The sequence below is a fragment of the Paenibacillus sp. YSY-4.3 genome, assembly GCF_054767475.1.
This window is the reverse complement of sequence record NZ_BAABMC010000002.1, coordinates 173,015-228,640: the sequence shown is the minus strand read 5'-3', so window position 1 is coordinate 228,640 and position 55,626 is coordinate 173,015. Positions and strand designations below refer to the sequence as shown.

General features: G+C 49.1%; 63 protein-coding genes, 2 tRNA genes, 2 pseudogenes and 1 riboswitch (3 of these 68 cut by a window edge). Of the genes and pseudogenes, 49 read left to right on the top strand and 18 right to left on the bottom strand.

The features are described from left to right. Positions 1-90, top strand: the 3' portion of a protein-coding gene (locus ACYUJT_RS07990; RefSeq protein WP_460320323.1) for a copper amine oxidase N-terminal domain-containing protein. 441 nt of this gene lie to the left of the window's left edge; only the last 90 of its 531 coding nucleotides appear in the window; its start codon lies beyond the left edge, outside the window; its stop codon occupies positions 88-90. Here the strand turns inward: ACYUJT_RS07990 and ACYUJT_RS07985 are convergent. Then, a protein-coding gene (locus ACYUJT_RS07985) for an ammonium transporter (RefSeq protein WP_460320321.1) crosses the window boundary here: on the bottom strand, positions 1-1,328 show its 5' portion. It extends 28 nt beyond the left edge of the window; the window shows 1,328 of its 1,356 coding nt (coding positions 1-1,328); it begins with the start codon at positions 1,326-1,328; its stop codon lies off the left edge, out of view. The two genes, ACYUJT_RS07990 and ACYUJT_RS07985, sit on opposite strands and share 118 nt — an antisense overlap. Before the next feature lie 303 nt (positions 1,329-1,631). Here ACYUJT_RS07985 and ACYUJT_RS07980 point away from each other — a divergent pair. From ACYUJT_RS07980 to ACYUJT_RS07965, 4 genes and pseudogenes are all read left to right on the top strand, one after another. Continuing rightward, positions 1,632-1,819 (top strand): annotated as a pseudogene (locus ACYUJT_RS07980) (ATP-binding cassette domain-containing protein); the annotation flags it as partial. Between the two features lie 254 nt (positions 1,820-2,073). Then, on the top strand, positions 2,074-3,903 hold the full coding sequence (locus tag ACYUJT_RS07975) for an ABC transporter ATP-binding protein (protein WP_460320319.1): 1,830 nt from the start codon (positions 2,074-2,076) through the stop codon (positions 3,901-3,903). Continuing rightward, positions 3,884-5,722 (top strand): ABC transporter ATP-binding protein, encoded by a 1,839-nt coding sequence (locus ACYUJT_RS07970; RefSeq protein ID WP_460320316.1) that lies wholly within the window; start codon positions 3,884-3,886, stop codon positions 5,720-5,722. Before ACYUJT_RS07975 ends, ACYUJT_RS07970 begins: the two co-directional genes overlap by 20 nt. 3 nt (positions 5,723-5,725) lie before the next feature. After that, positions 5,726-6,481: an AAA family ATPase gene (locus ACYUJT_RS07965; protein ID WP_460320314.1), complete on the top strand. Its 756-nt coding sequence runs from the start codon at positions 5,726-5,728 to the stop codon at positions 6,479-6,481. Positions 6,482-6,522: 41 nt separating this feature from the next. Here the strand turns inward: ACYUJT_RS07965 and ACYUJT_RS07960 are convergent, their stop codons facing one another. Beyond that, positions 6,523-6,981, bottom strand: a complete 459-nt coding sequence (locus tag ACYUJT_RS07960) for a hypothetical protein (protein WP_460320311.1) — start codon at positions 6,979-6,981, stop codon at positions 6,523-6,525. Between the two features lie 337 nt (positions 6,982-7,318). On the opposite strand from ACYUJT_RS07960, the gene ACYUJT_RS07955 reads away from it, so the two are divergent. The 3 genes from ACYUJT_RS07955 (at position 7,319) to ACYUJT_RS07945 (ending at position 10,243) form a co-directional block, all read left to right on the top strand. After that, complete coding sequence (locus ACYUJT_RS07955) at positions 7,319-8,080, top strand: class I SAM-dependent methyltransferase (RefSeq protein ID WP_460320309.1); 762 nt, start codon at positions 7,319-7,321, stop codon at positions 8,078-8,080. Positions 8,081-8,143: 63 nt separating this feature from the next. Next, on the top strand, positions 8,144-9,319 hold the full coding sequence (locus ACYUJT_RS07950) for a DUF4272 domain-containing protein (protein ID WP_460320307.1): 1,176 nt from the start codon (positions 8,144-8,146) through the stop codon (positions 9,317-9,319). A gap of 537 nt (positions 9,320-9,856) precedes the next feature. Further along, on the top strand, positions 9,857-10,243 hold the full coding sequence (locus tag ACYUJT_RS07945; protein ID WP_460320304.1) for a YmaF family protein: 387 nt from the start codon (positions 9,857-9,859) through the stop codon (positions 10,241-10,243). A 128-nt stretch (positions 10,244-10,371) separates the two neighbouring features. Here ACYUJT_RS07945 and ACYUJT_RS07940 read toward each other — a convergent pair whose 3' ends face one another. The 5 genes from ACYUJT_RS07940 to ACYUJT_RS07920 form a co-directional block, all read right to left on the bottom strand. Then, entirely contained in the window at positions 10,372-11,403 is a 1,032-nt protein-coding gene (locus ACYUJT_RS07940; RefSeq protein WP_460320302.1) for a ribonucleotide-diphosphate reductase subunit beta, read from the bottom strand. A 464-nt stretch (positions 11,404-11,867) separates the two neighbouring features. Continuing rightward, complete coding sequence (locus tag ACYUJT_RS07935; protein WP_460320299.1) at positions 11,868-14,201, bottom strand: ribonucleoside-diphosphate reductase subunit alpha; 2,334 nt, start codon at positions 14,199-14,201, stop codon at positions 11,868-11,870. A 252-nt stretch (positions 14,202-14,453) separates the two neighbouring features. Beyond that, positions 14,454-14,972 (bottom strand): anaerobic ribonucleoside-triphosphate reductase activating protein, encoded by a 519-nt coding sequence (gene nrdG, locus ACYUJT_RS07930; RefSeq protein ID WP_460320297.1) that lies wholly within the window; start codon positions 14,970-14,972, stop codon positions 14,454-14,456. Next, a complete protein-coding gene (locus ACYUJT_RS07925; protein ID WP_460320294.1) occupies positions 14,969-16,945 on the bottom strand; it encodes an anaerobic ribonucleoside triphosphate reductase in 1,977 nt (658 codons plus the stop codon). The genes nrdG and ACYUJT_RS07925 overlap by 4 nt, the downstream gene beginning before the upstream one ends. A gap of 188 nt (positions 16,946-17,133) precedes the next feature. Next, positions 17,134-17,366, bottom strand: a riboswitch (cobalamin riboswitch). A 139-nt stretch (positions 17,367-17,505) separates the two neighbouring features. Further along, positions 17,506-18,336 carry a MurR/RpiR family transcriptional regulator gene (locus ACYUJT_RS07920; protein ID WP_460320292.1) on the bottom strand — a complete coding sequence of 277 codons (831 nt, stop codon included), beginning with the start codon at positions 18,334-18,336 and terminating at the stop codon, positions 17,506-17,508. A 211-nt stretch (positions 18,337-18,547) separates the two neighbouring features. On the opposite strand from ACYUJT_RS07920, the gene ACYUJT_RS07915 reads away from it, so the two are divergent. The 10 genes from ACYUJT_RS07915 (at position 18,548) to ACYUJT_RS07870 (ending at position 27,502) form a co-directional block, all read left to right on the top strand. Continuing rightward, positions 18,548-19,420: a cell division protein FtsQ gene (locus tag ACYUJT_RS07915; RefSeq protein ID WP_460320289.1), complete on the top strand. Its 873-nt coding sequence runs from the start codon at positions 18,548-18,550 to the stop codon at positions 19,418-19,420. 20 nt (positions 19,421-19,440) lie between these two features. Further along, positions 19,441-21,333 (top strand): ABC transporter ATP-binding protein, encoded by a 1,893-nt coding sequence (locus ACYUJT_RS07910; RefSeq protein ID WP_460320286.1) that lies wholly within the window; start codon positions 19,441-19,443, stop codon positions 21,331-21,333. After that, positions 21,317-22,141, top strand: coding sequence for an energy-coupling factor transporter transmembrane component T family protein (locus ACYUJT_RS07905; protein WP_460320284.1), 825 nt, complete (start codon positions 21,317-21,319; stop codon positions 22,139-22,141). Before ACYUJT_RS07910 ends, ACYUJT_RS07905 begins: the two co-directional genes overlap by 17 nt. Before the next feature lie 46 nt (positions 22,142-22,187). Next, positions 22,188-22,988 carry a PHP domain-containing protein gene (locus tag ACYUJT_RS07900; RefSeq protein WP_460320282.1) on the top strand — a complete coding sequence of 267 codons (801 nt, stop codon included), beginning with the start codon at positions 22,188-22,190 and terminating at the stop codon, positions 22,986-22,988. Between the two features lie 214 nt (positions 22,989-23,202). After that, a complete protein-coding gene (locus ACYUJT_RS07895; RefSeq protein ID WP_460320280.1) occupies positions 23,203-23,505 on the top strand; it encodes an MTH1187 family thiamine-binding protein in 303 nt (100 codons plus the stop codon). Between the two features lie 76 nt (positions 23,506-23,581). Further along, positions 23,582-23,654: transfer RNA gene (locus ACYUJT_RS07890), tRNA-Thr, on the top strand. A gap of 141 nt (positions 23,655-23,795) precedes the next feature. Beyond that, positions 23,796-24,845: a tyrosine-type recombinase/integrase gene (locus tag ACYUJT_RS07885; protein ID WP_460320278.1), complete on the top strand. Its 1,050-nt coding sequence runs from the start codon at positions 23,796-23,798 to the stop codon at positions 24,843-24,845. A 17-nt stretch (positions 24,846-24,862) separates the two neighbouring features. After that, the gene (locus ACYUJT_RS07880; RefSeq protein ID WP_460320276.1) at positions 24,863-25,813 is read left to right on the top strand and encodes a tyrosine-type recombinase/integrase; all 951 of its coding nucleotides are present in this window, start codon (positions 24,863-24,865) and stop codon (positions 25,811-25,813) included. Beyond that, positions 25,803-25,952 carry a hypothetical protein gene (locus ACYUJT_RS07875; protein WP_460320274.1) on the top strand — a complete coding sequence of 50 codons (150 nt, stop codon included), beginning with the start codon at positions 25,803-25,805 and terminating at the stop codon, positions 25,950-25,952. Before ACYUJT_RS07880 ends, ACYUJT_RS07875 begins: the two co-directional genes overlap by 11 nt. A 425-nt stretch (positions 25,953-26,377) precedes the next feature. Next, positions 26,378-27,502, top strand: coding sequence for a hypothetical protein (locus ACYUJT_RS07870; protein WP_460320271.1), 1,125 nt, complete (start codon positions 26,378-26,380; stop codon positions 27,500-27,502). 45 nt (positions 27,503-27,547) lie between these two features. Here ACYUJT_RS07870 and ACYUJT_RS07865 read toward each other — a convergent pair whose 3' ends face one another. The 4 genes and pseudogenes from ACYUJT_RS07865 to ACYUJT_RS07850 all read right to left on the bottom strand — a co-directional run bounded on the left by ACYUJT_RS07865 (position 27,548) and on the right by ACYUJT_RS07850 (position 28,856). Next, a complete protein-coding gene (locus ACYUJT_RS07865) occupies positions 27,548-27,787 on the bottom strand; it encodes a hypothetical protein (RefSeq protein ID WP_460320269.1) in 240 nt (79 codons plus the stop codon). A gap of 75 nt (positions 27,788-27,862) precedes the next feature. Then, positions 27,863-28,036: pseudogene (locus ACYUJT_RS07860) on the bottom strand (DUF3102 domain-containing protein); the annotation flags it as partial. 84 nt (positions 28,037-28,120) lie between these two features. After that, positions 28,121-28,495 carry a hypothetical protein gene (locus tag ACYUJT_RS07855; protein WP_460320267.1) on the bottom strand — a complete coding sequence of 125 codons (375 nt, stop codon included), beginning with the start codon at positions 28,493-28,495 and terminating at the stop codon, positions 28,121-28,123. A 148-nt stretch (positions 28,496-28,643) separates the two neighbouring features. Then, a complete protein-coding gene (locus ACYUJT_RS07850) occupies positions 28,644-28,856 on the bottom strand; it encodes a helix-turn-helix domain-containing protein (RefSeq protein ID WP_460320264.1) in 213 nt (70 codons plus the stop codon). 301 nt (positions 28,857-29,157) lie between these two features. Here ACYUJT_RS07850 and ACYUJT_RS07845 point away from each other — a divergent pair, with 301 nt between their 5' ends. The 20 genes from ACYUJT_RS07845 to ACYUJT_RS07750 all read left to right on the top strand — a co-directional run bounded on the left by ACYUJT_RS07845 (position 29,158) and on the right by ACYUJT_RS07750 (position 40,107). After that, the gene (locus ACYUJT_RS07845) at positions 29,158-29,382 is read left to right on the top strand and encodes a hypothetical protein (RefSeq protein WP_460320261.1); all 225 of its coding nucleotides are present in this window, start codon (positions 29,158-29,160) and stop codon (positions 29,380-29,382) included. 4 nt (positions 29,383-29,386) lie between these two features. After that, positions 29,387-29,683 carry a hypothetical protein gene (locus ACYUJT_RS07840; RefSeq protein ID WP_460320259.1) on the top strand — a complete coding sequence of 99 codons (297 nt, stop codon included), beginning with the start codon at positions 29,387-29,389 and terminating at the stop codon, positions 29,681-29,683. A 687-nt stretch (positions 29,684-30,370) separates the two neighbouring features. Further along, complete coding sequence (locus ACYUJT_RS07835; RefSeq protein ID WP_460320256.1) at positions 30,371-30,841, top strand: hypothetical protein; 471 nt, start codon at positions 30,371-30,373, stop codon at positions 30,839-30,841. 23 nt (positions 30,842-30,864) lie between these two features. Then, entirely contained in the window at positions 30,865-31,284 is a 420-nt protein-coding gene (locus ACYUJT_RS07830; RefSeq protein WP_460320253.1) for a hypothetical protein, read from the top strand. A 253-nt stretch (positions 31,285-31,537) separates the two neighbouring features. Continuing rightward, a complete protein-coding gene (locus tag ACYUJT_RS07825) occupies positions 31,538-32,368 on the top strand; it encodes a hypothetical protein (RefSeq protein ID WP_460320250.1) in 831 nt (276 codons plus the stop codon). 81 nt (positions 32,369-32,449) lie between these two features. Further along, complete coding sequence (locus ACYUJT_RS07820; RefSeq protein ID WP_460320248.1) at positions 32,450-32,674, top strand: helix-turn-helix transcriptional regulator; 225 nt, start codon at positions 32,450-32,452, stop codon at positions 32,672-32,674. Positions 32,675-32,808: 134 nt separating this feature from the next. Continuing rightward, positions 32,809-33,198 (top strand): hypothetical protein, encoded by a 390-nt coding sequence (locus tag ACYUJT_RS07815; protein WP_460320245.1) that lies wholly within the window; start codon positions 32,809-32,811, stop codon positions 33,196-33,198. Then, a complete protein-coding gene (locus ACYUJT_RS07810; RefSeq protein ID WP_460320242.1) occupies positions 33,191-33,400 on the top strand; it encodes a hypothetical protein in 210 nt (69 codons plus the stop codon). Before ACYUJT_RS07815 ends, ACYUJT_RS07810 begins: the two co-directional genes overlap by 8 nt. A gap of 137 nt (positions 33,401-33,537) precedes the next feature. After that, on the top strand, positions 33,538-33,672 hold the full coding sequence (locus ACYUJT_RS07805; RefSeq protein ID WP_460320239.1) for a hypothetical protein: 135 nt from the start codon (positions 33,538-33,540) through the stop codon (positions 33,670-33,672). Positions 33,673-33,704: 32 nt separating this feature from the next. Next, complete coding sequence (locus tag ACYUJT_RS07800) at positions 33,705-33,893, top strand: hypothetical protein (protein WP_460320237.1); 189 nt, start codon at positions 33,705-33,707, stop codon at positions 33,891-33,893. A 4-nt stretch (positions 33,894-33,897) separates the two neighbouring features. Then, positions 33,898-34,239: a cold-shock protein gene (locus ACYUJT_RS07795; RefSeq protein WP_460320234.1), complete on the top strand. Its 342-nt coding sequence runs from the start codon at positions 33,898-33,900 to the stop codon at positions 34,237-34,239. Positions 34,240-34,289: 50 nt separating this feature from the next. Beyond that, positions 34,290-34,922 (top strand): hypothetical protein, encoded by a 633-nt coding sequence (locus ACYUJT_RS07790; protein ID WP_460320231.1) that lies wholly within the window; start codon positions 34,290-34,292, stop codon positions 34,920-34,922. A 16-nt stretch (positions 34,923-34,938) separates the two neighbouring features. Beyond that, positions 34,939-35,814, top strand: a complete 876-nt coding sequence (locus tag ACYUJT_RS07785) for a hypothetical protein (protein WP_460320228.1) — start codon at positions 34,939-34,941, stop codon at positions 35,812-35,814. Further along, positions 35,811-36,074 carry a phage scaffolding protein gene (locus ACYUJT_RS07780; protein WP_460320225.1) on the top strand — a complete coding sequence of 88 codons (264 nt, stop codon included), beginning with the start codon at positions 35,811-35,813 and terminating at the stop codon, positions 36,072-36,074. The genes ACYUJT_RS07785 and ACYUJT_RS07780 overlap by 4 nt, the downstream gene beginning before the upstream one ends. A 90-nt stretch (positions 36,075-36,164) precedes the next feature. Next, positions 36,165-37,541, top strand: coding sequence for an Ntn hydrolase family protein (locus ACYUJT_RS07775; protein ID WP_460320223.1), 1,377 nt, complete (start codon positions 36,165-36,167; stop codon positions 37,539-37,541). Between the two features lie 73 nt (positions 37,542-37,614). Then, positions 37,615-38,175, top strand: a complete 561-nt coding sequence (locus ACYUJT_RS07770; protein ID WP_460320221.1) for a hypothetical protein — start codon at positions 37,615-37,617, stop codon at positions 38,173-38,175. A gap of 64 nt (positions 38,176-38,239) precedes the next feature. After that, the gene (locus ACYUJT_RS07765; RefSeq protein ID WP_460320218.1) at positions 38,240-38,452 is read left to right on the top strand and encodes a hypothetical protein; all 213 of its coding nucleotides are present in this window, start codon (positions 38,240-38,242) and stop codon (positions 38,450-38,452) included. Further along, positions 38,433-39,020 carry a hypothetical protein gene (locus tag ACYUJT_RS07760; protein ID WP_460320216.1) on the top strand — a complete coding sequence of 196 codons (588 nt, stop codon included), beginning with the start codon at positions 38,433-38,435 and terminating at the stop codon, positions 39,018-39,020. The genes ACYUJT_RS07765 and ACYUJT_RS07760 overlap by 20 nt, the downstream gene beginning before the upstream one ends. Continuing rightward, a complete protein-coding gene (locus tag ACYUJT_RS07755) occupies positions 39,013-39,477 on the top strand; it encodes a phBC6A51 family helix-turn-helix protein (RefSeq protein WP_460320214.1) in 465 nt (154 codons plus the stop codon). The genes ACYUJT_RS07760 and ACYUJT_RS07755 overlap by 8 nt, the downstream gene beginning before the upstream one ends. Positions 39,478-40,038: 561 nt before the next feature. Then, positions 40,039-40,107 (top strand) — tRNA-Thr (locus tag ACYUJT_RS07750). Between the two features lie 105 nt (positions 40,108-40,212). Here the strand turns inward: ACYUJT_RS07750 and ACYUJT_RS07745 are convergent. Next, positions 40,213-40,851, bottom strand: coding sequence for an NAD(P)-dependent oxidoreductase (locus tag ACYUJT_RS07745; RefSeq protein WP_460320212.1), 639 nt, complete (start codon positions 40,849-40,851; stop codon positions 40,213-40,215). A 188-nt stretch (positions 40,852-41,039) separates the two neighbouring features. On the opposite strand from ACYUJT_RS07745, the gene ACYUJT_RS07740 reads away from it, so the two are divergent. Beyond that, positions 41,040-41,492, top strand: coding sequence for an Rrf2 family transcriptional regulator (locus tag ACYUJT_RS07740; RefSeq protein ID WP_460320210.1), 453 nt, complete (start codon positions 41,040-41,042; stop codon positions 41,490-41,492). Between the two features lie 362 nt (positions 41,493-41,854). Next, on the top strand, positions 41,855-41,968 hold the full coding sequence (locus ACYUJT_RS07735) for a putative holin-like toxin (protein ID WP_460320208.1): 114 nt from the start codon (positions 41,855-41,857) through the stop codon (positions 41,966-41,968). A 294-nt stretch (positions 41,969-42,262) separates the two neighbouring features. Here the strand turns inward: ACYUJT_RS07735 and ACYUJT_RS07730 are convergent, their stop codons facing one another. Then, positions 42,263-43,171, bottom strand: coding sequence for a LysR family transcriptional regulator (locus tag ACYUJT_RS07730; RefSeq protein WP_460320205.1), 909 nt, complete (start codon positions 43,169-43,171; stop codon positions 42,263-42,265). A gap of 136 nt (positions 43,172-43,307) precedes the next feature. Here ACYUJT_RS07730 and ACYUJT_RS07725 point away from each other — a divergent pair, with 136 nt between their 5' ends. From ACYUJT_RS07725 to ACYUJT_RS07710, 4 genes are all read left to right on the top strand, one after another. Next, entirely contained in the window at positions 43,308-44,327 is a 1,020-nt protein-coding gene (locus ACYUJT_RS07725; protein ID WP_460320202.1) for an alpha/beta fold hydrolase, read from the top strand. 200 nt (positions 44,328-44,527) lie between these two features. Next, entirely contained in the window at positions 44,528-45,307 is a 780-nt protein-coding gene (locus tag ACYUJT_RS07720; RefSeq protein WP_460320199.1) for a stalk domain-containing protein, read from the top strand. Continuing rightward, positions 45,301-46,083 (top strand): copper amine oxidase N-terminal domain-containing protein, encoded by a 783-nt coding sequence (locus ACYUJT_RS07715; protein WP_460320197.1) that lies wholly within the window; start codon positions 45,301-45,303, stop codon positions 46,081-46,083. The genes ACYUJT_RS07720 and ACYUJT_RS07715 overlap by 7 nt, the downstream gene beginning before the upstream one ends. A gap of 240 nt (positions 46,084-46,323) precedes the next feature. Continuing rightward, positions 46,324-47,079: a metal-dependent hydrolase gene (locus tag ACYUJT_RS07710; RefSeq protein ID WP_460320194.1), complete on the top strand. Its 756-nt coding sequence runs from the start codon at positions 46,324-46,326 to the stop codon at positions 47,077-47,079. On the opposite strand, the gene ACYUJT_RS07705 is transcribed toward ACYUJT_RS07710, so the two are convergent. Further along, positions 47,061-47,351, bottom strand: coding sequence for a hypothetical protein (locus ACYUJT_RS07705; protein ID WP_460320192.1), 291 nt, complete (start codon positions 47,349-47,351; stop codon positions 47,061-47,063). The two genes, ACYUJT_RS07710 and ACYUJT_RS07705, sit on opposite strands and share 19 nt — an antisense overlap. 327 nt (positions 47,352-47,678) lie before the next feature. On the opposite strand from ACYUJT_RS07705, the gene ACYUJT_RS07700 reads away from it, so the two are divergent. From ACYUJT_RS07700 to ACYUJT_RS07690, 3 genes are all read left to right on the top strand, one after another. Continuing rightward, positions 47,679-49,154, top strand: a complete 1,476-nt coding sequence (locus tag ACYUJT_RS07700) for a chitinase (RefSeq protein WP_460320190.1) — start codon at positions 47,679-47,681, stop codon at positions 49,152-49,154. Between the two features lie 205 nt (positions 49,155-49,359). Next, a complete protein-coding gene (locus tag ACYUJT_RS07695) occupies positions 49,360-51,057 on the top strand; it encodes a cellulase family glycosylhydrolase (protein WP_460320188.1) in 1,698 nt (565 codons plus the stop codon). A gap of 195 nt (positions 51,058-51,252) precedes the next feature. Continuing rightward, the gene (locus tag ACYUJT_RS07690; protein ID WP_460320186.1) at positions 51,253-52,011 is read left to right on the top strand and encodes an SDR family oxidoreductase; all 759 of its coding nucleotides are present in this window, start codon (positions 51,253-51,255) and stop codon (positions 52,009-52,011) included. Between the two features lie 96 nt (positions 52,012-52,107). Here ACYUJT_RS07690 and ACYUJT_RS07685 read toward each other — a convergent pair whose 3' ends face one another. The 4 genes from ACYUJT_RS07685 to ACYUJT_RS07670 all read right to left on the bottom strand — a co-directional run bounded on the left by ACYUJT_RS07685 (position 52,108) and on the right by ACYUJT_RS07670 (position 54,937). Beyond that, positions 52,108-53,844: a SulP family inorganic anion transporter gene (locus ACYUJT_RS07685; RefSeq protein ID WP_460320184.1), complete on the bottom strand. Its 1,737-nt coding sequence runs from the start codon at positions 53,842-53,844 to the stop codon at positions 52,108-52,110. A 25-nt stretch (positions 53,845-53,869) separates the two neighbouring features. Next, positions 53,870-54,199: an ArsR/SmtB family transcription factor gene (locus ACYUJT_RS07680; protein WP_460320182.1), complete on the bottom strand. Its 330-nt coding sequence runs from the start codon at positions 54,197-54,199 to the stop codon at positions 53,870-53,872. Positions 54,200-54,363: 164 nt separating this feature from the next. After that, positions 54,364-54,609, bottom strand: coding sequence for a DUF2642 domain-containing protein (locus ACYUJT_RS07675; RefSeq protein WP_460320179.1), 246 nt, complete (start codon positions 54,607-54,609; stop codon positions 54,364-54,366). A 169-nt stretch (positions 54,610-54,778) separates the two neighbouring features. Further along, on the bottom strand, positions 54,779-54,937 hold the full coding sequence (locus tag ACYUJT_RS07670; RefSeq protein ID WP_019635287.1) for a hypothetical protein: 159 nt from the start codon (positions 54,935-54,937) through the stop codon (positions 54,779-54,781). A 152-nt stretch (positions 54,938-55,089) separates the two neighbouring features. Here ACYUJT_RS07670 and ACYUJT_RS07665 point away from each other — a divergent pair, with 152 nt between their 5' ends. After that, positions 55,090-55,497, top strand: coding sequence for a MarR family winged helix-turn-helix transcriptional regulator (locus tag ACYUJT_RS07665; protein WP_460321572.1), 408 nt, complete (start codon positions 55,090-55,092; stop codon positions 55,495-55,497). 53 nt (positions 55,498-55,550) lie between these two features. Next, positions 55,551-55,626 carry the start of an MFS transporter gene (locus ACYUJT_RS07660; protein WP_460320175.1) on the top strand. 1,118 nt of this gene lie beyond the right edge of the window, so 76 of the gene's 1,194 nt are visible here — the first part of the coding sequence; the start codon lies at positions 55,551-55,553; the stop codon falls past the right edge of the window.

Sequence of the window (55,626 nt, the reverse complement as noted above, 5' to 3'; positions counted from 1 at the left end):
AGCAGATCCTGCCCATCATTCTCTCTATTTTCCACAGACGAGCTGCTGACCGTTTTCATTCTCCATTTCATATGCTCAGGATATCCATAGCTTCCATGCTCGCTTAGGTCAAGGCCCGTGGCCTCATCTTCTTGCGAGACGCGCAGGCCCATCAGCATCTTCATCATCCACAGAATGGAGAAGGAGAGGATGAAGACGAACGCGAACGTGCCGACGACGCCGAGGATTTGCACGCCCAGTTGCCCCAGGCCGCCGCCGTAGAACAATCCCGCTTGGCCGACCCCAGTCAATTCTACCAGCTTCGGCGTAGCGAACAGACCTGTGGAGATGGCTCCCCACACTCCGGCAATGCCGTGAACCGAGGCGGCAGCGATCGGATCGTCAATGCCCGCAGCTTCTATCCATCTCCCCGCAACAAAGGTAATGATTCCTGCTACCGCACCGACCAGGATGGAAGCCCAGGTGTCAACGAAGGCGCAAGACCCCGTAATGGCAACGAGTGCGCCTAAAACGCCGTTCAACATACTCGGGATATCCGATTTACCCCGGACAACCCACGAAGTGAGCAAAGCAGCGATACCGCCAGCCGCAGCAGCCAGGTTTGTCGTCAAAAGCACGTACCCGAAAAATCCATCATTTAGCGGGGTTAGCGCGCTTCCAGGGTTAAAGCCAAACCAGCCTATCCACAGAATAATGACCCCTAGTACGGTAATGACCTGGTTATGCCCCGGAATGCTGTTGGGCTTCCCATCTTTGTTGTATTTGCGCAATCGGGGCTTTAGCAAAATCGTCGCGGCCAGCGCGGCGGTCGCTCCTGTTAGGTGAACTACGGTAGATCCAGCATAGTCCTGCATCCCAAGGCTGCCTAGCCAGCCACCGCCCCATACCCAGTGGGTGACCATAGGATAAATAACCACTGAGAAAATGATCCCGAACACGATATACACGCTGAGTTTCGCCCGCTCCGCCATCCCGCCGCAGGCAATAGCCAGTGAAACCGCGGCAAAGGCCATCTGGAACAGAAACATTAAATTCAGCGGTACGCCGATGTCGGCCAGCACGCTAAACGAACCGCTATCTCCTTCTCCCCCGAATAAAAAACCTGCCGTTCCCCAAAAGCTGTTTCCGTCGCCAAAAGCAAAGCCAAAACCCAAGGCCCACCAGGATAGAATGGCCACGCCCAGCGTCAGCACCGTCTTGCCGGCAACATGACCGGCGTTCTTCATTCGTACATTTCCTGCTTCCAGCAAAGCAAATCCGGCCTGCATAAAAAAGACCAGCATCGCAGCCAGGAACACGAACAGCGAGTTGAATCCAATTTCGATCATGTTAACCACTCCTCCAAAGTCACATTTACTATTTCCTTAAAAAGGTTAATGAAATTATAAACGGGAGGGGCCTTGGGATTACATGCACTTTTTCGCATTTAATATATAGTATTGCGTCAGGAATTGCTTGAAAGCGCTTTGTTCTATCAGGAGGCTGTGAATCGTAAAATAAATGTGATTTGTATTTATTTGCGGTAATGCCATAGATCTAATGAGGTTTTTTTGCTTGCTTTTTTTGTTGTGTTACACTAGGTACAAAGGCAATAAAACGTGAGCTGCACAGGGAAAATTCTCTATTTTTATCAGGGTGAATTAGCGATTATCGTGGGGCCGAGCGGGGCAGGGAAATCTACAGGTGCTCAATATACTTGGGGGATGGATACGGCGGACGAAGGCGAGGTGCTCGTCGACGGGAAGGACATTGCCAAGTTCAGCAGCAAGGAGCTGGCGGGGTATCGCCGTCATGACGTCGGATTGTGTTCCAATTCTACTTCGAGGTGCAGGTGGCCGGAATCACGGAGAACTACCGCGATGCATTTTGTTTACATGACTATGTCTTATTATGAAGGAATTTTCGGCAAAAAACCGGAATATAACATACAGCTGGTTTTGTCGAACGATACGAGGACATTTGAACTTAACGATGTACCAGAACGATACACAAAAAACGTTGCACAAAAAACAGCAAATTAGGCGAGCGAGCTAGAGTGCGAAGCCAGGCGGAAATCGTCCGGAGGTATGCAGAATGGCTACAATATTATCCTTTATCAAAAAATACCGGATTGCCGCTATGTCGGCAATTTGCATGATGTTGATCGAGCTGTTCGTGGAACTGATCCAGCCCCTGCTCATCTCCCGCATTATTGATGACGGGATCGGCAAGCAGGACCTGTCTGTCGTTTGGCTGTGGGGAGGCGTGCTCGTCGTGAGCGCGCTCCTTGCTTTTGCGGCCGGGGTGGCCAGTTCTTTCTTTGCATCCCATGCGAGCCAGGGGTTCGGGTATGATTTGCGGGACAAGCTGTACGACAAGGTTCAGTCCTTCTCGTATGCGGTATTTAGCAAATTCCCGACCTCGTCGCTCATTACGCGCCTGACCGGGGATATTACGCAGCTGCAGGAAATGGTGTTTATGAGCCTGCGTTTTGCGACGCGCGTCCCGCTGGTTGTGACGGGGAGTGTCATCATGGCTCTGATCGTGAATGTGAAGCTGGGCCTGCTGCTGACGGTGACGGCGCCGGTGCTGGCGGTTTTCATTATATGGATGATGAAAAAAACATCCATTCTCTTTCGGGCCGTTCAGCAGCGAATGGATACGGTGAATGGGGTCATTCAGGAGAATTTGACTGGCATGCGGCTTATTCGCGTGTTCGTTCGCGTCGGTCATGAAATGAAGCGGTTCGAGCAGCGGAGCCGCGAGCTGATGCAGGGCACTGTCTCCGCCCTGCGGCTGACAGAGACGACGATGCCGCTCATGCTGCTGCTGATGAACGGCGGAATTATCGCAATTCTGTGGTTTGGCCGCATGGATATCGCGTCGGGACATGCGACGACGGGCGAGGTGGTGGCCGTATTGAACTACTCGCTGCGCACAATCGGGGCGCTGTCTGCGCTGTCCTGGATTATCAGCTCATACTCGCGGGCGGCTGCTTCCGGCCAGCGGGTCGCGGAGGTGCTCCGCACGGAGGAGGCCGAAGCAGCAGCGGGAACCGAAGCTGTGTCGGTCGACAAGTCTGGAGAGGCTCGTGACGTTCGTGAGGCGCAGCGAAGCTCCAGGCAGGCTGGCGCTGCTGCATCAACAGGCAAGCGGGCCTCGGTTCCGCTCCAGGGCGAGGTGCAGTTTGACGAGGTGAGCTTCAGCTACCCGGCCAGCGATATTCGGGTGCTGCAGGAGATCTCTTTTGAGGCCAAGCCTCGGCAGCGGATCGCAATCATGGGGGCTACTGGGTCGGGCAAGTCCTCGCTCGTTCAGCTTATTCCCCGCCTGCATGAGGCGACAGGCGGAACGATCCGCATTGACAGCCGCGACATCCGGCAGATGGAGCCGGAGCAGCTGCGCGGGGCGATCGGCTATGTTCCGCAGGAGGTCATGCTGTTCTCGGGTTCGGTGCGGGACAATATCGCTTGGGGCCGCGAGGATGCGAGCATGGAGCAAATTGTGAACGCGGCCAAGCAGGCGCAGATTCACGAGACGATCAAGCGGCTGCCCCGTGGATACGAGACGATGCTCGGGCAGCGCGGTGTGAATTTATCCGGCGGGCAGAAGCAGCGGCTGTCGATCGCCCGGGCGCTGGTGCGCCAGCCGGCGATCCTCATTCTGGACGACAGCACGAGCGCGCTGGATGTCCGGACGGAGGCGGCTTTGCTGGAGGAGCTGACGCGGTTATCCTGCACTACTTTTCTTATTACGCAAAAAATCAGCTCCACCACGTCGGCCGACCTGATCCTGCTGCTCGACGAGGGGCGTCTTATCGCCAAAGGCAGTCATGAGGAATTAATGGCGGAATCTCCGCTGTATCGGCGGATTTACGAATCTCAGTACGGGGAGGGATCGCAGCATGCTCAAAACCTTCGTTGAACCGTTCCGGCATCCTTATCCGAAGCTGGATCCTAAAGCCGCAGGTTCTGCCGCAGGGCGCAAGCCGAAGGCCAAAGCGAAGAACTGGTCGGGGACGCTAGGGCGCATTTGGCAGTATCTGGCCCAGCGCAAGGCGAAGCTGGCGCTCGTCCTGCTGATGGTCGTGGCCAGTTCGGCGCTGGCGCTGCTGGGACCTTATTTGATCGGCGTTGCTGTTGATGATTTCCTCGCTGGGGGCGGGGGAGCGCCGTGGGTGTTATTTTTAACAGGATTAGGGGTAGTGTATATAGGATTCTCGCTCAGCTCCTGGCTGCAAAATATTTGGATGATCGAGATCGCCCAGGAGACGGTGTACCGTATGCGGATCGATCTGTTCCGTCAGCTTCACCGGCTGCCCATTCCGTTCTTCGGGACGAGGCAGCAGGGCGAGATTATGAGCCGGTTGACGAACGATATCGATAATGTCAGCTCGACGCTGAACAGCTCGGCGATTCAGATTTTCTCCAGTGTGCTGACGCTGATCGGGACACTGGCGGTCATGCTGTATCTCAGCCCGCTGCTGACGCTGTTGACATTCATGATCGTGCCGCTGATGATGCTCGGGATGCGCTGGATTACGCGGCGGACGGGTCCGCTCTACAAAGAGCGCCAGAAGAATCTGGGCGAGCTGAACGGTTATATCGAGGAGACGCTGTCGGGTCAGCGGATCATCAAAGCCTTCTCGCAGGAGGAGCGGGTGATGCGCGAGTTCCGAGAGCGGAATGATGCGATCAGGCAATCGGGATTTTGGGCACAGACGATTTCGGGCTTCATTCCGAAGCTGATGAACGCGCTGAATAACCTGGGTTTTGCGGTAGTCGCCGGGGTCGGGGGCATTCTGGCGATCCGCGGGGCGATTACCGTCGGGGTGATCATCGTCTTTGTGGAATATTCGAGGCAGTTCACCCGGCCGCTCAATGATCTGGCGAACCAGTGGAACACATTGCTATCGGCAATTGCCGGGGCGGAGCGGGTGTTCGAGGTCATGGACGAAGAGGTCGAGGAAAGGGATGAAGGAGCAGCGGTCACGTTAAAGCAGGTGGAAGGCGCGGTCCGGTTCTCTGACGTATCGTTTTCTTATGAAGAGGGCGGCGACACGTTGGAGGGTATCAGCTTCGAGGCGAAGCCGGGGGAGATGATCGCCTTGGTGGGGCCTACGGGAGCCGGCAAAACGACGCTGATTCAGCTGCTGTCCCGCTTTTACAATCCGTCTAAAGGGGTCATTACGGTCGACGGCCGGGATATTACGGCGATCCGGCGCGAAAGTCTGCGCTCCCATATGGCGTTCGTGCTGCAGGATTCTTTTCTGTTCAAGGGCACGATCCGGGAAAATATCCGCTTTGGGCGGCTCGATGCGACTGACGAGGAAGTAGAGGAAGCATCCCGGCTGGCGAATGCACATTCCTTCATTATGCGCCTGCAGGATGGCTACGATAAAATGCTCGATGCGGACGGCAGCGGCATTAGCCAAGGACAGCGGCAACTGCTGGCGATCGCGCGGGCGATTCTCGCCAATCCGTCGATCCTCGTGCTGGACGAAGCGACCAGCAGCATCGACACGGTGACGGAGCTCAAAATCCAGGAGGGCCTGCAGCGGCTGATGAAGGGCAGGACGAGCTTTGTCATCGCGCATCGGCTCAATACGATCCGTCAAGCTGATAAAATCCTCGTGCTGAAGGACGGCCGGTTGATCGAGCAGGGATCGCATGAGGAACTGCTGCGGCAGGAGGGCTTCTACAGCGAGCTGTATCACGGAACTTTGCAGGGAGAGGACGAGTAGCCTATGAGCGGTCTGTCGATAATGGATGCCTATTTGCGCAGCATCGCGCTGCGGCGGGAGGAGGTGCCGTCCTTTCGGGAGTACCCTTTTCACCTACCGGCGGTTGCTGGTCTGGAGCGTCTTGAATTCCATCCGCGGGTGACTTATATCGTCGGCGAGAACGGCATGGGCAAATCTACGCTGCTGGAGGCGATCGCCGTCGCTCTTGGCTTCAACCCGGAGGGTGGGACGCTGAATTTCAATTTTTCGACCGCCGAGACGCATTCCGAGCTGTATGAATATATTCGTCTGGTGAAAGGCGTGCGTAAGCCGAGGGACGGCTTCTTCTTCCGGGCGGAGAGCTACTATAATTTGGCCACGGAGATCGGCCGGCTGGATGAGGGAGCAGGCGGACCTTCTGTAGTCGGCTCTTACGGCGGCAGACCGCTGCACATGATGTCGCATGGTGAATCGTTTTTCGCAGCATTCATGAACCGCTTCGGCGGGAGGGGCCTGTATATTATGGACGAGCCGGAGGCTGCCTTGTCCCCGTACCGCCAAATGGCGATGTTGTCCCGGATTCACCAGCTTGTGAACGAGTATTCGCAGTTGATTATTTCTACGCATTCGCCGATCATCATGGCCTACCCGGACAGTGTGATATACCAGCTGACCCCGGAGGGGATTCGCGAGGCGACGCTGGAGGAGACGGATCATTTCGTCATCATGAAGGAGTTCATGAATGGCCGGGAGCGTATGCTGAGGGAGCTGCTGGAGTGAGGAACTGCGGCGGCTCCTTTATAGTTTCTGGCTGATAGATTTTATCGTAAATGTACAACTTTATGGTTATTGTAGCTGAATGGCTTAATTACATCTGCTAATTTGATATCTCCCGCAATATTTTTCGGTTCGCCGTTGACCGTGTAGTGAATCTCTACCTGAAGGGAATCTAGTTTATGAACGCGGAGATCTTTGATTAAACTGCCAGTGCCGGAGTATGTTTTGCCGTTAGCGGCATCCGGGAAAGTAAATGGGTCGCCGGCTTGACTTCGCGATAGGATCATAGTGCCGTCCATAGAGAAACCGTAGCGTATTCCGTCAAATGATTTATTATCACCATTCATCTCCAAGAAGTGTCCGGTAATAAACAAAGCGTATGGGGAAACAGCAGTAATTTCGATGTCCCTGATGTATAAATCCTCGGTCTCTATATCGAAGGCATATACTGTTTGACCATAGCGCAACTGGTATTGATTGTAGAAGAAAGAAATAGTCATCAATAGGAAAAGGATCGTTAATAAGGATCTAGTGAGCATATTTTTTTCAATTTAGCCACTCCCGCTTTTTGTATAATTTGTTATTCCCAGTATAGATGCCGGTTTGAATCATGGCAGTTAACTATTTAATACATAAAAATTCATGGGGTGAGTGATCGATGTCTCTGTCGATGGTGAGGAAATACGGTATCAGCCCGGTGCAGCTGCAAACTAGCGGATAACCATTTGTACCGGGCGGTAGAGCTTATTATTGTTATCCGACAGCTGCACCTCTCTGCGGTTTAGGCTAGATAGACGTTTTGTTCTGTTCTTAGCGAAATTCATGAGAGGGGGATGTCAGATGAATCTGGAGAGATTAAGAGAAGCATGGAAAAAGGAAGAAGAAAAGAGCTTTCAGGGATGGGACTTCTCTTCTTTGGACGGGCGAATAGCGGGGGAGGAACTGCCCTGGGATTATAAAGCTGCGGTGCTGGCTCATATGAGCGATGAGCGCGTGATGCTCGACATGGGGACCGGCGGGGGAGAGTTTCTTCGCTCGCTTTGCCCTCCAAGGGGGAAAACGTATGCGACGGAGGCGTATCCGCCGAACTACGAGCTGTGCCGGGCTATCCTGCCCGCTTGGGGGATCGAGGTCAGACAGGTGTTCGATGATGCGAGCCTGCCCTTTGATGACGGATTGTTCGATTTGGTGATCAATCGACATGAAGCCTATTCGGTTGAGGAACTGGCTAGAGTCTTGAAGCCGGGCGGCTGGTTCATTACCCAGCAGGTAGGCGGGCTGAACAACCGGGAGCTGTCCCGTTGGCTGCTTGGGGAAGCGGGGATGACCACGGATTCCGGGTTCGGCTTGGAGCAGGCGGTTCGCGAGTTAACGCTGGCCGGGTTCACGGTTTTGGAGCGGCATGAGTGTTTTCCTCGTCTTCGGTTTTTGGATATCGGGGCGCTGGTGTATTTTGCGAAGGTGATCGAGTGGGAGTTTGCGGGGTTTTCTGTGGACCGGTGCTTCGAGAAGCTGTGTGGGCTGCAGAAAAAGCTGGAGCAGGACGGCTGTGTGGAGAGTCGGGAGCACCGCTTTTTCATCGTGGCTCGTAAACCGATATAGATTATATGGACATTTTCATGCGGGGCTATAGTAGCCCCGTTTTTTAAGGAGGGCGTGGTTTGCATGCGGCATTTTACGATATTTGCTTCAAGGAACGATATTGAAGATATTCCTGGCTTGATTGCTGAAGTATTTGCAGACGGATACAAAATAGACGGCAATCCCGGAGAGTATGTGATTCAACCGCGAAAGTGGTTTAACAAGAACAAGATGGTCATTCGGGTAGCCACTGAGGATACCGATCCAGATTATTTTGCAAACAATATTCCGGGTATGATGGGGTTCTATGATCGAATTCCGTTCGAGGATGAGCAGCTTAAGGGTCTGGTGCTTACGCAGATTTCCGTAATTAACACGATGCTGGCGATCGAGACGGAGAAGGACTACGACGAGGCCTATTTGACGTTGTTCCAAGGGCTTCTTCGCGGCGTGGACGGCATCGGCTTCATCCCGGACGGGACGCTGGCCGATCACGACGGGCGCGTCATTGTTCATCCTGACGGAAGGTCGGGCAATGCCGAGTTCAGGCCAAGGGCTTGCACGAGAAAAATAAGAGGCGAGGAGCAAGTCTCTGCCGAAGGCGAGCAGCGCAAGCAAGCGACGATCGCTTATTTGCGGGAGAGGAATATTCCTTTTATTGAAGGGCTGCCCCAGCTTCCTCCTTTGGCGGACTTGCGCTTTAAGTCCCGGGAGGAAATCGCCCGCAGAGCGGTTGCTCTGCTGCTAGTGATCCAGTATGCCAGCTATATTCTACAGGATGAGGATCTGGAGCAATCCAGGCAGTTCGTGACAGGGATGCTGGATAAGTATGGGGTAACAGATGCCCTGACGGAAAATGAAGTGGAACTGCTCCAGCAGGAGGAGCCAGAGCATCAGGATGCGGTGAATATCTCCTGGCAATACGAAGCTTACTGGGTGCTGATTTGGGCTTTAGGGCTGGTGGGGTCGCTCGATTTTCCCAACGAGACTTGCGATTGCGATTTTGCTATTCAGGTGGTGTCCAGCTGCGATAGCTTCGAGGATTTCATGGAAACAACGTCGCTGCGCCGTCCGGAGGAAATTTTGGATGAAGCGGATCGGAGCTACCGTCTGCACTGGGCCTGTGTGAACAGCAGAGTCAAAGGGGAGAGCGCGCCAGCTGGGATGAGCGAGAGCATCGTTATGGAGAGGCGGAGGGCGCTGTTCTGGCTGATGGGTTATGGAGACGAATCATGGGATCATGTTCGTATGGATACTTAGGGTTAGGGGCTGATTTGTCGTCGCTGCTTGTTGATTGAGAAGGAAAGCTGCAAAAGTGCAGGATTTTACTTGCTAAAGTGCGGAACTGTCTTTAATTGATGCAAAAGCTGCACGGCTCCTTAATTGAACGGAGTCTTTCTCTCCAATAAATTAAACTACTAGATGGTTAGGATAAGGTAAGGAAAAAGGGAAGGTAACAAGGTAACTAGGGAACTAGATGTATTTCCTGCAGTTAGTTCATCGGTTTTGGGCGCGTTAAGGGAAACTAATTGCAAAACCTACATTTAGATTGAAGCTATTTCGACGAATGAGCTCTATTCCGGCAAACTAACTGCATGTTTTGCATTTAGCGTATGTATTTTTGATAATAGAGCGTAACTAGATGTATAAAATACATTTAGTTTTTAAATCACCAATGAATGGTTACTTGAGCTTCTGGAAGGCGAAATATGAGCGGAATTAAGAGCTCTAGACTACTGCACCCTCCATTTCTCCCCAGCATACAATTCAGTATCACAATGAAAAGGGGAGTTATTGTTGGAGATACCTGTGACTGGCTTTGTTGTTCATCGGGAAGATGATTCCGATTCTGAGCACTCGCATAAGCTGTACATTACGTCTTGGAATGGGAGACCTGTGCATGTTCACCCTTTTGCGGGGGAGACATCCTTTGATGTTGGACATAATCACCATTATGCGGGCAGAACGGAACCGGCTCCAAGCGGAGTTCAGCACGTACACAATTACTGCGCGGTGACGTCTTTTAATGCTGGCCACTCTCACAAGATTAGAGGGACGACAGGACAGGCGATCCCACTGCCAGGGGGCGGACATTACCATTACTTCGAAGGATACACGACAGTAGACGGAAGCACGCCGCATCGGCATCACTACTGCGGGAATACGGGCAACGAGGAGGCTTGAACGGGCTAAAGTAGCCTGTTTGGAAAGAATCCGACTGCAGGCAATCAAAAAAGCACCCCAGCGAATCTCTATTGGAATTCCCTTAGATGGGAAGTGGCCAATATCGGTTCGTGGGGTGCTATATTATTTTACAAATCGTCGAATCCGTTGTCGTCGCCGACCTTGCCGTAGTTGCGGGATTTGGCTTCGAAGAAGTCCGTCTTCGTCGCGTTCAGCGCTTCATCCGAGAACGGCTTGATCCATGGCATGCAGTTTACGTCTACGCCTTGGTATGCTTTCTCAAGACCCATCAGGCTCAGGCGTTTATTGGCAATGTACTTGATGTAATCGGACAATTCGTTCAAGTCAATGCCGCGGACTTCCTTGAGCGTATAGTGCGCCCAGTTCGTCTCCAACTCCACCGCCCGGTCGATCGTGCGGTATACGTAGTCGATGTTTTCTTTCGTATTCAGCTCCGGACAGTCTAGCAGCAGCTGTTTGAACACTTCGGCAAAGAAGTAGCAGTGCTGATTCTCGTCACGCTGAATGTAGGAAATCATTTGGCTCGTACCCATCATCTTCTGGTCGCGTGCCAGATTGTAGAAGAAGGCGAACGTGCTGTAGAAGAAAATCCCTTCCAGAATGAGATCCGCTACGAGCGCTTCAAAGAACGTCTGCGGCGATTGTTCGTTACGGAAGTTCTGATAAATTTCCGAGATGAACTTGTTCCGGTCAAGCAGCACGGGATCATGCTTCCAATATTCGAAAATCTCTTTTTGCTCCTGCTCCGATACGATTGAGGACAGCACGTAAGAGTACGATTGGTTATGCACGACCTCCTGCTGAGCGATAATAGCGGAAATCGCCTCAAGCGAAGAATCCGTGAAATAACGTTTTACGTCCCCAACGAACATCGTCTGCATCGAATCCAGAACAGCCAGCAGCGAAATATTGATCTTGAACGTGCGCTGCTCCTCGGGATCCAATAGCGGAAATTGCTGCGCATCCTTGCTCATTGGAATCTCGTCCGCAATCCAGTGGTTCAGCAGCAGTACTTTGTACAGCTTGTACATATGCGGCATGCGGATGTCGTTCCAGTTCAGGATACCAGAGGATTCTCCGTTAATGATGCGAGTTGATTTGTTCGGTGCCTCCGTATTAAAAATCGTTTGCAGTTGCAATGATCTCATCTCCTCAAAGATTTGATGTTATTTTAAAAATATTAGTAGTCTGACTAGCCCAAGCGAATCCCCGCAGGGGACAGCGCCACCCAGCACATAGCCCTCACAATGAACCGCTGATAGCAGCAGTCCGCTCCTATGCAGGAGCGACCACTCTAGCGGGCCCGTTAGGGCGGCAAGCGGCCCAGTTGCACGAACTACCTCGGGTGCGCTCGACAGCAGCAGTCCTCCGCAGTGTGTTTCCAGGTGGCCCGGGTGCGCCGAAAGTAAGACGTACCCGAAGGGGGAAAAGCGTTCCACGCACAAACCTACAGCGTATTCCCGTAGGGAACAGCGAGCAGGAGCGCCTCTTTAACTCCAACGTTACTCCCCTTTGCGGGAGTCCCGAGGGCAGCGGGCCCTCGGGGGCCCTCCCTTACGACAAGGGAGGGTTTGGGTGGGTTGGGATCCTGGTTGGGATCCCCTTAACTGGCGCAGCTCTCACACTCTTCGATCGTCAGCGCGCGGCTGCGAACATAGTAAGTCGATTTCAGGCCGGCCTTCCAGGCATGTAAATGCAGTTCCAGGAATTCCGTCGCTTTGATGTCAGGGCGCACGTACAGGTTGAAGCTTTGCGCTTGATCGACGTGGCGCTGACGGGCTCCGGCCATATCGATCGACCAGTGCTGGTCAATCAGGAAGGCCGTTTTGTAGTACCAGATCGTCTTCTCGGACAAATCCGGCGCCGGGTTGGCGATTTTGTACGTCGTCTTCTCCTCATAGGAGAGCAGCTCGTACAGCGGGTCGATGCTCGCGGTAGAACCGGCGATGATCGAAGTCGAGCCGTTCGGCGCAATCGCGAACATCCAGGCGTTGCGCACGCCGTTCTTGCTCACTTCCTCCGCCAGCTCGCGCCATTGTTCGGTCGTTACGAACTTGCCTTCACGAGTGCCGTCGGTGTAATTCCGGTATGTGAAGTAGTTGCCGTTCTCCCAATCGGAGCCGGCGAACTTCGGATAGCGTCCTTTCTCTATAGCTAGCTCCATGCTGGATTTGACCAGCAGGTAGTTGATTTTTTCATAGAGATCATCGTTGTATTTAACGGCTTCTTCAGATTCCCAGCGGATGCCTTCCAGGGCCAGCAAATGATGGAGCCCGAAGGTGCCGAGCCCGATCGCCCGGTATTGGCTGTTCGTGTACTGGGCTTGCAATACCTCGATGTTGTTGATGTCGATGACGTTATCGAGCATCCGCGTCTGAATCGGAACGAGGCGATCCAATACGCCGGCTGGAACAGCGCGGGCAAGGTGGATCGAGTTCAGGTTGCAGACGACGAAATCGCCAGGAATTTTGGAAACGACGATACGGGTTTGGCCGTCCTTCGTTACTAATTCCTCTTGTTCTACAACGGTTGGCGATTGGTTTTGCATGATTTCCGTGCACAGATTCGACGAGTAGACCATGCCGTGCGCCCGGTTCGGGTTGGCGCGGTTAACGGTGTCTCGGTAGAACATGTACGGCGTGCCTGTCTCCAGTTGCGATTTCATGATCCGTTTCATGATATCGATCGCTGGCATCGTAATTCTCGACAGCGTTGGATGATTGACCGCTTCTTCATATCTTTCACGGAACTCGCCGCTGCCTACCTCTTTGTCGTAGAAATCTTCCAGGCCTAGCGGGCGGCCGTTCTCGTCTTTCCAGCCCATCGTCTTCTTCACTTCGTGCGGGCAGAACAGGTTCCACTCGCCGCGAGCCTCGACAGCTTCCATGAAAAGGTCAGGGAGGCAGACACCGTGGAACACGTCATGCGCGCGCATCCGCTCGTCACCGTTGTTCAGCTTCAGGTCAAGGAAAGCGAGGATATCCTTGTGGAACACGTCCAGATATACCGCGATGGCTCCTTTGCGTGTGCCGAGCTGGTCGACGCTGACGGCCGTGTTGTTCAGCTGGCGAATCCAAGGGATAACGCCGGAGCTGGTGTTCTTGTGGCCGCGGATGTCCGAGCCGCGGGCGCGAACCTTGCCGAGATAGACGCCGATGCCGCCGCCCATTTTGCTGAGGCGGGCCACGTCCGTATTAGAATCGAAAATGCCTTCCAGCGAGTCGTCCACGGTATCGATGAAGCAACTGGACAGCTGTCCAGCGACTTTTTTACCGGCATTGGACATCGTTGGCGTAGCGGCGGTCATATAGATGTTGCTCATAGCCCAGTAGGCTTCTTTTACAAATTCCAGACGCTTGTCTGCAGGCTCCTGGTGCATCAGATACATGGCGATGACCATGTAACGCTCTTGCGGCAGCTCCATCGTGCGTCCGTCAAAATCGGTAGCCAGGTAGCGCTCGGTGAGCGTCAGCAGGCCGATATAATCGAACAGCAGGTCGCGGGTCGGGTCAATCAGCTCGCCCAGTTCATCGATTTGCTCTTTCGTATAGCAATCGAGCAATTCTTGGCGGTAGATGCCCGCTTTGACTAGCTCGGTAATAAGATGGTAGAACGATCCGTAAGGCTCTTCCGGATACGCTTTGTAACGGCGGTTGACCGCTGCTTTTTTGTATAAGGTAGTGAGCAGGGCGCGGGCTGCGGCAAACTTCCAGTCCGGCTCGTCCTTGGTGACGAGTTCCAGAGCGGACATCGTAAAGGCGCTGCTGATTTCCTCGCCGGTGACGGAGTCATGTCTCAGCTTAGCGGTGACGCCGCGCAGCAGACGCTCCTTGTCAAGTGTATGTAATCCATCCAGAATACGGTCGGCGTAAATTCCGAGACGGTCATTGTCGAACGCAAGCTGGCGATTGTTGGGTTTCGTTACGAGTGAAGGCATGTAAAAATTCCTCGCTTTCCTGAAGTGGGATATTTAATCTTCCAATTCATTGTCGAATCTTGGATGCTCAAATCTTTAATTCTTAAATTGCAACTATTCCTCGAAAAAAGAGGCGCTTCATACGCGGGCTCAAAAGATCGCAATTATACGATCTTGATCGATAGAAGAGCTTTGAACAGCCACGTTATGATTTGGCGCCAGTGACGTCAATAGAACGAACACAAATTATAATTATACTAGAAACAGAGTCGGCTAGAAAGAGAAAGTTGGCTGCCATTCGACAATGCCGCGCTGGGACAGGCTCGCCGGAATGTCGATCAGCCTTTGATTGGAGCTGCCGCGATAGAGCAGGGATGGGTCCCGTAATTCATCGACATAGCGCCCGTCCACCAGAACCTGGCAGCGGCTTAACAGTCCGTATTCCGGTGACTGCGTGTCCTCGGTTAATTCCTCGTACGTATACCCGCTGTAAATCCAGACGGATAACGAGCCTGCGGCCTCGCGCAAACGATCGAGGAAAGCACTGACCTGGGCTGCCGAGAAAAAAGGGTCGCCGCCAAGAATCGACAGTCCGCTAAGCAGCGGGTTGCCGGCGATGTCCTGGATAATTTCCTGCTCCCGTTCGGAAGTGAAGGGCTCGCCGTAATTGAAATTCCAGGTGGCCGGACTGAAGCAGCCCTTGCAATAATGGCGACATCCGCTTATAAAGAGCGCCGCCCGCAGTCCTTCGCCTTCATTAATCGATTCCGGGTAATAGCCGCAAATGTTCATGTCGAATGCTTCAGGCGGTCGCGGACCTCGGCTTGCTTGGCGGCGTTGAACCGCGTCTGGAAATCCCCGGTCAAATATCCGGTCACGCGCCGCAGGCGGCGGATATGGACGTCCTGCTCGCTGGCGTTGCAGGATGGGCAAACAGCGCCGATGATTCCTTCATAACCGCAGCCCGAGCAGCGGTCAATCGGATGGTTTATGCTAAAGTAGCTCACTTGCTGCGACAGTGCGTACTGAATGATTCTCAGAAACGCGGCCGGATTGCTGCGGGCGTTGCCGTTCAGCTCAATGTAGGAGATGGCTCCCGCATTGCACAGCCCGTGGAACGGTGCTTCCAGCTCGATTTTTTTAGCTGCGCTGATGTCATAGTATACCGGCACATGAAAAGAGTTCGTGTAATATTCCCGGTCAACGACGCCAGGAATTTCCCCGTAGTTAGCCCGGTCTCGCTTGGTGAACTTCCCGGACAACCCTTCCGCCGGAGTGGCGAACAGGGTAATGTTCAGGTTGTGCCGTTCGCTCTGACGGTCGCAATAGTCGCGCATGAAGGCGATCAAATTATAAGCTTTCTTATATACATCGGCATCTTCACCGTGATGTTTACCATACATGGCTTTCATGCATTCCGCGACCCCGATGAAGCCGATCGACAGGCTGCCGTGCTTGAGTAGCTCTTCCACCGTATCCTCGGGGTTCAGATGTTCGCCGCCCTCCCATACGCCTTCGCGCATCATGAAGTCGGAAGCCTTCGCTTTCTGGGACGATTGAATCCGGAAGCGGTGCAGCAGCCCGTCCAAAGCGATATCCATATAACGTTCCAGTTCACGGTAGAAGCCTTGTTCATCTGCGGTTTGCCGCTGTCCTAACGCAATGCCATGTTCCAGGCCCAGCTTGACCAGGTTCAGGGTATTGAAGGACAAATTTCCTTTACCGGAAAGGCGGTTGCGGCCGAAGCGGTCGCTTAGCACCCTCGTGCGGCAGCCCATCGTGGCAAATTCGGTATCTGGGTTCGCCGGATTGTAGTACATCAGATTGAGCGGGGCGTCCAGGTTGGCGAAGTTCGGATACAGCCGCTTGGCCGAGCATTCCGCTGCTTTCAGGAACAGCTCGTAATTGGGTTCTCCGGGCTGCTGATTAACGCCTTGCTTGCATTTAAAAATTTGAATTGGAAAAATCGGCGTTTCGCCGCTGCCAAGTCCGCGCATCGTTGCGGCAAGCAGGGAGCTGATGACGAGTTGTCCTTCTATCGACGTGCAGGTGCCGTAGTTGATGCTCGTAAACGGAATTTGTCCGCCCGCCCGGCTCGACATCGTATTGAGATTGTGAATGAGGCTCTCGGCGGCCTGCAGCGTTTCGCCTTCGATCTCTTTGACTGCATATTTGAAAGCTCTTGGATACTGCGCTTGCAGATCGGAGCGAGCCATTGTGATGAGGCCGTACTCGGCGTCCTTGTCTCCTTCTTCGAAGTAGTCCAAGCCTTTGCGGAAATATTTGATGAAGGATTTGGTCACATAAGGCGCCAGGTCATGATCAAGCTTGTTGGCGGATACTCCACCGTATTGCGCATTTTGCTGGGATTGAAAAATAATCGCCACGAGCGCCATCGCCGTCATAATTGAATTCGGCGGCCTTACACTGCCGTTCCCGGTGTTGAACCCTTCGCGCAGCAGCTTATCGAACGGAATAAAGATACAGTTCGTCGTTCCGATCGCATATTGATCCAAATCGTGTACGTAGACGACATTGTCTTGAATGGCCTGAACGAGTGGTTTAGGCATGACAAAATGGTTCGCATACCATTTCGCGTATTCGCTGCCGAATTTGCTCATCTTGCCGGAGAAGCTTTCGCCGTTCAAGTTAGCGTTCTCCCGCAGCACTTCAAGATTGCTGCTCGCAACGATCTCTTCTCCTAATGTAATAACTTCTTCCAGCATGTCTTGGCGGCTTGTATAAACCGGGTTCATAATCGCCATAACAAAGTTTCCCTCCCGAAAAACTACACATTACAACCATATAAAAGGCATTTCCGACTGTGCAAGGTTGGAAATGCCCGAATGCGCGTTGGAAGAACTGCTTGGATCATCCATTAGATACAGGATAGATACATATGTAAGCTGCAAGCGGACACCTACCTGTTCCTCGCAGGTTCATCTGGTACTTGGTGTCAATACAGAATTGGGCAGGTATCCTGGCTTCCGGTTTCTTCGCTGACGCCTTCCCGCAGATGGCTAGCATCTGCAGTGGCCCTTGTCAGTAAAGTGCTGCAAAGAGCTTGGTGAGCTCTTGCAGGCACCCGGTCACAGTGGCGGGACCGCAGCGGAATTGCACCGCACTTCCCTTTTAAGCCCCAGCCGATCAATAGAGGGCTGGATCACCCGATTCCACTATATTTGGTTGTCTGCAACTTACATTACCCCAATATGTAGTGTTTGTAAACAGACAACTTCACCAGCCGAGTGATGAAAAAGTATGAAAAAACTGGTGAAAGCAACCCTGATGCGGCGAGTGGGAGATGAAGAAAAATTGTGAACATTTATCGCGGCAATTCATGGTCGTATTTTTTGCGCAGGTGGTTCAGCTGTTCTAATTTGCGCAGGTGCTGCTCTTGGTTTTTCATCCCGGTAGCGACGATCAGGTTCTCTACCAGGAAGGTCGGGGCGATCATCGAATGGAATTCCCAAATCTCGCCCCGGCTGGCATACAGGGTTACGTCGCTTTGGCCCGAGAAGTCGGAGACAAGGCGATCGGTAATGAGTACTGTACGGTAGCCGCATTGCTTGGCATGGTCAGCGATCACTTTGGCTTCTGGAAGCAATCGGACGAAGCCGAAGAGGACAACGACGTCTTCGCCTGTAATATGGAGCAGATCCTCGAACAGCTCGCTGCCTCCGCGATCAAGGTGATGGATGGACAGGCCGAAGCGGCTGAGGCGGTAATGCATCAACTGGGCCAGACCGGACGAGGGACCCGGGGCATACAAATATACTCTGCGCGCCGTGACAAGTGCATCAACAGCGGCGTCAAATGCTTCCTGTGAATAATGCTGCAGCGTGCCTTCTAGATGCTCAATGCTGGAGGCAAGGAATTGACCTGGAAAGGACGCCGCGTTTGCTCTATCCATGATGTTTTTCATCTTGGCGGCAGGGGTAACTTCCAAATGCTCGCGAAGCTGGTTTTTGAAATCTTTAATATTTTTAAAACCGACAGAACGCCAAAACCTCGATACGGAAGCGATGCTGAGTCCCAAGTTGTCCGCGATTTCTTGTTCGGTCAGAAAGAGGACGGTTTGCATGTTTTTCTGAATATAGTCGGCAATTTTATATTGACCTGGGGATAAGGTTTCTAAATTCCAGTCCAAGTTCATCGGGGTGGCCTCTCTTTCTTCGGTTGAATGGATAGCTTTAGATTAACATATCCGCACGAGGGCGGTAATGAGAATCTAGCAAGGAATGATATATTTTTTTCATTAAATAAATTCATGAAATAATTTTTACATATGATTTACAAGATATAGAAGCAGCATTAATATTTCCCTCCTATAGTGGAGCTATCTGAAACCAGGAGGGGAAGCTAGAGTGGCTCAATTAAAACAAAGGTATGTATTAACCCAGTCCCAGAAAATGATGGTATTCATTCTATCGATGTCGCTGTACGGTTTGTCGAATATGATCACCGAACTGATTCCGTCGGTTCAGCTGGGACCGATCGAACTGTCGGTCGAATACTTCGCGTTCATCCCGCTGACGCTGTGCATTTTGTTCCATCCGTTCTATGCGGCGGTCGGGGCGGCGCTTGGCGAAGTCATCTTCGGCGAAATCATGCTAGGGCAATTCGGCGGACTTGGCGAGCTGGAGAAGTTCATCGGGTTCTCACTGGCAATGTTCATCGCCGGGACGCTGGTGAGCGATCCTCAGAACCGCAGACAGGTTGGCGTCGCAGCGATGATGGGAGTCGTCATTCACCAATTTATCAGTTGCGCGGTCGATATCGCCAAAGTATGGATCGGTGTGGAGGAGTTTGAGGCGGTGCCGGGATTAGCGCAAAGCGTTGTGGTGGTTGAAGGAGTGGCTTTTCTAAACGATGTTTTGTTCTCAGGCATTCTGTTCGCGCTGCTGCCGACGTTGTACCTTGTGCCTCGTTTATATGGGAAAATCGAACCGCTGCTTGGCATGAAGCCTAGAAATAATAAGATGAAATATTCACTCGGTGAAATTATGGCTCCCAGATTAATCGTCGTTTCCGTAATACTGGCCGTTCTGGCTGCAGTTGCTGAGTTCCTGGCTGAATCGGATATGGCGCTTGTTGAATGGGATGCCGACTTCCTGGAAAGCATCGGCGGCTGGTTCATCTGGGTAAGCATCGGCGCTGCCGCCGCGGTGGCATGCCTTACGATTTGGATGCTGGTTCGCAGGGGAAAACGCTCGGGTACGGCAGGCACCGGGATCTAAACTATAGTGGAGGTTAGGGCATGTATCAAGACAGGACTCTATTGCAGGAGGCGGAGACAGCAGAGCCCGATTGGATCGTATCGATCGATAACGTGACTTTTACATACCCGGGCGCGGAGGATCCGGTGCTTAACGGGGTGTCATTGCAGATTAAGCGCGGTGATTTCGTAGCCGTCATCGGCGGCAACGGGAGCGGGAAATCGACGCTGTGCAAGACGCTGAACGGATTGATTCCCCACTATTATGTCGGGGATTTTGAGGGGAGCGTACGTGTGAACGGGCTGCAGACTTTGGAGCATGATGTTGCCCGTTTGTCGCGCCATGTCGGTTACGTCTACCAGGATTTCGAGAATCAGCTTATCCGTCCTACGGTGCTGGACGACGCCAGCTTTGCTCCGCTGAATTACGGGTTCGAGGATTATCGGGAGCGCGGGCTGCGGGCATTGCGTTTGGTGGATCTAACGGTGGATCCGAAAGAGTTCATCTGGCAATTAAGCGGGGGGCAGAAGCACCAGTTGGCACTTGCCGGAGCAATCTCGCTGGATCCGGATATCCTGATCATCGATGAGCCCGTGGCCCAGCTTGATCCTTGCCATGCCAGGGAGATCTACGATTTGCTGCGCCACCTGAACGAGCAGCATAGCAAAACGATCATCGTTATCGAGCATCATACGGAGTTTATTGCTGAGTATTGCAGGCAGGTCGTGCTGATGGATCAAGGCCGGGCCGTATGGTCGAAGCCGGTAGAGGAGGCGCTTGTGGAGCTGGAGCAGCTGCGGTTCAGCCACATTTATCCGCCTCAGGTTACCCAGGCCGCCGCCGAGATCGCAAAAGCCTGGGAACGGGATTCTGCTGGGATGGACGGTAGTTGGCCTAGCCTTGGTCGGTTCAACCTGGGTTCGCCGCATCCCGCACCGTACCCGATTACGCTTGACGAGGCCGCAGCTTACTTTCAGCGGCTGCAGCAGCTGGAACCCCAGGAGGAGCCCGGCGGGATGGTCAGAATCACTGCTGATTTCGATGCTGATGCTGGTATTACTCAAGCTAATACTGACGATAACCCAGACGCTGACCCGATCATTGAAGCCAAGCATGTCCGTTTTTCCTACCGGACGGTGAGCCGGGAACGAAAGAATGTGCTTCGGGATGTCAGCGTAACGTTTAGAACAGGGGATCTGGTGGCCCTCGTTGGTAATAACGGGGCAGGGAAATCCTCCTTCATGCGGCTGATCACCGGGGTAACAAAACCTGAAAGCGGCCGGATCGTCGTCAAAGGAATGGACACGGCTGCAACGACGCCCGAGCAGCTCGCGAATACAGTGACTTATATTTACCAAAATCCCGAGGAAATGTTCATTGAGGATTCGATCCGCAAGGATGTGGAGTTCTTTCTCAAGGCGCGCCGCGTGGACGGATATCAGGCCAAGGTAGATGCCATTCTGGAGAGCTTCGGGTTGACCGGGCTGCAGCATCGGGACGGTCGGCTGCTCAGCGGCGGCCAGCAGCGGCGCGCCTCGCTGGCAATCGGGGTGGCGATGAACCCCTCGGTGATTCTGCTCGACGAGCCGACGGCGAACCTTGATATCGCGACCCGCAAAGACATCACGCGCCTGCTGCAGCAACTGAATCGTCATGTGGAGACCGTCATTGTGGCAACCCACGACATGCAGCTGGTGGCGGAATGGGCGAACCGGATCATCGTGATGCATCAGGGTGATATTATCCGCGACGGTACGCGGGAATCGGTATTCGGCGATGCCGGACTGCTGGAGCAAGCCGGGCTGCGGGCGCCGCAGATTTTGGAGCTCAGCCGCAGGCTGGGGATGGCGCCGCTTAGTTATACGGTAGACGAATTTGTGCAGCGTTGGAACGAATCAAGGAAGGGGGCGGCAAGGCATGGAGTATGTTCGTAAACTGATGGACCGTGTGTCCGTAGAAGGAGTTAAAATTGAACTGCTCAATACGGCCTACGGCAACGGCAATACGTTTTTGGCCAGGCTGGATCCGCGAACGCTGTTCTTCTGGTATTTGTATTTCGGCATCGCTCCCTGGTTCATTCACAACGAGGTACTGCTGCTTGGCATGTTCCTGCTCTTGGTCTTCACGACAATAATGTCGCGAGTAAGTCCGTTGATTATATGCATACTTTGTCTTGGTTTATTAAGCCAGGCGGGATATTTGTTCATCGTATCCTGGCTGTTCGGCGGGGGCGGAGAGACGATATTCCCTCTATTGAAGCTGACGATGAAGCTGTCAGTCATTTCGATGGCCAGCATCACCGTATTTTGCTCGATGGACCCCGAGAAGCTGAGCGACGGACTGCTCCGCATCGGCGTCCCTAAGCAGGTGTCATTTGGCATCGCCTACGGCTACCGGACGCTACCAAGCCTGGTGGAGGAATATCATCATATTTTTCTGTCTTTCCGGCTTCGGGGTGTTGCACCGAGGAGGCATGGGCTGCTGTACTGGAGAAGTATCGTCTACTTTTTGAAAATAGCGGTGCTGTCTTTTTACCCATTAATTCTAAGCATTGCCAAACGCACGCGCACTACGGTGGAAGCGCTGGAAGCCAAAGGCTTCTCGTACGCCTATCATTCCCCGGAGGCCAAACGAATCAAGCTGTCTTACATGAAATTTACCGTCCGCGATGCTGTGTTTTTGCTTGGCTCGGGATTGTACGTTGTACTGCTTCATGTCCTTGCAGCTCAAATTACCATATAGATGAATTATGCGGGTAGTTTATTATTAAAAAGTGAAGGAGAAGCGGATGAAAATAGATTTGCATACCCATGTCAAGCTTGCCAAGAAAACAGCTTTTAGTCACGCTTATTTCAAGGAAATGATGGCCGAGGCAGGAAAAAACGGCCTGGATGCCGTCGCGATGACGGAGCATTTCAACACCTGGCGGTACGAGGATATTTATCAGGTACTGGACCGGCACTACCCCTATGAGCAAGGCTACTATTTGGCCGAGGGGATGAAGGTATTTCCCGGCATCGAAGTGGATATTCAAGAAACCGGGCATATTCTGATTATTGGCGACCGGGACCGGATATTGGCTTTGAGGCAGCGCCTGGAACCTTATACGGAGAAGGGGCGGTTTATCGACTTCCAGTCGCTGCTGGACTGGAGCGAGGAACAAGGATTTCTGCGCATCGGGGCGCATCCGTTCCGACGAGGAACGCCGCTGCATCATTTGCCGGATGAGCTGCTGGGGAGGCTGGACGCTTTTGACCTGAACGGCAAAGATATTTATGCGCAAGGCTTGGAGGCCTATCGCGCTCAAATCGATGAATTTGCGCAACGCCTGGGGCGTCCTGTCGTCGGGGGAAGCGATACGCATCAATTTATGCAGTACGGCAGCATCGTTAATAGCTTTGACGAGGAAGCGGGGACGGCGGAGGAACTGCGGGACCTGATCCGGCGGGGGGCGTATCAGATTGAAGTTTCGCCATGCCTCCATACGAAGGTGAAGTCCGCGAATGTGATCAAGGCGCTGTTGAAGAAGGAATTGGCCGTTTCCGAAGAGAACAGCGGGGATTTACGGGAGCTCGGGGAAATGGCGTAAGCGAGCGAAGATTAGTACGAGGCAAGGTGCAGGGTCTCTTCCAGGTGCGGGAGAGGCCTGAACTTAATTCCTCCATCCAGATCATGGTAAGGTGGCTGAAGGTTATAGCCGCGTCGGCTTATTTGAAAAGAAGGGGGAGAAATTGTTACAATAAGAGGCAGTATGAATGTTATTTAAAAAGTATGGAACGTTATTATAAGAAGGAGGGAGCAGTATGGCGATTGCAGAGGTAACGGTGATTCCTATCGGGACGGGATCGACCAGCTTAAGCCCATACGTAGCCGAGCTGCAGCGGGTATTGGAGAAGCAGGAAGGTATCCGTTATACGCTGACCTCGATGAGCACGATTATTGAAGGGCCGTTGGATCGTGTATTCGCAGCGATTCGTGCTATTCATGAATCGCCGTTTCAATCCGGGGCCCAGCGGGTGTCCACCTCGATCAAGATTGACGACCGGCGTGACAAAGAGAGCTCCTCTGAGCAGAAGCTGCGCTCGGTTCAAGATAAGCTCCAGTAAATTCCTAATTTTAAGGGCTTGCAAAATTTTCAGATCGAGTTATAATATTTTTTGTTTCAAGTTAATTAGTGAATGTGCTGGTGTAGCTCAGTTGGTAGAGCAACGCATTCGTAATGCGTAGGTCGGGGGTTCGAGTCCCTTCACCAGCATCTTCCCGCATAAACTCCGCAATATCAACGTTGAATGTCACGGTAAGGCTAGCGCAAGGGCTACGCATTCCGGACGCGAAAACGGATGAACGTCGGTACTCATACGAAGCCCTCTACGATAAGGTAGGGAGGCTTTTTATTATGGCGATTGATCCACGCAAAGGTAAAAAACGAATCGATATGAAACGCGTGTCCAAGACGAAGGAGTCAAAATCGATAACGCTCGACCTCGCGTTCGACGTATTCTACAGCGCGAAAAGGGCGGAGAAGGTTCGGGATCGTACTCTCGCGGATTATAAAAGCTACTGGCGGTATTTCCGCGAATGGTTAACGGATACACATCCGGACATTATCGAGGCCGCAGACTTAACAATCGGTATTATCCGCGAGTATGTCGAGTATATGACGTTTAATCATAAGCGTTACGGCAACGATAAATATCGGAAAAAGGACGATCGGAAGCTATCGCCGGCAACGATAAAGTCGCGGCTGCGGGCTTTGCAAACAATGTGTGCTTTTTGGGAGGACGAGGGGCTAATCGACGGTAACCCAACGGAGAAGATAAAGCCGCCACGGGCAGACGTCGAGGATAAAACGATATTCACGGACGAGCAGCTTGCGGCCCTCCTTGACGCGCCAGATACGAGTACGTACGTAGGCTTTCGTAATAAAACGCTGATGATGTTGCTCGCGGATACTGGCCTCCGGATTAATGAGGCGCTGCGGTTGCGGACTGTTCACTTGGATTTTGCGGCGCGGTGTATTCGGCTGCCCGGTGAGATGAACAAGAACCGGAAACCGCGCATCGTTCCGCTGTCTGCCGCAGTCATTCGGGAGTTAATCCGGCTTATTGAGGAAACACAGGCATTTTTCGAAACGGATTACGTATTCGTCGCGGTGTATGGAGATCCACTAAAGGCCGACCATTTCCGCAAGCAACTCCGTAAATACGCCGAGATTGCCGGCATAGATACGAAGGAGACGCCAGTATCCCCGCACCGACTCCGCGACTACTTTATTACGAGCTATTTGCTAAACGGCGGCGACCTATTCACGCTGCAGCGGATCGTCGCTCATGCGGACGTTAAGACGACGCAGGGCTACGTTAAGACGAACGAGGATAATCTACGTGATAGCCATTCGCAATATTCGCCGTTAGCTCGGCTTGGTGCTCGTCTAAGAAAACGATAGAGGTAGGAGAGGCAGCAATGAGTTACAAAGATAGAAGAGCTATGATTTTAGAGCAAAGGGAAGCCAAAGAGGACTTAGATATGATATCCGCAATAAATATGTTTTTGTTCTCACGGAAGGTGAAAAATTTAAGTGAAGGGACATTCTCATTTTACAAGCAGACACTTAATGATTTTTCGAACTTCTTATCATCGTTGGAGGTGTTGAAACCGTCCGAAGTAATTCTTGAAGATATCCAGGAGTACATCCGCGGCCGAAGTGAAAAGGGCAACAGCGTTCCGACTATCAATAAGTACATACGAAGCTTGCGTGCATTTTTCAACTATTTATGTAGTTCTGGATATTTGAGGGAAAACCCAATGGAAGCGGTCGATAAATTAGTTGAGGAGAAGAGGGTGCTCCGTACACTAAGCCGCGATCAGGTACGCACATTACTAAATATCCCAAATCAGGGAACTCCGGCAGGTTATCGTAATTATGTATTTATGCTCCTATTGCTGGATACAGGCGTAAGACTCGAAGAGGCGCTCAGCGTTCGACTACCTGATATATTTTGGGAGGAGCGAGTTATTCAGGTTTTTGGAAAGGGTAGAAGGGAGCGCATTGTTCCATTTAGCGAAATGCTTGCGGCTTATTTATATGAATATATCGGTATACGTGGCGATTTGGGGCACGACGTATTGTTTGTTAATGTCGAAGGCCAGCCTCTCAAAAGACGTACAATTCAAGAGGATATATCCAACTACGCGGCGAAGGCGGGTATTGACGGAGTTCGTGTTTCGTCCCATTCATTGAGATATACCTTTGCTCGAAACTATCTCTTAAATGGCGGAGACGTCGTCTCTCTTATGAAAATAATGGGTCATAAATCTCTTGCTATGGCGCAGTTGTACGCGGAAATGTTTCAGCCAGATATCGCTCGTCAGCACGCGAAGTATTCACCGGCTATGTCTATATTTGCGAAATAATTTGGCGGCTGGGGCGGGCGAATCCGTAACGCTGCAGGTCGTGGGCGTAATCGGAGCCGTGGGCGCGTGTGTCGCGTATATGCTGGCGGAAGGGTACGCGGACTCGGGCGGAAATAATGACGCGGATAAAATCGAATAGGACGTAATGAGGGCGCAAGTTCGCGGGAGAGATTCCGTTGAGCTTGCGCCTTTTTTTCGTTTAAGACGCTTTCATACTATAGGCGGAGGTCTTTGTGATTATAAATCCACACATTTTCTCGCTAATTATGGTAATATTTCGGTAACGCTAGCGAAAGGGGTCGAATCATGGAGCGGCAAAACGAAGCAGCCGATTTAAGCATTCCCTGACGTCCACACCTTTACACCGCACGTCTGGGTCGACGTCACATCGTTTTTGTCGCAGGTGAACTCGGAGGAAGTGGTAGGAATGATAGCATTGCTAGTATATCATCTAAAAAAATTCAAAAGAGAATTCTATCTTCCAGAAGTAGTAAATTTACAGTGCTCTAAATAAGTAAGATATCTTCTACATATTAAATTGGTTATTCGTGAGGGGGTTGCCTGATGGAAAAAATACACTTTGGGGTTGGGAGTTTTCATTTTTATAGTGTTTTTGAAGGAGATAAAACAAAAATTTACAATGAATATGTCGATGAAGTCAGAAGGATACTAAATACGTGCAGTAATATAAATAATATTATTATATCTGATAACCAGGCATTCAAAGGAAACAATCCAACGGATAGACTATATACTAGTGAATCAGCAGAATCAGACACACACAGCAATTCATATAACAGACGTAACGGTGTTTATCCTAGCCCTGTGTTCTTTCGAATTGAATTCGACCTCTTTATCCCCCATCGAGTTCAAAAGGATTTATTAAGAAAATCTCCGAGAACCGAAACTGAATATTTTAAAGTCTATATGATATATGATAACTACTTCCCTGTTACTATAGTTGAGTTAAAAGAGCCAAAAGACACTTGCTTACCGTCTGACGGTGTCCGAGTGGTAAGGGAATTTTTAACAAAGGAACTTGATAAAAAGTCTGAAATTCTAAACTTCAAATACATGGGGCCGAGTCCTTTTCACGTGGAATTCATGATGTTTTACAAGTTTCAGGAGGAGGAAGATTTTTTAATTCGATTACTGAAAAAAGAAGAAAGAGGATACGACAGATATTCTTTTGAAATAAATACGAATGATGAAAGTGATTATGAAGCTAACAAGAGATCAATTTATTTATCTATAGCTCGGGAACTCGGATTTTACTATGAACTCGAACAAGTATGCAACCGTAGAAATTTTAATTGGACTAAAATAGAAGTTTTAGTCGATATGCTTTTAGAGAGCCACAATTTACATTTTTGGAATATCAATAGGTATTTTAAAGTACGTAGTATATTAAATGAATTGTTTTATGTAATATCAAAATTTGAACGTGACGAAATATTCTTCAAACAAATATTTAACAGAACTATGCAGGAAATATATTCTAGTGAAGAGTTTGTATTTTTTAAAGAGTTAAATACACATCAATATGATGATTTTATGGATTTTCCTACAGAGCAAGTACTGAGATTTGTAAATACCTTTGAGCAAAGAAGATTAAACCTAAACGAAGCCTCCTCCGCGATTATTGGGGGGATTGTGGGTGCACTTCTTACTATATTTTTTGCAAAATAAATACACACCGGACTCCGCAGCATCCCCGCGCGAGTCCTTTTTTATTTACTTCGTCCTGCGGATCGTCTCCGAAAGCTTGCGTATAATTTGCGCGTGACTAACCGCTTCATCCTCGTATCCTTCCGTTAATACTCCTCCGCGCCTAGAATGTCTAATTTCCCGTTTAAAACACGTGAAAAGCGCCTCCCTCTCCGCTTTAAGAGCGGCCTTAACTTCGCGTAGTTCCCGTACGGTCATTTCGTCGACCGTTTTGGATTGGCCGGATTTGAGCGTATGTTCTCGCATGCGTTCATCGGGAGGAAGCGTTGCGATTTCGTAGAGGGCCCGCAGGCCGAAACGTTGGTACGTACCAACATCACCTAATTCTTCGAAAACGGCTATGAATCGGTGCGCCTGACTTCGGTCGAAATCAACGCTCTCCTCAAGCCACCGAATCCATCCGCCGGCCTCTTCGCGCTGTTCCGCGAGTCTGCGCTCCTTTTCATCGGAACTGTCCGATTTAGCGTCGCGAACAGATTTGAGCCGTCGGCCGATTTCGAAAATGGCTTCGCCAGCGACGCGCTTATATGCGTTTATTTCGGCGGTGATTGTGGGGAGATCAGAAGTGTTTTGCTTATATTATAGGATAAAATTCGCAAGAAAAAAGAGGATCAAGGAAACAATTCCAATAAAGAAACTCCATGCCTGTAATGCAGATGCTTGATTAATTTCTTTGTGGAATTTATCAACATATTTTTTTGATTTAGGAGATAATTCTTCATTAGGAAACAACCTGACTTCATACATAAATGAATACATTTTGATAATCGCAAACGATTGATACATACACCAACACAGAGCAATCCATCCCGAGGGCATTAAAAAATATAGAATAACATCTGTATCTTTTCCGAGTATTGTCAAACTAAATCCTAGCAAAATAGCTATTATGCTAATTAGCCATTTGCTATAATCAATTTTCATTTTTAGATAGTCCTTCAAATCGTCTGACATAAGCTCCTCCTTTATTTACGAGCCGTTAGTTGCGTTGAAAAAGACCGCAAACCTCATCGGTCGGCGGCTGGTTATTGAATAGCCTTCCAAATAAGGAAGAGTAATATCGAGGCTGTGATCAGCCCGACTGCAATAGATCCCAATTTCCTCATTTTTCATCCTCCACATACTCGATTAGATCGCCCGGTGTAACTTGAAGCCCTCTGCATAAACCTTCCAACGTATCATAGTCAATTCTTTTCGTAGCATTCGCAGCCAAAGACGTTATCGTGTTGCGGCTGACTCCGGTCAATTCGACAACCTCTTTATTAGTTAAGCGTCTTTCTTTCATAATTTCCCCAAGACGACAGCGAATGGACATAGTAAACCCTCCATAAAATATTATTTGCACAACATGTTGACATGTTGAAATAGAAGGTGTACTATATACACGAAGCACAACATGTTGACATGTAGATATATTGACGTAAACAAGTATACTACCATTTTCCAGAAAAAGCTACTACTTTTTGCTGCTTATTTGTTACGCCCATTTTTAGGTATAGGAGGCGGTTATGTGTATCGCGGAGGTCGGCGGATCGACGGACGTCTGTACGTTCGCACGATCGGAGGCAATTGGATAGCTTTACGATTGTTAACTCAAATTTACGGAGGTTGAGACGATGAAAAAGATCAAAATTGACGGATGCGACGCGTTTGTAATTCGAGAGGACCTCGTTGTACTTATCGATATTGAGGCAGAGTGCGCGGTTATTTTTCGGATGAAAGATGATCGCAGGGACCCGCAAGGGCTTTGCTTGGAGAGTCCCATTAGTTTGAAGGCGCTCCACAAAATTCATACCGCGAACAACGAACTTGACGTTCTAATCGCGGCATTGGAGGGGTAAGCGGGTGGATTTTGTAAAAGTAACGGAGGTTATCGATGGCCTGGACGTAGTAGGCGAGGTAGGGACGCTTACACGGAATGGGATTAGGCTGTCCGAGTCGGTCGCGGTTTCTATCGATCTAAGTGCGCCCGGTACGTACTTAGTAGTTGAGCGCGTGGTGGAAATTGACGGGGAGGTCCACGCCAGCATTGATCCGGGCCAACTATTGTTTGACGTTGTTTTACCGAATCAAATCTCGATTCAGGAACTCGCCGGCATGTCCGCGCTCGAATTTTTGTCAGTATTGACCGGAGTTGTGTAAGTGGTACATTCCGATGATGCCGGCCGCGCCAACGGTCGATGAGCGGAGGAAATACGGACAGGGCTGCCAGATGCGCCAACATTTCGGCAGTCCCTCCGACTTATTCGAAGAAAGGGCGCGCAGGTGGGCGCCCTTTTTTACGTTGAATGTGCGGATAGGCCACGGACGTCGTTTTTATGGTTAAGTAGCCGCGAATACTTCCGTAAAATTGTGCGGACGTAAGGTGGCCGGCAACAAGGAAAGTGAGGGGCGGAAATGTTTTCGGAACAATGTCCCACTTCATGTTGATTATGTCCCTATATAAAGTAAGTGGATAGGGAGGCGGCAGATCAATATTCGAAGTTCTGTCCCATATTTCGAGATATCTGTCCTTATATACTATGAGAACGAAATTTTAACGGGTTTCTGTCCCAATTTGTGAAGATTCCGTCCGTATGTGTTTTGAGCGGGAAAATCTCGGAGGGATGTCCCAAAGCGCGTTTGTTTTGTGCCTATTTATAGATGAACGCAAAAAAAATTTGTTAAAAATGTGCGGAAGTGGATGAGTATGTTGTTTTTATGAGTAAGCGGCCGTGAAAATAATTCCTCAAAAGTGTGCAAGTCGCTGTTCCGCATTGGATGTATTGGTGAGAGTGTAAGGCGGAATTTCCGCTCACTATAAATTAACGAAAAGGGAGACGATGAACAATGCAAAGCAACGAAATTATTTTGAATCTACTTAATCTGAACAGACTTAAATATGCACGATATTTGTTTCTTATGACAAGTCAGGTAGAGGCTATTACCAACGCCTCGGAGAAAATGCTCACCGCTCCGAAGCTACTAGAAGAGTCAAATTTAACACAAAGTGGAATGCTCCGATTAATGAAAGCCGACCATCAAAAAGTAGTGAGATCGCTGGAGGCTCTAAAACAAGCTATGGTGCCTTATGGGTACAAGACAAAACACGACCAACTAGTCAGATACTTGTCAGAGATAAGTTTTAATCTAGGTTTAATCGCTCAACTTATTTCTGATTTAAATACTACATTCCTTCCTAAGGTGCTCGAGTCTCTTTTAAGAGACTTTAATAATATGAAGGATATTTTTGAACAATTAGTAGAAACACTGAACACAAAAGCTCGGAAGGAACTTTTGCGAGAAGGAATTGAGATTTGAGATAGAACGGAGGAGAATGCGGCATGAGCGAATTGCAGCAACTGGCACAGATAGCAATTAAACAGAAAGAGAACGTACTAGGAAGCGAACGAGGCGGATACTCTCCGTCTCTTCACGACCTATTCCGTGTTCATTTGCGTGAGTTAGGCGATAAATACCGAAAAGGAGACGCGCGGGATGCGATATTCTTACTGTTATATTTCCACTCGTACGTAAACGGAACGGAATCGAACGATTACTATATGTGGGCGTTTCCGACCGTTGAACAGATTCGCCAGGATACGGGGATTCATGGAGATAGAATTAAGCCGCTTTGTCAGATATTAGAGATTGAAGGGCTTTTGATAACGAAATTACTTCCCTGGAGCGGAAACGTCAAGAAGGTTTATCTTCCGCTTTTTTACCCGAACAAGGAGCCAATTCCCGTTAACGGAGTGGCTTAATCCCCGAATACGGGAACCGTCGTAATCCGTTTATAGGAAAGTAATAAGAACGAATTAACAACAACGAATAAACAAGAATAAACATTACGCGTCGTCATTCGTTTCACTCATTCCTAGCGGACGATTAGTATATTAAAATCATAATTCGCGGATAAGAGATTTAGAGGCGCGTAGAAGATTATTCGAAGAAGAATAGAACGATAATAAGGCCGGCTCCGTTTTCGGGAATCGCGTCCAATTAGGAGGAACCACGTTGAACAAATCGTGTGAAATGTATCCGAACACGAAGCGCGCTGATTATCGCCGCCACGCCCGCCACTCGCTAGAAACACGCATTCAGGCCGCGAAAACAACCGCTGTCCATGTAACCGAGTATTATCGCGAGACACACGTCGGGGGCGACGGTAGATTACCGACATACGCGGAGACGTCGCGGTTGGAACGATTGGCTGATTACGTCCTGGCGGAAGATCACGCGAAAGGGTTGTCGCTACGGGATCGTGCGAGACTGGCCGCCGACAAAGACGAAGAGACTCCGCAAGTTGGGAGCTGTGCCCGCCAATATCTCGATCGTTTGTATTATCTCGCGTGCATTGGAGGGGAGCTAACGGAATACGAGCAGCGGCGCGTTAAGGTGTGCGAAGTGTGTGGCTGCGAGTTTATCGATCGATCACGCCGGATTAATGCGAAAGTGTGCCGCTATCCGTGTCACGCAACTTATGGCACGCTCAAAAAGCGGCGGCAGCGGAACGATGGGGAAGCGCGTCTGCTACGTTACCGCGAGCGCCAGGACTTAGAGTATCCGTTCTACTCGCCGGCGGAACTTTTCGAAATTAGCCAGCGCGGGGAAAGTGTTACGGAGGATATCGGGGACGCGATAACGGTCGCAAAGCTGCGACAAGAAAGAGGGAGACGCGTGCCGACCGAGGTAACGATGGACTCCGACTTCGGATATTTTCCTAACAACCACAAAAGGTGGCGAACGGAAGAGGATGCAGCAGCCCTGGCCGGGCCAATCGTTATTTACAACCTATATCAACCGGACGAAGAGGAAGGGGAGCTTTACCTGGGACATGTGTCCTAATAGATGGGGAGAGAGCGAAAGTTCTCGCCTATATTATTTTCACATAAGGTTATATTTCAAATATAAAGGGAGGTTTGTAATGTGAACGGATTGGCTGTTCGGGGGATAAGAACAAAACTCGATATGACACAAAATGAGTTCGCAAAAGAATTGGGCGTGAGTCAGGCGTGTATATGTGCTGTAGAAAATGGCCATAGAAACGTATCGAGTGGGTTGCGGATTAAGATCGCACAGAGATTCGGCACCGGCGATGAAATTATCGAAGCAATCACGCGGGCTAAGGAATCAGCTAAACTTGCGCTATGACGGAGCTTTTATTTTTGTATTTATACTTTAATAATTCACCGCGTTATTGCAATACCGTACGAGGCGGACATCCTCGGGCAACACGCAGGAAAAATCCACGGCAAAACTGCTAGGCCGCTGATAGGATGAATTTCATGGCTGTAACAATTAGCCAAGAGAACCACATAACAATCATTAAGTACGCGGAGAATAAGCGCCCGCTCAAAATCGAGCCGTTTATCTTTCATTACGCGGGGGATCGCGGAATCTTATCGGAAGTCATCAGCTTTGTAGAATGCGAATCTAACGCACCGCACCACCTCGCAAAAATGGAAGAGGCGAAGTTTTACGCACTGGTCGAGCGCCTTGCTACGATGGCCTGTCGCAGGTTCTCGCCGACCGCGAATTGGGGCGTCACTAAACCGGAAATCCGCGGCATTGTCTTATTCACGCTGCAGGCCGCCGTCGCCGCCGGTACTTGGCCGGAGTCGTACGAGATCACGCGCACAACCTTCGTAAGGAACGGAGGCAGTCGTGATGAATAACATAATCTGGCGACTCAATTCGGCATTTCTGGCCGGTTATACGGAGGACGTAGAAGTCATGCGCAAGGTCAGGCGGTCGTATCCGGATTTCACGGAAATGGCGACGTACGAGAAAAACGGCGTTATCTATGCGCGTCAGTACCGGATTCCTTCCGCTAGAAAGCGGTCGGCGCGTCATTTGTTCCGCGTACCTTTATCGTAAATTTAGCGTGTTTTTAGTGCTCTTGTAACTCGGAGGATGTAAGACCTTGCCGGGCTTTTTGTCGTGCCTAATATCGCGGGAATTTGCAGAAAAGGGTACCTAATATGCGCTAATTTTACTGAGGGGGAGGTTGGCGGATGAATGAGAAACAAGACGACGCAAAACGTTACTGTCCATATTTTCGCAGGGATCATGGTTGCGTTCTTTTGCAGACGATGAATAAGGCGGATATACGCTGCAAGGTTTGGCGCGATGCTGAGTCGATCCGATGACGATACCTTGATACGCAAATATGTCGGAGAGGATGACGCGAATGAAAAGCGACTATATCGTCGTGATCGCAATCGAACCGGCCGAATATCACCAGCGCCGCGTTACGTTGAAAAATACGAAGACTGGCCGGGAATATACGGTGATTTACGGAGATAGCGTGAGTGAGGCGACGATCCGAATGATGGCGCCTTACATCGCAACTAAATGTAACAGGGGGTAAATATATGGCACAAGTATGGGATGGATTAAAAGGAGAGGAAATGGCGGAGGTTTTTGCCCGGATTGGTCCGAGCCTCGGTAAATCAACGGTCGCGCCTCCAAAGGAGAAACGCAAGAAAGTGCAGACCAACCTGTCAATTAAGCAGGGCGTTGTCAAAATGTTTGATATCGGGAGGGGATTCGGTTTCCTGCGCGTTAAAGGCGAACCGGACGTATATTTCCACAGCAGCAACGTAAGCGACTCGGCCGATACGATGTATTTTATGCGCGGAGATATCGTTTCTTTTGAGCCTGGCGAGGATAATCGGGGCCGGCCGTGTGCCAAGGACGTGAAGCTCGTATCGTGAGGCCGCTATTTCTGACGGCAATAATTAACCAAAAATAAGGGGGTCAATAAGTGATTAATTGGGAACTGAAAGAAAAGTACGATACACAAGACGTAAAATTTACAGAACTACGTGCTAAACATGAAGCAAGCGTAAAGGAAGCGGAAGAAAAGCTCGCCGTAGCCGTAGCACATAAGCAGGAGATTTTACGCCGGGAGTTCGAGGAAAGCGCGGACTTATCGGCAGAACGTGCAAAATCGGTTACCGCGGTCGAAAAGGCAGAAAAAGCACTCCAGGAGGCGAAAGAATTAAGCGATGCCGCGCGTACTTATATCTATGAGAAATCGAAAGAGGGTCGGATTAAGGCGATCGACCTCGCTCTCGACTGGAACGGTAATGTAGTTAAGGAGATTCGCGAAAAGGAACTTGCTCCGATCGTTGACCGATTGACGGCGGCAAAAAGCGAATTATATAACGCGTTACTTGATTTTTACGAGCTAACCGATAAATATGAACCACTCCGTAAGGATGTCGCCGAGTTGGAAGATAGGGAGAGCGACGCGGAAAGACGAACAAAACAGCATGTTGTTCCAATCGAGCAAGAATATAATCTCCCATTCGTAAGTGATCTGGACGTCAGAAACATTAAGAGAGAGCGGAAATTGCCAGAAGGTTTTATCCGTAAGCCAATCCAATCCAAATAACAAGGGGAATCCAAATATGAGTTATCAAAAAGCAAAGGCAAGTTTAGAGAGAGCGCGCGAAATTGAGCAATCTTCAAGCGGTATGATGCTGGCATATAAAAGAAACCTTGCGTCGGAACTATCCAAGATCGAGTCAGATCGTCGGCTAACCGAAGAGGGCAAACAAGAGGTCAAAGCCGAGACAAAACAAAAGCACGCGATCGAGTTTTTGCAAAAGTCGCATACGATGAAGCAGGAGTATGTTGCTAGCGTCAAAAAGGCCATCCGCGAGGCCGAGAAAGTAATTTACACACCGCCTAGAAAGCCGGACGCGACAAGGCTCGGCCGATTTGAGGACGCCTTCCGGTCGCTGAAAACGGAGCTCATGTTTGCAACGTCGCAAAGGTCCGCTCTTGAAAAATTGCGCGGATTCGTTGAAACATTAGACGATCCGTATCTTGCAAAACGTGTACGCGATGACTTTGCGGAGATCGCACCGCAGTTATTGGCGGCACCAGGCGACGGAACTATCGCAAAGGGCGGTCCTGACCTTAAAGTTTCGACTCGCGCGGAACTCGGCTCAATGTATGACGACTTGCTCAAGCCGTTCCAAAGCGAAGATTTCCGCGGAGCAGGCGAAGTCCTTGAGGTTGCGCAAATGCTTGAAGAAGATCCGCGCATCCATCGCAGTCCAATCGTTAATGACGCGGCAAAAGAGGCGTTTGGATCGGAGTACGCGCGCTATATCAATGATACGGAAACATTCTTCGCGGCGAACCCGGAACACATGCCGGAACCATTTGTCGATGAGGAGGGCGATCACGTCCGCCAGACTGCGGAGGATGTCGCCTGGATTTACAAGGATGACGATAACCCGACGCTAAAGTCCGGCCGAAAGGATGACGAAGAGTGAGCGACGACGTTTTAGAGCTTGCCAATAAGCGCCTTGTGCGAGCGGAGTTTTTAGTCGCGTCAAGGAACCACGGCGTACGGCCGGATGCGCTGGACGCTGCGTATAAGCTCGCGGACCTGTCCGGAGTTGCTATTGATAAGGACGGAAGGGTATGGGGAGTAGATGACGCGATCGAGAACTTGAAGGCTAGTAGCGACTACTTATTTAATCCGACCGAGAAGCCTAAGCCGAAGTCACTCGGCGGGCCGTCCGGTTACTAAATAGATTGAGTCGCGAAATTGAAGAGCGGAGAGTGGGCTGGCGTGTAATTGCGCCGGCTCTTTTTAAATACGAGGGGGGAGATCGGATAGATGAGCAGCGTCATTTGCATCCAGACTTATGACCGCGTGTGGGTAGGCGCAGACAGTGCAGTATCCGCGCAGATCAACGGTAAGGTGTACCGCCTGCATGAACAGGGAAAAAAGCTGTTTCAAGTCGATGATATGGTTATTTTTTGCTCCGGTATCATGGAGTTGGCCGCCTCAATTATGGAAGAGTTCGAGGCAACCGAAGACCGTACACTTGAAACGCTACAAAATATCGCACGCAAGCAATGCGCAGATTATACCGCTGAACACCCGGAAGTAGAGAGCCGGGGCGGCTTATTCGCGGACATGTTAATCGCAGTTTACGATAAAGAGCGCGGCAAGACGGTTGTATACAGTATTTCGCCGTACCATAACGACTTTGAGATCGTAGAACGTACGCTTAATAGCTCTATGGATTTCGCGATATGGGCCGGAGGAATCCGAACTCAACAAGCGACGGATGCGGCCATGTTGAAGTTTAGACAGACCCTTAACGTTAATTTTGCGTTGAAATATGCCTTCCGCGCAATAAGTTACGAGGGGATCGGCGGCGATTTAACGGTATACGAGATTGACGCGGGCGGTGTCCGTAAAAGCCTGCAGCATAAAATTCGTGAGAAGCCGGGAATTAGACGATTAACTCGCGATGTACTTGATAAGGTAGTTGCCGAGCTAATTGTCGCGGAGAGCGTCGTCGGACAGCTCGGAGACTTTGTATCTATGAAAATAGGTACCGGTAACAATGTCACTATGATCAATACGAACGGAATCGCGGCCGGTCACGCGACGTTCAGCTCCGCGCCATTCCAAGTCAAAATGAACGGGGACGTCATCGCGCGATCAATTACGTTAACGGGGAAAATTTCGCAATCTACGATGGAATCGTCTACGCTGACCGGTAATTTAATACGGACGGCCGCCTCCGGAGCTAGGGTCGAAATTGATCATCGGGGCTGGCGTACGTTCGATGCAAATGGCCGCGAGAGAATATCGATAAACGCGAACGATACCTACGGAATGAGTGCGATTAGTTTCGCGAGATCAAACGGAAGTGCAGCCGGTTATATTAACGGCGGAGATTCGATATTTCAAATCACGTCACTTAGCGATATGATGTTCGCGGCGGTAAACGGATGGATTTACTTTCAGGGGAATCTGGATTTCTCGCGCGCGAATAGTGTTTACGGGCTGACGGCCGCGAAGATCGACGGACTTTCGTCCTTATTGAACACCAAAGTCAATAGAGGTGAGCCGACAACCAGTGCGACCGGCGGATCGCATAACCACGGATTCCCGAACGGCACGCAGTTCAAAGACGTAAACGGACAGGTTCATACATGGTCGTCTTACAGCGGTTTCACGCATTCTCACACAGTTTAATATTTTCATTGAAACTTTCGGCCTCTATGGACGATAATACTAGTAAGAAAGAATTACCAGGGAGGTCGAAATAATGAAAAAGTTTATTGCCGGGATCATGGTAGGCGCGTTACTTTTCGGAGGAACTACGGTTCTCGCAGATTCTATAAAATCGTTAGTCGGCGCGAAAGTAACCGGAACATATACGGTACAAAAAACAGACGGAACGAAAGTTGCTGATGGCGCGATAATTAACGGCTCGGCATATGTACCAGTTCGCGCTCTAGCCGATGCGACAGGGATTCCGTTAAACGTTGAAGGGAAGACGATAACCATGGGAGATCAAACGGCTAAACCGGAAGGGAACGCACTGAGCGAAGAGGCTCTAGTTCTCGTGAATAGGATTGCGAAGCTGCGGGGCGATATTTTGACGCATAAAAACAACATTGCCGCGGAAAACGAACATATCAAAGTTTTAGAAGATTCCATCGCAAGAGAAGAAGCGCGGGACGAAGAGCTTCCGGGGAGCCTCGAAATACTCCGGTCTAACTTAGCGAAGACTCGCGCAAAGGTCGCGGAATATCAAGCGCAAATCGACGCAGCCGAAGCGGAAATCAAGAAGCTGCAGGCGCAAGTCGACACGTTAAGTAAATAACGCAACAATACGCACGGAGCTCGCAATCACGCGGGCTCTTTTCTATTTACGGAGGGGATCGAGAATGGAACAACGTAATTTAATCGAATGCACAATCGATGTCGCACAGCCATTATCGGAACTAACCGCAGTAATCAGCGCAGTGTTGGGCGCGGTACCGGACGTTGAGACGCGTCTTGCCGTGCTGCAGGCGCTGAATGACGAGATTACAACCGCGCTGTTTACGATTGAGGCTGAGCTCGAAGGGGGAGATGCGGATGGCTCACATGACGAATGATGAGCTGCGCGTCGATACCGCGGCATTAACGGAGAGACTACGCCAGATACGAATTGAACAGGGCCTTTCGCCGGACCCGCCAGAACGTAAACAATGCGTCGAAATGCCGCTATCGCTTGCGTTGGTCGAGCGCCTGCAGCCGTTTAGGGCAATCGCGGTCAAATACGCGTCGATTCTAGCGGCCGGCCAGGTTACGCGGATTGATACGGACAAGCTTGCGGAGTATGCAAAGATTGCGCGGCTCCTGCGTCACTCGGTCGGATTCTTCACCGGTATACATGCGTTAGGCGCTAGGGCTGCGCTGGACATGATGAATCACATTAACGCTATGATCGACGCGGGGAAAAGCGATGAGATCAACATAAGCGATGAAATGCGAAAGCTTCATATATATATCGGTTTCATGACGAAGGATGACGGCCTAGGTCACGATCTATTCGACCAGCACGGTAAACGCGATATGGGCGCGCGGAAAGAGGCTGGGCGCTTGTTATCCGATCCGGCTGCGCTACAGGCTGCGATTGATGACGCGAATAAGATTATAGAGGGGGACGATATTAATGAGTAGGCAACGCAAAGTATTAGAGGCGCAGCTAACACCGCAACAGCAGAGAGCCGCGCAGTTATTTGTATTGAACGAATGGGGCGAGTTATTAGGCGCGGAAGGAAAGAAGAAGACAATGCAGGAGCTCGCGGATGAGATCGGGATCGCGCGGTCAACGCTGTTCGAATGGAAGTCGCAGGAACATTTCGCTGCTTACGTTAATTATTTGGCTGAGCGAAATCTTGACGCGATGAGATCAGAAGCTTACGTTCAGTTAATGCACTTGATTCGCGGAGGAACAAACGGAATTCCTTCCGTTAAAGCGCTCGATTTATTCTTCCGCAGATACGGATTGCTCACCGATCGGACCGTCGTTGAGGATATGCGCGAGTCCGTTGAGACTAAGCGTAAGACTGACGATGAGATTCGCGCGGAGATTGACGATTTGAACGCGATGATTAACGGAGCTGACGAGAAGTAATCACAAATTTTACGGTTACAAAACGAATAGAGTCCGAAATGCTTGCGCTTGTGACTACGTGTAACCATGCGAGTTACAGGCGCTTTACTTTCGGATTAATTCGGATTTAACGCGAATAATCAACACGGCGCTCCCGCTGCCCGCGCGTCTGAAAACTCGGGGGTTAGGCGGTGATTCATGCGGAATATACGGCCATTTCCGTATAAATATACAGATTACGCGCCGATCCTACGCCGCTACTACGCGACCAAACGCTGCAAACGTAGGCGGGGCACGGGTTTGGGGGTATGTGCGGTAGGGCCTACGCATAAGTAGTGCGTTGCTCCTCCGTCATACTTTAACGCGGTGAAGCGCGACCCCCAAGGCACCCCCTCGAAAGCCCTCCAACAGCCCCCTTCCAAATTCAAATACTATCCACAACCCGATGGTATAAAATGTAATATTATAGCAAGGAAAACGTCCTTTTTGCGTTTATATCCATCGCAAGTTATAATAGAAGCACGTAGGGCTTCGTATAATGCGTAGGCTATCGTATGAATGTCCGTTTAAGGCAACGTCAAGGTTGCGGAGTTATAACGCGGTCAAAACGCATTCGTAATGCGTAGGTCGGGGGTTCGAGTCCCTTCACCAGCATCTTGCTAAAGTCAGGTACAGCGCGGCTTCCGAGGATTTCGGGGCCGCGCTGTTTTTGTGAAGAAACCTATTCTTCTACCCGTTAATCAATTTTACAAATACTTATTCTGCTTCACCAACAACTGTAAAGCGCTGGTTTAAATGTTGTGGATTTTCAATTTCATCCAATACAGCAATCGCATAGTCTGCATAGCTAATATAACTTTCACCTTTTGAATTAACCAATAGATGGTCTTTTCCAGACTGATATGAACCAGTTCTTTTTCCTTCTGCATCAAACATAGCGGAAGGACTAATAAACGTCCATGTAATATTAGCAGTTTCTTGTAGTTCTTGTAGGTTGCGTCCTTGCCCTTTAGCAGTAGGTTTAAACATATCTGGAAAATCGGGTGTTTCCATTACTTTAAGTGTTTTGTCCTCGTCTACATAAAGACTTCCAGCTCCTCCTACGATAATAGCTCTTGTATTTGTACCTTTTAGCGCTTCAATTAAAGCGTGTCCGGCATCGACGTGTGCTTGTTCTTCACCAAGGGGCGCGCCGAAGGCATTAACTACTACGTCAAATATTCTCAAATCCTCAGATGTTAGGTCATATATATTTTTTTCAATCACTGCAACATTTTTATCTTCAAGTTTCGATGCATCTCTAACAATTGCAGTAACTTCATGCCCTCTTTCAAGCGCTTCTTTTAGAACGAGGCTTCCTGCTTTACCACTTGCACCGATAATTCCAATTTTCATTTTACAGTCCTCCTGTAATTTTAATTGTAACCAGTTTGATTACCTGTAATCAATTTAATTACAAACTAAAAAGTTTGTCAATAGCATACTATTCATATTTTTTGTAAGCTATCATGGGAGAATGCTCTTGTAATAGTTTTAATTACAGGTGTGTTATAATGGTATAACCAATTTAGGTAGGTGAAAAAATGTCTATCAGTAGTCGTTTTTCTGTCGGAATTCATATATTGGCTCTTATTGAAATAAATAAAGATGGAGTTAGCACTTCAGAATATTTAGCAGGAAGTGTAAATACAAATCCAGCTTTGATAAGAAAAATAATGGGGATGCTAAAAAAAGCAGATTTAGTAAAAGTGAGACCAGGTATTGCTGGGGCTGAATTAGCGAAGAATCTATCAGATATTACTTTACTGGATGTGTATAGAGCAGTTAACGTTGTTCAAGAAAAGGAATTGTTTAGTACACATGAAAATCCAAATCCTGATTGTCCCGTAGGTAGGAATATTCAGAAAACAATTGAACCATTGTTGACTATTGCTCAAACAGCATTGGAAAAAGCTCTTGGAAATGTAACCATTGAGGATGTCGTAAAGGACATTATGGAAAAAGAGAAATTGAATAATAAAATGTTAAGTCAATAGACACCGATATTCCTTTCTGGAATATCGGTTTTTTTGATGTTCAACTGCTAGTTAGTTGAATAAGGCAAAGAGGAGATTCGTCCACATACGGTAACACACTCGTAATGCGTAGCTCGGGGGTTCGAGTCCCTTCACCAGCATCTTGCTAAAGTCAGGTACAGCGCGGCTTCCGAGGTTTTCGGGGTCGCGTTTTTTGTATGTTGCAGTAATCTTCTAACATTCTTCTAATTGTAGCTAGATTAATAAACACATTAATCGCTTGAAACTAAGTAAATATAAGCATATTTTGGTTTAATGGAGCTTGTACATGGAACTGGCTTAATAGGACGGTCGGCTAATCTCCCGGAAGGGAGGTGATGCCTGTGAAGATTAAAGACGCTTTGACGATCATGATCAGTTTTGGTGGGCTTATTATAGCGCTACTGGCACTGGTGGTGGCCATCGTTGTAGCGATTAGTCAAAACACAAAGAAGTAGACCGCCCTCACGCAAAGGAAGCGGTCTACTTCTGTTCGTAACACCTATGCACAGCCGACCGCTCTTTAAAGCGGTAAGTGTACGGAGAGCCGTGTTGCTGCACGGCTCCTTAACTAATTTTAGCATAGCATAAGCATAATTATACCTCAACCCGAGGGTTCCATTTTATGGGTTTAGGGTTTTTCATTTGTTTTATCTTGACTACACCCAACTAATACAAGCCCAATGGCGACAAAAAACCTAAAAGAATCTAGTCATAATATCACTTCCTTCGGAGGTTCTTCTATAAATAAGCTAAACGGTTTTGTTTTCCTCTTCTATGGCGAGAACCTCTCTTGCTGCTTCTATGAAAGATAATATGATGGGTGAAAGCCACTTATCTTTATGCCATGACATCTGTGTATACACGTGCAAGTCTGGAATTTGCCATGGGAGGGCAACAAGTTCGCCCCGCTCAACTTCGGCCTCCGCTACTATTTCAGGAAGAAAAGCAATGCCGATTCCCGAAATGGCACATTGTTTAATGGCTTCGGCACTTTGAAACTCTAAATACGTAATACTATCAATGCCCTCTTTTTCAAATGATCGGTCGAACATAGTTCGATAGGGACAACCCTTTTCATTCGTCAGGAATACTTCTCCGTGAAAATCCTCCAGCTGAAGCACAGTTCGTTTCGCGAGCGGGTGGTCTGGAGCAGCAAAAAGGCGGAAGGTTTCTTCCACCAACGGCTCAACGGCAAGTCCGCTCGAGCGAATAGGTTCGTCCAACATAAAGACGACATCCGCGGCTCCCTCAAACAGTGTTTGCTTGAGCTCTTGATTGGGAACGGAGCGGAAGATCAGACGAACACCCGGATGCTGCGAACGAAATCGCTGAAAGACAGCTGGAAGCCGATAGACGCAAATCACCTCATTGGCACTTATCGTTAGAGTGCCGCTTAAATTTTCATTGTCATGAACGACGCTGCGAGCTTCGTCCAATTTATTTAGAACGTCTTGGATATGAGTTAAAAAGCGTTTCCCCTCAGTTGTGAGAACGAGCTGCTTGCCCAAACGGTCAAAGAGACGAACACCAAGCTCATCCTCTAACGCTTTAATTTGCATCGTAACGTTGGAGGGGACGTAGTTCAGCACTTCCGCAGCCCGAGTGAAATTTAATGTTGATGCCACCGTATGGAATGTAATCAGTTGGCGCAATTCCATCATACGATCCTCCTTTAACTTTCAAAAATATTGAATGCTATAGTGAATTTTATTCACTTTTACTGAGAGTATCACGGAACTATACTAACAACAAGATTAAATATATGGTTTCATTTTTGAAGGGAGAGACAATACGATGGATTATGATATTTTTGAGTTGGGCGACGTAACCTTGCAATCAGGAGTGACGTTACCGAGCGCCTTTCTTGCTTATAAGACTTATGGAACATTGAATGATAAGAAAGATAATGTCATCGTCTATCCAACTGCCTTTGGCGACACGCATGTTCAGAATGAATGGTTGATTGGAAACGGCATGGCACTAGATCCGAGAGAATATTTCATTATCGTTCCTAATCTGCTGGGCAATGGATTATCTTCGTCTCCTACGAATACTCCGCCCCCATTCGACAAGGCTAATTTTCCACAGGTAACGATCTATGACAACGTTCAATTCCAGCATCGGCTGGTAACCGAAAAATTCAACATTCGCAAGATTGCTCTTGTAGTTGGATGGTCCATGGGAGGCATTCAATCCTTCCAATGGGGGGCAAGTTATCCCGACATGGTGGAACGAATTGCACCTTTCGCCGGAGTTGCCAAGACTTGGCCCCACACGCATGTGGTTTTGGACGGAATGAAAGCTGCGCTCATGGCCGCAATCCGCTTCGATTCAAGTAAACTAAACCAGTTGACTTCTGAAGACATGCGCGCCGCTGGCCGTGTCTATGCGGGATGGGGCGTATCCCAGGCGTTTTACAGAGAGGAACTTTATCGTGAGCTGGGATGTGACTCATTGGCAGATTTTATGGCTGGCGTTTGGGAAAATAGCTTTATGCAGATGGATCCGCACAATGTACTGGCCATGTTATGGACAGGCCAAAATGCAGATATTAGTGCAAACCCCGCCTACAACGGAGATTTCGATAAGGCGCTCAGAAGCATTAAGGCGCTGGCCTGCGTCATGCCAGGAAGCACAGATCTTTTCTGCACGGCGGACGATAACGAATACGAGGCTAAGCGTATGCCTAATGCTGTTTTTAATCCGATCGAGTCGATCTGGGGTCATTTTGCCGGCCGCGGAATCAACAGTACAGATAATAAATTTATTGATGATAACTTAAAACGCTTGTTGGGAATGATTGCAGGCGGATAGGTCATTATTAGCATAAGGGTGTCCTGTTGGAATTAAAAACAGCGACGGTGTCTAGGACTTTATTTCTCGTCCAGCACTGCCGCTGTTTCGATTCTATGATCAGTCTAATATCACACCTAAAGTAAGCTTAACAGTGGTTGAATTTTTATATCATGGTAAGATAAATAATAGGATGAGAGAGAGGAGAGACAAGAGACAAGATGAGAAAAATTGTATTGTTATTATCGATATTTATATGGGTACTGGCATTTCCTAATCAAATAGATGCTAATTCGCAGGAAATCAAAGTTATTATTAATGGAGAGATACAGCAATATGACCGGCCACCCGTTTTGGAGCATGGGAGAGTGCTAGTACCGCTAAGAGGGATATTTGAGACATTAGGTGCTAAAGTAAATTGGAACCAGAAAGAAGGAAAAGTAACAGCATCGAAAGGTGATAAAACGATCGAACTTAACATTGGGTCAAAAAAAGCGAAAATCAATGAAGAACTACACGATTTAGATGTAGCAGCAAAAACAATCAATAATCGCACAATGGTTCCGCTACGTTTCATTGGGGAAGCGTTAGGCGAAGATGTTCGCTGGGAACAAGCAACTAGAACCGTATACATAGGTATTATAATAGAACCAATACCAGAGCCTGCGAATAAGTGGTTCGATAAGGTAAGGGATATTTATGAAAATGCAGGAGCACAGATTTCTGTTGATGATTCTTCTTTTTCTGCTGTAGATAATGGTATTAGTCAAGCCTATACTATTCGAGGGAACGGTAGCCACATACTATTTATTCTCGATACTGGGGATTCAAATAATTTCACAGTGGCTGCACAGGTGGCAAACAAATTAGGCGGCAGTGGTGATGCTAGTAAAATTGCTGCTGCTATTGATACAGCATTTAAGGGCGAATCTGGCGGACCAGTTAAAATTGGTAATATAACCGTATCGCCTGCTGGAATGGGGGTTACTTTAAGTTGGTAAATGCAAAAACGTTGACAAAAGCATCGCTTTTGTTGTTACTACTACTTTTTTATACAGCAATCATGTCAACTCCATCTCATGCTGCATCATGGGAGATTAAAGTTATTATTAATGGAGAGATGCAACAATATGATCAACCGCCAGTTTTAGAGAATGGAAGAACACTAGTTCCGTTAAGAGGGATTTTTGAGACTTTAGGTGCTAAAGTAAATTGGAACCAGAAAGAAGGAAAAGTAACAGCATCAAAAGGTGATAAAACGATCGAACTTACCATTGGTTCGAAAAAAGCGAAAATCAATGAACAACTACATCATTTAGATGCAGCAGCAAAAACAATTAATAATCGCACAATGGTTCCATTACGTTTCATTGGGGAAGCACTGGGCGAAGATGTACTATGGGAACAAGCAACAAAAACCGTTTATATAGGTAATAGATTGGAACACAATTCTGAGTCAATTAGTGATGTCGTTGCTAAAGTTAAAGATATTTACGAAGATGCAGGTGCAAAGATATATGGGGACGGTGGAATTGGTTATACGGCATTTGGAAATGGTGTTAGTCATGGGTTCAATGGTAATGTCTTGGTCATTTTTTATTCCGAAAGCTCTACTAACTATTCAGTAGCTGCAGAGGCTATAAATAAATTGGGTGGTAGTGGTGATGAGAGTAAGATTGCTGACGCAATAGAACAAGGTTTTAGTGATGGTAAATCTAGAGTAGTAGGTAATGTAACGATAAAGCCTTTAGGAAGAGGAATTCAAATTAGTTGGTAGATCATTCTGAAAATATTAGATTTAAAAATTACCATAGTTGGAATTGTCCCTCTGTTATCTAAGGTATAAGCTACCACCTCGGCAAAGCCTAGGTGGTCTTTTCTATCTTGATTAAGGAGATATGTTTGAGTTAAAATGAAAACGTACGTTCTCATGTCATGCTCATCTCCCGCGGTATTTTAACGACAGCAGGATACAGTCAGCAAGAGAAGTTCTCAGCCGGAAGGGATGTGATGACAATTGAATAAACGGGGACACTCTGCACTAGCCTTGCTTGCTGGATCGGCTACATCTGTAGCTGCACTAACCGCTTCCCCAATGAGTACCTCATTGGAGGTTATTGGCTTCGGTGGAGTGGTATGCGCGGCATCTATCGTGGGTGGACTTGCCCCTGATTTGGATCATAAAACGAGTACGGCGAGCCAGAAGATCCAGCTGTCATCGAGGAAGAGAAAGCTCATGCGGGCATTATCAGGGATATTCCTATTCATAGGATTCGTGTTGATTCTGCTAGGTTACTCCATACAAGCCGGGGCGATTTGCATTGGCGCAGGTATTATTGCTGGCAGTTTGGCAAGGCTTAGGACGATCATACTTATCGCTAGCGGGGCTTTGATGCTGATAGGTTATGCCGTATACGAATGGCACTGGATGGCCCTATTTACTGGAATTGCTCTGCTCATCATGCCGTTCGTAAAACACCGTTGGATCATTCATTCACCTGAGTTTGCAATCGTCCTAAGTGTGGGACTCTTCGTCTTTGGCAGTCAATATCCAGGAATGGTTATGGCAAGTTGTCTAGGGTTCATCGTGGGCTGGTGGTCTCATTTATTTGGAGATATTTTTGGGAGTGACGGGATACGTTCCTTATTTGTGCCAAAGTTTAAAATTGCACTTCGTTTATTCGATAATGGTGGAGCTGCCGAACGGATGATTTCTAGTCTGTGTCAGTTACTCAGTATCGTGGTCTGGGTGTTCTATGGGGTTGCCCACTGAAATGTGATAAAAGGCGAGAAAGTAACGCTGCGGATATTCAATATATCATCCGGGCGTAACTTTTCTCGCCTTTGTTTTTGTCCTCTTTTTAAATTATTATCGTGAAGTTTGCTCCGCCCGATCTGTACGGTGGTAGTGGACATGATGATAGTGATGATGATGATGGATAAAGTGAGGCGCGTGATGACCATAACCATGGTAGTGAGGATGATGCCCGTGCCAATGGCCAGAGTGGTATGGCTGAGGGTCTCTTTGTTGATATTCTTGAACATTGAAGTATTCCTGATTCATTGTTCTTTCTCCTTTCGCCGAGTAATTAGTTTATCTTATGGACGAAACACTACTCATGACACTTGGCCTAAAGAAAATGGGCTGTTCACAACCGGCTTTGTTGGCTCCCGCGGTTTTGTGTATTCGTAAAAAAATAATCCCTCCGATCTATTGAGAAATATTTACATATCATATAGATTATGTGTATATAACGTTATAATGTTTTTGGTATAGGATCTCTATTAAAAAATGTGAAGGGAGGTGATGTTCCCGTTTTGGATGGAGAAACAGAAACCTTGCTGAACATTTCATGAGGAGGGGTTTAGTTGATGAGAAAGAGTTTATTCGGCATGCTGGGCAAGCCGGGAAGAGTGATGCCGTTGTTGTTGGTTTTTGCGCTGCTGATCAGCCTGATGCCATTGGCGGCTTCAGCGGCCGATCGCGGGGCATGGGCGCCCAATGTGTCCTATTCGGTAAACGATACTGTGACGTATGGCGGGAGTACCTACAAAAATATTCAATCCCATACCTCTTTAATAGGTTGGGAACCGCCTAATGTGCCTGCTTTATGGGCGCTTGTTCAAGGCGGAGGCGGCGGGGGAGGCGACACCGTGGCACCGTCGGCTCCTGCGAATTTGAAAGTCAGCGGCGTCACTTCATCCAGTGTAACCTTAACCTGGTCGGCATCTTCGGACAACGTAGGGGTGACGGGATATGACGTATATCAAGGATCATCCGTTGTTCTCTCCGTAACGGGAACTACGGCTACGGTTACGGGACTTGCAGCCAGCACGGCTTATTCCTTTAAGGTCGTAGCCAAGGACGCTGCCGGAAATCGTTCCCCGGCAAGTGCGACCGTAAATGCAACAACGGCGGCAGGAAATGGTGGAGGCGGAGGTGGCGGTCAGCTGCCAAAGCATACCCTGACGGGATACTGGCATAACTTTATTAATAACTCTAGCAATTTAAGAGTAAGAGATGTACCGAACCAGTACGATATTATTGTATTATCTTTTGCTGATATGGATCCTGCTAGACCGGGCGGAGTTACTTTTAGTGTTAATCCATCCTTGTCGTCAGCCCTGGGGGGATATTCGAATGCGGATCTGATTGCGGATATCCAGGCGAAACGCTCGCAAGGGAAGAAGGTCATCATATCCATTGGCGGCGAGCAGGGAAATATTAATTTGAATAACGCTTCGCCTAACGTAACGAATTTTGTGGAAAGCATGTATGGCGTCATCACTCAATTCGGCCTGGATGGCGTGGATATCGATTTGGAGCATGGCATGAATGTTGCGAATTTGACCAGCGCTATTCGTCAGCTGCAGCAAAGAGTGGGCAGCAACTTTATTTTAACGATGGCTCCGCAAACGATAGACATGCAGAGTCAGAATACATCCTATATGCAGCTGTATAACAACCTGAAAGATATTACATCCGTCATTAATGTGCAGTATTACAATTCAGGATGCATGCTGGGGCGCGACGGCAAATGCTACGCTCAGGGAACGGTAGATTTCCTAACGGCGCTCTCCGATCTGACGTTGCAGTGGGTATCCCCGTCTCAATTAGGGATCGGTGTTCCGGCCACACCTTCGGCAGCAGGCGGAGGATATGTCTCTCCGACGGTCGTTAACAATGCGCTGAACTGCCTGGCCACCGGGAACGGCTGCGGAAGCTATAAGCCTGTCGCCAAATACCCGAGTATCCGGGGGGCTATGACGTGGTCGATCAACTGGGATGCAACGACGAATTATACTTTAGCGAACACGGTTAAGCCTTTCCTCAACACGCTTCCTTAATTTGAAGATAGAAATAAAGCCTCGGTCATTTTGGCCGAGGTTTTGTTAATTTTCAAGGGGAACGAGAGGGCATCGCTAATTTACACATGATTTATTCTCTAATTATTATGGTGTAGGCCATGTGGAAAATATGATAAATTAGACTTCGAAATCGCTTACATGACAAGAAATGTAATTTTTTAAAAAAGAGTAGAGGAGAATTCAGATGAAAAAACGTAGAAACAGTAAGGCTTTTCTCTCGCTGGCCATCGTTGTTGCTTTATTGGCAGCCGTCGTTCCTAATGCCGCTTCAGCAGCGGCCCCTCAGAGTGCAATGCAGTCGTATGTTGAAGCGATGCAGCCTGGTTGGAACCTTGGAAATTCTCTGGATGCTGTCGGTGCGGATGAGACGGCATGGGGCAACCCGCGTATTACAAAAGAGCTCATTCAGAACATTGCGGCGCAAGGCTATAAGAGCATACGGATTCCGGTTACCTGGGATTCCCATATCGGTGGTGCTCCGAATTATCAGATTGAAGCCGGGTACCTCAATCGGGTGCAGGAAGTAGTACAGTGGGCTTTGGATGCCAACCTCTATGTGATGATTAATGTCCATCATGATTCGTGGGTGTGGATCAGCAAAATGGAGTCGCAGCATGATCAAGTATTGGCCCGCTATAACGCGATTTGGACGCAAATCGCCAACAAGTTCAAGAACAGCCCTAACAAGCTGATGTTCGAGAGCGTCAATGAGCCGCGCTTTACGGATGGCGGGACAACGGATGAAGCCAAGCAGCAAAAAATGCTGGACGAGCTGAACGTATCCTTTTTCAACATTGTCAGAAATTCCGGCGGCCAAAACGCGACTCGCCCGCTGGTTCTATCTACGCTGGAAGCCTCTCCAACGCCAGAAAGAATGACGGCGCTATATAATACGATCTCCAAACTGAATGACAAAAATATTATTGCAACCGTTCATTTTTATGGATTCTGGCCATTCAGCGTAAATATCGCAGGATATACGAAATTTGATGCGGAAACGCAAAATGATATTACAACGACCTTCGATAATGTGTATAACACATTTGTAGCGAGGGGAATTCCGGTGATTGTCGGCGAATATGGCCTGCTTGGATTCGATAAGAACACGGGCGTTATTGAGCAGGGGGAGAAATTGAAATTCTTTGAATTTTTCGCCCAGTATGTGAAGCAAAAAAGCATCACCACCATGCTGTGGGATAACGGACAGCACTTCAACCGCACGAGCTTTAAGTGGTCTGATCCGGATTTGTTCAATATGATGAAGGCAAGCTGGACGGGACGTTCATCCACGGCCTCCAGCGATTTGATCCATGTTAAGCAGGGCACGACGATTAAAGATACTTCGGTTCAGCTCAATCTTAACGGGAATACGCTAGCTTCCCTTTCCGTGAACGGGACGGCGTTGAAATCAGGCACAGATTATACTTTAAGCGGAAGCACATTAACTTTTAAAGCGAGCCAACTGACCAAGCTGACCTCTTCAGGTAAATTGGGAGTCAACGCGACAATCGTGGCCAAATTCAATAAAGGCGCCGATTGGAAGTTCAATGTAGTGCTGTACAATACGCCTAAGCTTAGCAGCACGACGGGAAATACTTCTTCTTTTGCGATTCCAACCGCCTTCAATGGCGATCAGCTCGCTACGATGGAAGCCGTATACGTAAACGGCGGCAATGCCGGCCCGCATAACTGGACCTCCTTTAAAGAATTCGAGACGACGTTCAGCCCAGCTTACAGCGAAGGGAAAATCAAACTGCAGCAGGCTTTCTTTAACGAAGTGAACGATGCTACAGTCACTCTCAAGTTCCACTTCTGGAGCGGGGAAATCGTCAACTATACGATCAAGAAGAGCGGTTCAACCGTGACGGGCACGGCATCATAAGCGGGTTTGTAATTTGGTATTACCTTATTGGAAACCGTTACTTCGAATAAATAAAAATGAAGCCCCGGCCAGTTGGCCCGGGCTTTGTTGTGTTTAAGGAAGTATATTCGAAGCATCAGCAATCACATAAAAATTGAATATTACAGCAGCTATAGTCGTAATCTAACATGGTATGAACATTCGGGAGGGATTTTGATGAAGCTTCAGAATCAAGTGGCGATCGTAACCGGGGCAGCGTCCGGAATGGGAAAACAAATTGCGTTGCTCTTTGCGAAAGAGGGCGCGAAAGTGGCCGTATCCGATTTGAATCTCGACGGGGCCAACGCTACGGTCGAAGAAATTGCGTCACAGGGCGGAACTGCTTTTGCGATCAAAACGAATGTTGCAGTGGAAGAAGATATTCAAAATCTGATCGATACCACGGTCAAAACCTATGGAACGGTCGATGTATTGGTTAATAATGCAGGGATTATGGACAATATGGAGCCGGCAGGCGATATTACGGACGAGCAGTGGGAAAGAGTCTTTGCCGTGAACACGACAAGCGTAATGCGTTCCACCCGTAAGATCCTGCCGATTTTTCTGGAGAAGCAAAAGGGAGTCATCGTCAACGTGGCTTCAGTCGGCGGGCTGCAGGGAGCGCGGGCAGGGGCGGCATATACGGCCTCCAAGCATGCTGTCATCGGACTTACTAAAAATACAGGCTTCATGTACGCAGCGAAAGGCATCCGCTGCAACGCGATTGCTCCGGGTGGAGTAGAAACGAATATCGGCACATCCATGACGGGCATTAATCACTTCGGGGCTTCACGGCAGCAGCTCGGTATGGCGATTAATCCACGTATGGGAAAAGCTGAGGAAATTGCTAAGGTAGCCTTGTTTCTTGCTTCGGATGATTCCAGCTTTGTGAACGGTACGGTCATCTCGGCAGATGCAGGTTGGACGGCTTACTAAGGAAGTTGAGCGTAAAATCTTAACCAAGCGTTTAAAAAGCACGGCTTCCCTTATGAAGCCGTGCTTTTTGTTTCCTATTTATAGCGTAGGTGCTTTCTACGAAATATGCTGGCGCAGGCTGCCGGTGCTGCTGAGCGTGGTGCATTCCCGAAAGGCGAACTGCTTACAGCCGAGGCATTTATGGAATTGCAGATTTTCCAGCGCATAGTTCAGTGCCTCCCCCGTATGCCCGAAGAATCGATCCTCGCCGATCATGGCATAGCCGCCGGTCTTGATCAGAAGCTCTCTGGGCTGCGGCTTCATGCCGGAAATAAGAACGATGACGCCGCGCTGCATGAGGCGCTGAATCAGGCTGGAAAAATTGGATTCCCCCGTGGTGTCCATGAAGGGAACGCTGCCCATACGCAGCAGGACGACCTGAAGGTCTTGATCCGCAAGCAGCTTCTGATCCAAGCTCTCCAAGACATGAGAGGCTCCGAAGAACAGCGTACCTTCAACCGTATAAATGCCGATCTGCGGACAATCCCGCTCTTCGGTTACCATATGCGCCTGCACCTTTTCCTTGCCCGAAGAGTGGTCAGGCAGCACTTTTTCAACCGCAAGCATCCCGCTCATCCGTTTAATGAACAGGATGACGGCCAAAGCTAGTCCCGCTTGTACGGCAACCGTCAAGGTCGTAAATACCGTGAGCACAAAAGTGACGAGCAGGATGAGCGAATCCCCTGTCCGGGTTTTGAGCATATGGGTGAAGTTCTTGTACTCGCTCATGTTCCAGGCTACGACCATTAAAATGGGGGCCATGCTTGCCAACGGAATGCTGGAGGCGTAAGGCGCGAACAAGACAACGATCAGCAGCACGACGACGCCATGAATGATCCCGGATAGAGGGGAAACCGCACCGTTCTTAATATTCGTTGCCGTCCGGGCAATCGCGCCGGTAGCCGGGATGCCTCCAAACAAAGGGGCCGTCATATTGGCCACTCCTTGACCGATCAATTCCCGGTTGCTGTTATGCCGGGTTCCGGTCATCTCGTCGGCAACGACGGCGGACAACAGCGACTCAATGCTCCCGAGCATAGCGATGATCAAAGCCGGCTGCAGCATTAGGAGGATGCGATCCCAAGTGAAATCAAGCGGAGCAAAGCTCGGCAATCCCGCAGGAATAGGCCCGTAGGCTGATCCAATCGTCGTTACTTTGCCGGGAAACAGCCAGGCAGCAATCAAAGTGGAGATAATGATGCCCACGAGAGATCCGGGGACTTTCGGCAGAAATTTAGGAGTTAGAATAAGAGCAGCCAAGCATATGCCGGCAATCAGTACGCTGTACAGGTTCAAAGAGGATATCCGCAAGAATATTTCCTTCATGTTATAGAAAAAATACTCATAACGCTCCACGCCCTCAAGCCCGAGAAAGTTTGCGATTTGTCCGCTGAAAATAATGACGGCGATCCCGGAGGTAAACCCGATGGTGACCGGCTTCGGTATGAATTTGATCAGCGACCCCAGCCGGAGGAGTCCCATCAGCACAAGGAATACGCCTGCTAGAAATCCGGCGATCAGCAGATTTTCGTACCCGTACTGCATCACGATCGCCAGCAGAATCGGAATGAACGCTCCGGTCGGTCCGCCGATTTGAAATTTAGATCCGCCGAGCAGAGAGATTAGAATCCCCGCTATGATCGTTGTATACAGTCCATACTCGGGCTTTACTCCCGAAGCAATGGCAAAAGCCATCCCTAAAGGAATGGCGACAATTCCGACGATACAGCCCGATACTAAATCCTTGCGAAACGCATGTACAGAGTAACCACTAAATCGTCCTACCCATTTCATTTTGTTTAACCTTCTTTTCTAATCGTTAAATTTGTTTATTGATGTCCTCCAGCATAGATATGGATTCAACTAAATGGTTATTGAAAATATGCTTGGCTACCGCAAGCAGGTCGCTGATCAACGGATCGCGAAGCGAGTAAATCACGGTCGTTCCTTCCTTGACGGTATTGACCAGGTTCTTGGCGCGAAGCACGGCTAGCTGCTGGGATACCGCCGAGCCCTCCGACTCGAGCATCGTCTGAAGCTCGTTCACATTGCGTTCTCCTTGGCTCAATATTTCCAAAATGCGGATTCTCATCGGATGAGCAAGCGCTTTGAAGAAATCTGCCTTGAATTGCTGTATGCCTTTGTCCATAACGAAAGGTATCTCCTTGCTTTCATATATTCATATATCTGAAATTTTGAATGTTTGAGTCAGCGTTAATGATAACACGGCAAACGCCACTTGTAAATGATGTATGTAATAGCAAAGAAAGCTGCGTAGTCCGCAGCTTTCTTGGTATCCCTTTAACTTTCGCGTTATTTTGGCATGATCCAGACGATTTCGCATATGCGAACTAAGAATTTTTTTCCGCGTGCATCCAGCACCACATGATCTGGCTTGACGTCGGCGATACAGCCGTCAATTCCTCCGCGAGTCGTTTCCAGCACTACATAGTTGCCGATATTGGCTTTTAGCGCATCGACCACGCAAGGGTCGACAAGAGTTACCGCCAGAGGATGATGAGGATGATGATGATGTCCATGGCCTCCATGATGAGACATGTGATGATGATGATGCATTGGATAAAATTGATTCAAGTGATTCACTCCCATTTCTAATGATACGGCATTCTATGCGAATGACTAGTTCGCCGTATAGGCATTTGCCCAGAAGGAGCGAAAACTTAAATACCCGGGAAGGATTACTTCCCGGGCGATCTTTCCCGATCAGCTAGCGATGCTCGACGAGGTCGATGGCCCCGAGCACGATGTGGGCTAGGCCAAAGCCAAGAGCACCGGTAGCGGCAAGCTTATACTTGCTCCGAAGCAGTGAGGCGGCTGAAGCGGATACTACGGCTCCAAGAACAGTAGGAATCAAACCTTCGCGCATGCATAACACTCCTTTGGACTCAATTGGAAAGACAACGTTATTCTGATTCGGGCAGATGAAAATTATGCATAGGATTGACATGATATAGTTGCTATATCTATAATTGTTATACATATAATTATTGTGCGAGGAGGCGTTCAACGTTGCGGATCATGGATTCCCTTGGCTATATCATTACCAATACCGGGCGTAAAATCACCCAGCAATTAACGCAGAAGTTTCATGACTACGGGATTACATCCGAGCAATGGGGCATACTGCAGACACTGACCGAGGAGGACGGCATTACGCAAGCGGAGCTGTCCCGGCGCACGGAGAAAGACCCGACCAACGTCACTCGCATTCTGGACCAATTGGAGCGGAAAGAGTTCATACGCCGAGGAGCCAATAAAGAGGACCGGCGCTCCTATCTAATCCATGTCACAGAGAGCGGACGAAGCTTAAGCCAGATACTTCTGCCCATCGAGGCAGAGTTTACGCAGTCATACTTAAAGGACTTAAATGAGGAGGAGCTTGTGCTGCTCCGCCGGGTATTTCAGAAAATAAATGAACGCATGTAACCCCTGCGCAGCACTTCATCCCAAAATACAAACATAGAAAGCAGGAAAACAATTTGAAAGAAACATCATTATGGAACAAGAACTTCTTGCTGATCTGCTTCAGCAGTTTTTTTGTGTTTATAACCTTTT

Excerpts from the sequence above, each read along its gene's own strand:
- ACYUJT_RS07975 (WP_460320319.1), top strand. The coding sequence starts at position 2,074 with ATGGCTACAATATTATCCTTTATCAAAAAATACCGGATTGCCGCTATG.
- ACYUJT_RS07970 (WP_460320316.1), top strand. The coding sequence starts at position 3,884 with ATGCTCAAAACCTTCGTTGAACCGTTCCGGCATCCTTATCCGAAGCTG.
- ACYUJT_RS07965 (WP_460320314.1), top strand. The coding sequence starts at position 5,726 with ATGAGCGGTCTGTCGATAATGGATGCCTATTTGCGCAGCATCGCGCTG.
- ACYUJT_RS07955 (WP_460320309.1), top strand. The coding sequence starts at position 7,319 with ATGAATCTGGAGAGATTAAGAGAAGCATGGAAAAAGGAAGAAGAAAAG.
- ACYUJT_RS07950 (WP_460320307.1), top strand. The coding sequence starts at position 8,144 with ATGCGGCATTTTACGATATTTGCTTCAAGGAACGATATTGAAGATATT.
- ACYUJT_RS07935 (WP_460320299.1), bottom strand. The coding sequence starts at position 14,201 with ATGCCTTCACTCGTAACGAAACCCAACAATCGCCAGCTTGCGTTCGAC.
- nrdG (WP_460320297.1), bottom strand. The coding sequence starts at position 14,972 with ATGAACATTTGCGGCTATTACCCGGAATCGATTAATGAAGGCGAAGGA.
- ACYUJT_RS07925 (WP_460320294.1), bottom strand. The coding sequence starts at position 16,945 with ATGGCGATTATGAACCCGGTTTATACAAGCCGCCAAGACATGCTGGAA.
- ACYUJT_RS07920 (WP_460320292.1), bottom strand. The coding sequence starts at position 18,336 with ATGAACTTGGACTGGAATTTAGAAACCTTATCCCCAGGTCAATATAAA.
- ACYUJT_RS07910 (WP_460320286.1), top strand. The coding sequence starts at position 19,441 with ATGTATCAAGACAGGACTCTATTGCAGGAGGCGGAGACAGCAGAGCCC.
- ACYUJT_RS07905 (WP_460320284.1), top strand. The coding sequence starts at position 21,317 with ATGGAGTATGTTCGTAAACTGATGGACCGTGTGTCCGTAGAAGGAGTT.
- ACYUJT_RS07900 (WP_460320282.1), top strand. The coding sequence starts at position 22,188 with ATGAAAATAGATTTGCATACCCATGTCAAGCTTGCCAAGAAAACAGCT.
- ACYUJT_RS07895 (WP_460320280.1), top strand. The coding sequence starts at position 23,203 with ATGGCGATTGCAGAGGTAACGGTGATTCCTATCGGGACGGGATCGACC.
- ACYUJT_RS07885 (WP_460320278.1), top strand. The coding sequence starts at position 23,796 with ATGGCGATTGATCCACGCAAAGGTAAAAAACGAATCGATATGAAACGC.
- ACYUJT_RS07880 (WP_460320276.1), top strand. The coding sequence starts at position 24,863 with ATGAGTTACAAAGATAGAAGAGCTATGATTTTAGAGCAAAGGGAAGCC.
- ACYUJT_RS07870 (WP_460320271.1), top strand. The coding sequence starts at position 26,378 with ATGGAAAAAATACACTTTGGGGTTGGGAGTTTTCATTTTTATAGTGTT.
- ACYUJT_RS07865 (WP_460320269.1), bottom strand. The coding sequence starts at position 27,787 with ATGCGAGAACATACGCTCAAATCCGGCCAATCCAAAACGGTCGACGAA.
- ACYUJT_RS07855 (WP_460320267.1), bottom strand. The coding sequence starts at position 28,495 with ATGTCAGACGATTTGAAGGACTATCTAAAAATGAAAATTGATTATAGC.
- ACYUJT_RS07850 (WP_460320264.1), bottom strand. The coding sequence starts at position 28,856 with ATGTCCATTCGCTGTCGTCTTGGGGAAATTATGAAAGAAAGACGCTTA.
- ACYUJT_RS07845 (WP_460320261.1), top strand. The coding sequence starts at position 29,158 with ATGAAAAAGATCAAAATTGACGGATGCGACGCGTTTGTAATTCGAGAG.
- ACYUJT_RS07835 (WP_460320256.1), top strand. The coding sequence starts at position 30,371 with ATGCAAAGCAACGAAATTATTTTGAATCTACTTAATCTGAACAGACTT.
- ACYUJT_RS07830 (WP_460320253.1), top strand. The coding sequence starts at position 30,865 with ATGAGCGAATTGCAGCAACTGGCACAGATAGCAATTAAACAGAAAGAG.
- ACYUJT_RS07815 (WP_460320245.1), top strand. The coding sequence starts at position 32,809 with ATGGCTGTAACAATTAGCCAAGAGAACCACATAACAATCATTAAGTAC.
- ACYUJT_RS07810 (WP_460320242.1), top strand. The coding sequence starts at position 33,191 with ATGAATAACATAATCTGGCGACTCAATTCGGCATTTCTGGCCGGTTAT.
- ACYUJT_RS07805 (WP_460320239.1), top strand. The coding sequence starts at position 33,538 with ATGAATGAGAAACAAGACGACGCAAAACGTTACTGTCCATATTTTCGC.
- ACYUJT_RS07800 (WP_460320237.1), top strand. The coding sequence starts at position 33,705 with ATGACGCGAATGAAAAGCGACTATATCGTCGTGATCGCAATCGAACCG.
- ACYUJT_RS07795 (WP_460320234.1), top strand. The coding sequence starts at position 33,898 with ATGGCACAAGTATGGGATGGATTAAAAGGAGAGGAAATGGCGGAGGTT.
- ACYUJT_RS07785 (WP_460320228.1), top strand. The coding sequence starts at position 34,939 with ATGAGTTATCAAAAAGCAAAGGCAAGTTTAGAGAGAGCGCGCGAAATT.
- ACYUJT_RS07775 (WP_460320223.1), top strand. The coding sequence starts at position 36,165 with ATGAGCAGCGTCATTTGCATCCAGACTTATGACCGCGTGTGGGTAGGC.
- ACYUJT_RS07770 (WP_460320221.1), top strand. The coding sequence starts at position 37,615 with ATGAAAAAGTTTATTGCCGGGATCATGGTAGGCGCGTTACTTTTCGGA.
- ACYUJT_RS07765 (WP_460320218.1), top strand. The coding sequence starts at position 38,240 with ATGGAACAACGTAATTTAATCGAATGCACAATCGATGTCGCACAGCCA.
- ACYUJT_RS07760 (WP_460320216.1), top strand. The coding sequence starts at position 38,433 with ATGGCTCACATGACGAATGATGAGCTGCGCGTCGATACCGCGGCATTA.
- ACYUJT_RS07755 (WP_460320214.1), top strand. The coding sequence starts at position 39,013 with ATGAGTAGGCAACGCAAAGTATTAGAGGCGCAGCTAACACCGCAACAG.
- ACYUJT_RS07745 (WP_460320212.1), bottom strand. The coding sequence starts at position 40,851 with ATGAAAATTGGAATTATCGGTGCAAGTGGTAAAGCAGGAAGCCTCGTT.
- ACYUJT_RS07740 (WP_460320210.1), top strand. The coding sequence starts at position 41,040 with ATGTCTATCAGTAGTCGTTTTTCTGTCGGAATTCATATATTGGCTCTT.
- ACYUJT_RS07730 (WP_460320205.1), bottom strand. The coding sequence starts at position 43,171 with ATGGAATTGCGCCAACTGATTACATTCCATACGGTGGCATCAACATTA.
- ACYUJT_RS07725 (WP_460320202.1), top strand. The coding sequence starts at position 43,308 with ATGGATTATGATATTTTTGAGTTGGGCGACGTAACCTTGCAATCAGGA.
- ACYUJT_RS07720 (WP_460320199.1), top strand. The coding sequence starts at position 44,528 with ATGAGAAAAATTGTATTGTTATTATCGATATTTATATGGGTACTGGCA.
- ACYUJT_RS07705 (WP_460320192.1), bottom strand. The coding sequence starts at position 47,351 with ATGTTCAAGAATATCAACAAAGAGACCCTCAGCCATACCACTCTGGCC.
- ACYUJT_RS07700 (WP_460320190.1), top strand. The coding sequence starts at position 47,679 with ATGAGAAAGAGTTTATTCGGCATGCTGGGCAAGCCGGGAAGAGTGATG.
- ACYUJT_RS07695 (WP_460320188.1), top strand. The coding sequence starts at position 49,360 with ATGAAAAAACGTAGAAACAGTAAGGCTTTTCTCTCGCTGGCCATCGTT.
- ACYUJT_RS07690 (WP_460320186.1), top strand. The coding sequence starts at position 51,253 with ATGAAGCTTCAGAATCAAGTGGCGATCGTAACCGGGGCAGCGTCCGGA.
- ACYUJT_RS07685 (WP_460320184.1), bottom strand. The coding sequence starts at position 53,844 with ATGAAATGGGTAGGACGATTTAGTGGTTACTCTGTACATGCGTTTCGC.
- ACYUJT_RS07680 (WP_460320182.1), bottom strand. The coding sequence starts at position 54,199 with ATGGACAAAGGCATACAGCAATTCAAGGCAGATTTCTTCAAAGCGCTT.
- ACYUJT_RS07675 (WP_460320179.1), bottom strand. The coding sequence starts at position 54,609 with ATGTCTCATCATGGAGGCCATGGACATCATCATCATCCTCATCATCCT.
- ACYUJT_RS07670 (WP_019635287.1), bottom strand. The coding sequence starts at position 54,937 with ATGCGCGAAGGTTTGATTCCTACTGTTCTTGGAGCCGTAGTATCCGCT.
- ACYUJT_RS07665 (WP_460321572.1), top strand. The coding sequence starts at position 55,090 with ATGGATTCCCTTGGCTATATCATTACCAATACCGGGCGTAAAATCACC.